The sequence below is a fragment of the Tepidibacter formicigenes DSM 15518 genome, assembly GCF_900142235.1.
GTDB lineage: Bacteria > Bacillota > Clostridia > Peptostreptococcales > Peptostreptococcaceae > Tepidibacter > Tepidibacter formicigenes.
The window spans coordinates 1-50,598 of sequence record NZ_FRAE01000014.1; the positions used below are offsets into that span (position 1 = coordinate 1).

Here is a 50,598-nt window from a genome sequence, read left to right on the forward strand (position 1 = left end):
TCAACTGTTTCTATAACATCTGCCCTTATTACCTTCGGAATTCTTTTAATTTTTTTCTTTAAAAAGTTTTGCCAATTATCTTGCAATATTTTTTTTAATGTTACTTTAGTCATCTCTTCATCTCTCTTTTTTCAATACTTATACATATATTTTAGCAAGTTTTCCACAGATTTTGAAATTTTATAATTTCCTACTTAATATAAAAAATACTAATGGAAAAATAAAAATTTCTAATTAATAGAAAAAATAAAAACCACAAATTCATGTGGCTTTTATTTTTTTATTTATCGTTAGATTTTTCAACTAATGATTTTAAAAAATCTTTGAAGCTTGTATTATGTTCTTTAGCATAAGAATTAATTGCTTCTTCTTCTTTTTCAGAAATTTCGATTTTAACAGAATCATCAAGCTTTAATATTTGATTTTGCTTATCAGAGAAATATTTTCCTTCAGGCATATAAATCCTCCTACTATATTAGATTTATTATTAATTTTGCCAATTATAAAAAATAATTGTATAAATAATTTGTAATTATATATTTTTTACTTTACGAATATATATCTGAAAATTCAATTTCAATTTTTTCTATATTGGTTTGAGGATTAAAGTTATCTTCTATTTTTTTAAGATTAACAATTGATTAATTGTGTATAATAGTTAAATATAAGGGAGGAAAATATAAGTAAAAGGAGATTTTTAAGATGAAAATAAAAATGCCTGATGAAGTAAAAATTATATTATCTATATTAAGTGATAATAATTATGAAGGCTATATAGTTGGAGGGTGTGTTAGAGATTCGTTACTTAAAAAGGAAGCTAAAGATTGGGATATAACTACAAATGCAAAACCTAAAGAAGTTATAATGTTATTTGAAAAAAAATACAAAGTAGTACCAACGGGATTAAAACATGGAACTGTTACAATAATCATAAATAATCAAAACTTTGAGGTTACAACATATAGAATTGAAGGAGAATATATAGATAATAGAAGACCTGATAGAGTTGAATTTACAAATAATATAAAAGAAGATTTGAAAAGAAGGGATTTTACTATAAATGCCATGGCTTATAATGATTATTTAGGATTATATGATCCTTTTCTTGGAATAGAAGACTTAAAAGATAAAAAAATAAAGTGTGTAGGAAGTCCTAAAGAAAGATTTGAAGAAGATGCTTTAAGAATACTAAGGGGGGTTAGGTTTGCAACTCAATTAAATTTTTGTATAGATAATAATACAGCAAGTGCAATGAGGTTAAAAGGATATCTACTAAATAATATTAGTAAAGAAAGAGTTAGAGATGAATTGTGTAAAATACTATTTTCAAAAAAACCATCTATTGGATTTGAAATATTAAAAGACCTTAAATTATTAGATTTTACAATTCCAGAACTTAAACCTTGTATAGAGTTTGAACAAAATAATCCTCACCATGATAAAAATGTATTTGATCATATACTATCAGTTGTAGATAATACACCAAATAATTTAATAGTAAGACTATCAGCTCTTTTACATGATATAGGAAAACCTAAATGCTTTACCCTTGATGATAAAGGAATAGGACATTTTTATAGACATGAGTTAGAAAGTGAAGTTATGGCAAGAGATATATTAAAAAGATTAAGATTTGATAATAAAACAATTGACTTAGTTTGTGTTTTAATTAAAGAACATATGAATAAGGGTGATATTAAAAAAGATAAAACTGTAAAAAAGTTAATAAATAGGGTAGGTATAGAAAATATAGATAATCTATTTTATTTACAAATTGCTGATAGAAAAGGAACATTAAAGGAAAATGATATAGAAGATATACTAAAGTTAAAAGAAAAAGTTTATGAAATATTACATGAAAATCAGCCTTTAACAGTGAAAGATTTAGCTATAAATGGAAATGATTTAATAAAGATGGGGTATAATCCTGGAAAACAGATTGGAGAGCTGTTAAATTATCTTTTGGATTTAGTTTTAGAAAATTCTGAAATTAATAAAAAGGATAAACTAATAGATTTGATAAAAAATAAGATATAGCTTCATGTATAAAAATTATAAAAAAGTCTAAAATAAAATGTACAAGATTAAATGTTGGAGGTAGATTATGGATAACTTAAGTGTTGTAGGTATAAGAATAGATAAAAGAACAGATTCTGCTACTAAAGTACAAGAAGTATTAACACAAAATGGAGATATTATTTTAAACAGATTTGGTATGCATGACCCTATAGAAGTAAATACTGGATTAATAACATTAAATTTAAGATCTGAAAAAAATAGAATAAATAACATGATGAATGAATTAAATAAACTAAATGGTGTAAGAGTAAATCATATGGAAGTATAAAATAAAGCAGTTCATAATTTGAACTGCTTTATTTTTAGCTTAGCATAGATTTAGAAACTATAATCTTTCTCTAAAAATATCAATTGTTTCATCTGTTGTATTTCCACCTACAAATTTATTTTGTAGGGATGTAAATTCATCTTCGTAATCGAAAAAATCTAATTCATGTGCTATTTCCATATTTAATTGTTTAATATGCTTTTTAGTAATAAAATCTATTTTTTTATCTTTATTCATAATATGGCCCTCCTTTATATGTTCTATTATTAATTTAACCAATTATAGTCAAATATACATTAGGAATAAAATAGAATTATTCAAATGTATAAATTTGATAAAAAAGGGAAAAATCATAAATACAGTATTTATAATTTAAGAGGTGATTAAAATAAATACATATAATGTTGAAGTTATATTTCAGATAATTAATAGTATACTTTTGATAAGTCTATTTTGGATTATTTTTAAAATTAGTTGTAAAATATCTAATTTATATGTTAGATTTAATAAAATTACAAAAAAATAGAAAACATTGAAGACCTTAAGACAAGAATGAGAATAAGATAAAATAAAACTGAACCTTAAACAAGATTCAGTTTTATATGTAAAATTGGTATTTAATCTATTTTTTTATATGGGTACTTATGTCTAATATTACAGTGAATATAATAGCCAATATAGTTTGAGGTGATTAAATCTTCGTATATACACTTTGGAACACCTAGATGGTGATATTTTTCACCTGTGCTAAAACTTATTTCAAGTATTTCATTATCTGGATCGTATCCGATTGAAGATATATTACTTGAATTTACCCTTATTTTAGTCATTAAATCGCCCCCTAATACAATTTGCTTATAAAAAGATATATATTTTTTTACAATATGACTTAAAAATATTATACTAGACTGTTTGTTAAAAAAATGTAAAAACCTGTTGTCGTTACATATTTTTTGAATTATTGATATTTAAATATATAGAGTAAAATATATATTTTGTGAAAAAATAATTATAGAGAGGAAGTGAAACATTATGGCAAAACATAAATTTAAAAAAGGAGAATATGAAGAGGCTGTAGAACATGCTAAAGAAAGTTTGCTAGACAAAAAAATTGGAATAGGACAAATTATAAATGAAACAGGATTAAGCAAGGAACAAATTAATAAGATACAAAATAAAATTCAAGAAGAAATAAATGATAAATAAAAATAGGCTGTTAACTTGTATGTGGTTAACAGCCTATTTTTAGAAATATACATAATGTAACATTTTTGTAACCATTTTTGGATATATAACAATTATAATATAAAGTAAAATACATAAAAAGGATGAAGTCATTATGGAGAAAAAACTAATGTTAAATGTCATTAAGGTAATATTTTTGTTATGTATTACATCTTTTATTATAATTGAAGGATTTATAATAGTTAATGGAAAAGAAGATACTAATTATGAAGTTGACTACTTAGTAGTTTTAGGTTCAGGTGTTTGGGGAGATGTTTTATCACCTACCTTATTAGATCGAATGAATAAAGCCTTAGAATTTATAAATAATAATCCTAATATTAAAATAATTGTTTGTGGAGGGCAAGGAAAAGGAGAAAATATACCTGAAGCACAAGCTATGAGAGATTATTTGGTATTAAATGGAATAGATGAAAATCAAATCATACAAGAAGATAAATCAACAAGTACAATGGAAAATTTAAAATTTGCAAAAGAGATAATAACAAAATTATATGGAGAAAAAAATCCTAAAATTATGATTATTACAAATGATTTTCATTTGTTTAGATCTAAATTCATAGCTAAAAAATTAGGATTTATTCCTTATGGCATGCCGTCTAAAACAATAACTTATTTAGTACCTAAGTATTATACAAGAGAATACTTTGCAGTGATAAAGTCATTTATTTTTGATAAAGTAAAGTCCTAATTAAATAAACGATGTAGAAAATTTTAATTAAATAATTTGCATTTTTGCTCAATTGCATAAATTAAATTATATATATAATTTAATTTATGCATATTATCTATGGCGAAATTTAGCATAATATGTTAAAATATTATTAAGCATATCACAAACAACTATCCAATCCAAGCAAATCCTTTAATATATTTGTTTTAAAAACAGTGTTCTTTATTTTTAATGTTAATTTGGTATAATCTGTATACAGTATATAAAAAAGAATTTTTTATGTTTAGATGTTTTTGTGAAATGATATAGTTTTTATTGGTAAGAATTTAATTTAAAGGAGGTTTGTAATAATGGCAGCAAATAGTTTAAGCATACTTATATCATTTGGGATATATTTAATAGGAATGCTAATTATAGGTTTAATATTTTACAAAAGAACAGAAAATTTATCTGATTACGTATTGGGAGGAAGAGGGCTAAACAGTTGGGTAACAGCATTAAGTTCTCAGGCTTCTGATATGAGTGGATGGTTATTAATGGGTTTACCTGGATATGCATATTTAGCAGGATTTGAATCCATTTGGATAGCAATTGGATTAGCTGTAGGAACATATGTAAACTGGAAGCTTATAGCTAAAAGACTTCGTCAATATACTAAAGTAGCAGGAGATTCTATTACATTATCAGTTTACTTTGAAAATAGATTTAGAGATAAATCTAAAATACTTAGAACTGTATCAGCTATATTCATTTTAATTTTCTTTATACTTTATACATCTTCAGGGCTTGTAGCAGGTGGTAAATTATTTAATACAGTATTTGGAATGCCATATATAATTGCACTTACTGTAGGAACTATTGTTGTAATTTCATATACATTTCTTGGTGGATTTATGGCTGTTAGTTGGACTGACTTTTTCCAAGGAATGCTTATGTTCTTTGCAATTCTTGCTGTTCCAATAGCTGGGACTTTTAAAATCGGAGGAATATCAGCTATTTTTGATACTATAAATAATTTGAATACTGAGTTTTTAAATCCATTTACAACAGCTGATGGAAATATTATAAAAATTATTCCTGTAATTTCCTTACTGGCATGGGGACTTGGATACTTTGGACAGCCTCATATATTGGCAAGATTTATGGCTATTTCATCTCCTAAAAAGATAAAAGAAGCAAGAAAAATTGCTATGGTATGGGTTGTTATTAGTCTTTGTGCAGCAGTATTTGTTGGTATTGTTGGTAGAGTGTATCTATCACAAACACTAAAGGGACCTGATTCAGAAACTGTATTTATGCTTATGGTTAATTCAATTTTCCCAAGTGCCTTTGCAGGTATATTCTTAGCAGCTATTTTAGCTGCTATAATGAGTACAGCAGATTCACAACTTTTAGTTGCAGCTTCAGCATTTACTGAAGATATATATAAAGCTTTAATCAAAAAAGATGCAAGTGAAAAAGAATTAGTTTGGGTAAGTAGATTAACTGTTATTTTTATTGCTGCAATTTCATATGTATTAGCTTTAAATCCTGATAGTTCTGTTCTGGATTTAGTAGCTTATGCTTGGGCAGGATTTGGAGCAGCATTTGGACCAGTTGTTATATTCTCTTTATTCTGGAAGAGGATGACTATAAAAGGAGCTGCTGCTGGAATGATAGTAGGAGGAGTTACCGTTTTAATTTGGAAGCACCTTCAAGGAGGAATTTTTGACCTTTATGAAATTGTACCAGGATTTATATTAGGTATTATAGCAATAATTATTTTTAGTCTAATGGATAAAGAACCTTCTAAAGAAATTTTAGATGAATTTGATAGTGTAAGTAAAAATGAGCTATAATTAAATGTTAACTAAGCAGCCTATAAAGGTTGCTTTTTTAGTTAATCAATTGTAATTAATAGATAATATATGGTATTATATTAAGAAATTAGTAATATTTACAAAAAAGTGAGGGGGAAAAATGAATAAAGTAGTAGGGTTTATAGGTTGTGGTAATATGGCAAAAGCAATGATTGGAGGAATAGTTAAATCAGGACTAGTAAAGCCTGAAAATATAATTGTATCTGATAGGTATAAGGATAGCTTAGATTTTGTATTTAATGAATATGGTGTTAAAACTACAAAAGATAATAAAGAAGTAGCAAAAACTGCACATATTATTGTATTATCAGTAAAGCCTAATATATACGATTTAGTAATTAGTGAAATAAAGGATATTGTTAGTAATGATGTAATAATAGTTACTATTGCAGCAGGTAAATCTATTAAAAATGTTGAAGATGCATTTGGCAAAGATACTAAAATTATTAGAACTATGCCTAACACACCAGCTCTTGTAGGTGAAGGAATGACAGCTATATCTCCTAATGAAAAAATTTCACAAGAAGAGATTAAAGATATAATTAAAATATTTGAAAGTTTTGGGAAAATAGAAATAATTGATGAAAAGTTAATGAATGCATTTGTTTCAACTAGTGGATCATCTCCTGCATATGTATTTATGTTTATTGAAGCCATGGCAGATGCTGCAGTACTAGATGGTATGCCTAGAAATAAAGCTTATAAAATGGCTGCTCAATCAGTACTTGGTGCTGCTAAAATGGTACTAGAAACAGGAAAACATCCAGGAGAGCTTAAAGATATGGTATGCTCTCCTGGAGGAACTACTATAGAGGCAGTTGCATCTCTTGAAGAGGATGGTTTTAGATCATCTATTATTAAAGCTATGAGAAAATGTGCACAAAAATCTAAAACAATGTCATCATAAAGAAAAGAGGTCAATTTTTTTGATCTCTTTTCTTTATGCATTATCAACAATAAAAACTATCTATATTTCTAATATCTGTTCCCCAAAATCTCCATCCACGTCTTGTCCATCTAAATCCAGCTACAGAAGTTGGACCAACGAATACTAACCAAGTCCAAAAGCCTCTACCATTTTCAGGCCATATATAAGTAAATTTATAACGGCAAAATCTTATGGCGCCAGGATCAACTGCTTTTAAACTTGGAGTACCATTTGGCTTTTTTGGTACATATGATGGTGGAGGGCCAGGGGGTTGCTGATGATTATAAAAGAACATACTTTTTCCTCCTTTCTTTTATTAGTTTATGATTTAGTATAAAAAATGCCACATAATTTAAATTTTTAAAATAAGAATAAAAGGGTAGTATATAAATATAAAAATAAAAGGAAGGAGATATTAAAAATATGATAAAAGATGTTTTAGATATAATTCTAATTAGTGCAGAGAATTCTTTTTTACAAGTGGGAGTATTTGTAGGAGCTGTACTTTTGATTTTTGGATATATTAATTACAAAAACTCAGGAGAATTTGTTAGAAAAATTGAAAATTCAAAAAAAATACAGCCGATATTAGGTGCATTGCTTGGATTGACTCCTGGTTGTGGAGGAGCTATATTTATAATGCCTTTGTTTGTAAAGGGAAAAGTTAGTTTCGGAACAATAATAGCTACTCTTATTGCAACTATGGGAGATTCTGCGTTTGTAATAATTTCGACTCTTCCTCTTCATTATATAATTGTAAGTGTTATATCTTTTATAGTAGCTATACTAACTGGATATATTGTAGATTATTATAAAGTAGGAGATAAGCTGTTAAATAATATGAAGAAATTATCTAAAGATGAGCTTAAAAAGATAAATGATAGTGCTAATCATATGTACGAATATATTCATATTGGTCATGAAGAAGGAGATGAAATAGATATTGCTCTTCATCATAAAGCAAAAGGACATCAAGATTTAGAAACTATTGGATACAAAATAACTCATAAAGGCTTTTTAATTTATTGGGGATTTGTCTTTATAGGTTTAATTTTAGGTATAATGCTGTTATTCCAAATGGACATAAATAATTTAATGATACCTAATTTAGGGGAAATTATAGGTATAGGAGGAACTTTTGTTTCTATAATAATGATGATTATGAGTAATAAATTTTTACAAGACGATACTCATGAGGAAGCAGAACTTAAAAGTATGTCTTTAAAAGAAACTTTGATTCATAATGCTCAAGAAACAGCATTTGTATCTACTTGGGTATATGTTGCTTATTTAATATATGAAATTTCAATATTTATAATAGGCAGTGGAAATTATTCAGTAGGTGAAGCTATGCTTACAAGTTTAATGATTTCTAAAGGTTTATTTGCTGTATTAGTAGGAGCTTTAATAGGTTTGATACCTGGTTGTGGACCTCAGGTCATATTTGTTACTTTATTTACTAAAGGAATGGTTCCTTTTGCAGCACTTCTTGCTAATGCTATATCTCAAGACGGAGATGCTTTATTTCCTCTTTTAGCAATTGATAGAAAGTCATCTTTATGGGCAACGGTTATAACTACTATACCAGCAATTATAATTGGTTTAATTGTATATTTTGTAGAAATAAAAATAGGTGCTTTTTAAGCACCTATTTTTCGTTTTTTCTTTCAAATAATTCTTTTTTAGCTCTTGTTCTTGATGGAAAACCATCTTCATCAAAGTTAATACCTAATTCTTTTCCTAATTCAATATCTACGTTATCAAAACCTGTAAATTTTCTTGTATGCTTTATTTTTGCAGGAGTTTTTTTGTTCTTTCTACGCTTGTTCATTGTAAGACCCTCCTCTTTTATGTGAAAGTTTAGATCTTTTTGTAAGTCTTTTGTTATTTGCATCTATTTTTTTCCCGTTTACAATTCCTATATCACTTCCTTGTTCAGAATACATTTTCCTAAGTTCAGCATTTGTTTTTTGGTCTGTTTTTCTCAAGTTTTTATTGTTATTCATTTAAAATTCCTCCTATATTATTCATCTTTATCTCTTTTTCGAGTTGCTATAGGCTTACTTGTATTTTGACTAACTGATCCAGTTTTTCTTTGATGAAGAGAATTTGGTAAGTTAAGCTCTTCTGCAAACTCAAGTTTAAAATCAGGAGTTTGTCTTCCGTTTTTATTATATTGATTATTTTTATTGTTTTTATTTGACATTATATGTTCCTCCTCATTATTTCTTATTCCTTTTTATTAATTTAACCAATCAAATAAAAACATATATTAGAAATTATTGAAAATTTCTTATTTTTTTGGAAAAAAAATAGATACAGCGATTGCTGCATCTATTTTCTAAAGTTAGGAATTTTAAATATATTTTAAGATAAAAGTTATCAAAAAAGGAAAAAGGTCCTCAATAGTAGACATATTGAAGACCTGAAATGCTTGGAAAATTACCCGCAAAAGTAATTATACTAAATTCGACTTTATATGACAAGTAAAAAATAAATAATTTTAAAGTTTTTTATAATGAATAGGAAATTATAATCCTTTTGAATTATGGATAAATATAATTTTCGTTATGAATCTTTTGTGCCAAGTTTAATATTTATATATTTTTCGAGTTGTATTTTTATTATAGCCATGGCAGGAACTCCTAAAAACATTCCTAATAATCCAAATGCTCCTCCACCGATTATTACTGCAACTATAATCCATAAAGGGCTAAGGCCTACCTTATCACCTAATATCTTAGGGCCTAGATATAAACCATCAAATTGTTGAAGTAAAAATATAAATATACCTACCCATAAAGCGCTTATTGGACTATTTAATAATGTTATTAAAATTGAAGGCACAGCTCCTATAAATGGACCAAAGTAAGGAATCATATTTGTGATTCCAATTATTATACTTATTAAAAGAGCATAAGGTATTTTTAAAATTAAAAGTCCAGCAAAACAAATAACTGCTATAATTAAAGAATCTATTGCTTTTCCTACTATATATTGAGAAAATATTTTATTAACTAGCTTACAAAAATTTATCAATTTATCTGATTTATTTTTGCCTATTAATGCATAAAAAAGTCTTTTAGTATTATTAATAAGATTCTCTTTATCTTTTAATAAATAAATAGAAATTATTAAACCAAGTATTCCATTAAATAGGTTAGAAGTAATATTAATAGCTTTTGTTACTAAGTTAGATGAAGTTATATTTAAAAAATTTAGAGCTTCATTTATAATTGTGTTTATATTTTGTTTTAAATAAGGGTTGCTAAATTGAAGTAATTTTGATTTAATTATGTTTTGATTTATCCAATTTTGAGCAGTAGTTACATAACCAGGCATATCTTTTGAAAGTTCATTTATACTACTGACTATTCTAGGAGTTAGTATAGTTATTGTGAAGTTAATTATACCTAAAAGTAATACATAAATAAGAAGAATACTAAAACCTCTTTTAATTTTGAAATTATTTTCAAAGTAAATCATAATAGGGTTTAATAAATAAGCAATAGCAAAAGCCCATATAAAAGGATTAATTAAAGAAGTAAAAAAACTTAGCTTTTGGATAAAAAATTCTGTATTATTTACAAATTTAAATAAAATAAGTGATATAAACAGAATAAATATAAAATATTTAGTTTTTTCATTTGAAAACATATTAATACCTCCGTAACATTGATGTTAAAATATGTATGATATAAAAGGTATTGTAACACTTTCTTATAGAATTAACAATAATTAAATAGAAATAAAGTATAATTATTTTTAAAGAAACTAATTATAAACTCTAGAAGATATAAATAAACATAATATATAATAGAAGTGATTTAATACATGATATAAATAATGCAAAATTAAATATAAAGGAGATGTACTATGAGACTGAATAAGTATATGGCATTATGTGGAGTTGCTTCAAGAAGAAAATCTGATGAACTTATAAAAAATAAAAAGGTGAAGGTAAATGGAGATATAGTTGATGAATTAGGTTTAGATATAGATATAAATAAAGATATAGTTGAGGTAAATGGAGAAAAAATATATTTAGAAGATAAAAAGGTATATTTAATGTTAAATAAACCAGAAGGATATGTTACTACTGTTAAAGATCAATTTAACAGAAAAAAGGTTTTAGATTTAGTAAAAAATATAGATGAAAGAATCTATCCTATAGGAAGACTTGATTATGAAACATCAGGGCTTTTACTTCTTACAAATGATGGAAAACTTACATATAAATTAACTCATCCTAAGCATGAAATAGTAAAAACATATATTGGCAAATTAAAGGGAATTCCAAGTGAAAGTAAAATTAAGGAATTTGAAAAAGGATTAAAGATAGAGGACTATACAACTGCTCCTGCAAAATTTAAAATAATAAAGAAAGATAAAAATAGCAGTATATGTGAAATGAAAATATATGAAGGTAAAAATAGACAAATAAGAAAAATGTGTAGAGCAATTGGACATCCTGTTCTTTCTTTAAAAAGAGTGTCTATGGGAAATATAAAATTAGGAAATCTTAAAAATGGAGAGTGGAGATATTTAACTGAAGATGAGATTAAATATTTAAAATCTTTATAAGGGGGAAAAAGTATGATTACTATTTGTAAAATTAAAGAAGAGGATTTAAAAAAAATTGAAACTATTTTAGAAGAAAAGAATATAGATATTAAAAATATAAAAGAAAATTATTTAGCTGTATATGATAAAGATAATATATTAGGATTTGGAGGATATGATTTATTAAACAATATAGCAGTTTTAAAAGTTATAGATATATTTGATAAAAATATGGAAAATATTTTAAAAGATGGACTTATAAAATCTCTTTTAAATCTAGCTGATATTAATGGTATAAGAATATTTATGATAAAAAAAGATAAAAATATATCTTTTTATAAAAATATAGGATTTGTAGAACTAGATAATAGAGATTTTATTTTGAATTTAGATATAAATGAAGAAGAATATATATATATAAATCTTTTAGAGTTTTTTAAAAATCCATGTAAAGGAAATAAACATATTTAAGGAGGTAAAAATTGAGGAAAGCAAAGTATTTAACAAAGGTTACAGATTTGACTAAAATAATTTTAGAAAATGCAATAAAAGAAGGTGATATAGTTGTAGATGCTACAGTTGGAAATGGGTATGATACTGAGTATCTGGCTAAAAAAGTTGGTGAAAGAGGAAAGGTATATGGATTTGATATACAAAAAATAGCATTAGACAAAACAAAAGAAAGACTACAAAAAAATGATCTTTTAGAAAGAGTATCCTTAATATTAGATGGTCATGAAAACATGGATAAATACATAAAAGAAGAAGTGTCTTGTATTTATTTTAATTTAGGATATCTTCCAAGGGGTGATCATAAATTAATAACAAAGGCTGAAACTACTATTTTAGCTTTAGAAAAATCTTTAAAGCTATTAAAGTCATATGGCATTATAAGTATTGCTTTATATACAGGACATGAAGGTGGGCTAGAAGAAAAAGATGCAGTAGAAGAATTTTTAGCTAATTTAGATCAAAATTATTATAATGTTTTAAAATGTAATTTTATAAATCAAAAGAATAATCCTCCCCAGCTTGTATTAGTGGAAAAAAAGATGGTATTTAAGGAGAGACAAATATGAATATATTAATAACAAATGATGATGGAATAAGAGCAAGAGGAATCTATGAGCTAGCTAATGCTGTAAAAAGTATAGGGAATGTATATGTAGTTGCTCCAGATTCAGAAAAAAGTGCAATTGGTCATGCTATTACTATGCATAGCCCTTTAAGAGTAAAAGAAATTGATTTTTGTGAAGGTATTAAAGCTTATAGTGTAAGTGGAACTCCTGCAGATTGTGTTAAACTAGGAATAGAGGTTATACTAAAGGACATTAATATAGATTTTATTTTAAGTGGTATAAATAATGGGGCAAATCTAGGTACTGATGTTATATATTCAGGAACAGTTTCAGGTGCAATTGAAGGACTTATTCAGAACAAGCCTGCTATGGCAATATCATATGTGGGAAAAAACATAACAGATGAAGAATATAAAAAAGCTGGAAAATACGTATTAGATATAGTTAATAAATATAAAAATAAGCTGGATATATTGGAAGACTGTGTTATGAATATAAATATTCCAAAGCTAAAAGATAAAGATTCAAAAGGAATTAAAATTACAAAGCTTGGGGTTAGAAAATATGAAAATGCATTTGAAGAGAGAATTGATCCTTTTGGTAATAAATATTATTGGATGGGAGGAAAAATAAGAGAATTTCCTCAGGATGAAGATAGTGATATAGTAGCTGTTGAACAAGGGTACATTTCGATAACTCCTCTTTATACGGATTTAACTTATTATGAAAAAATTAAGTCTCTAGTAATCTAGAGGCTATTTTTTTTGAAATTTTAACTTCAAATGAAAGTTCTGAAATAAAAAATGAAATTTAAATTGCAAAAAATCAATAATTTTGATATCATATAATTAATAAAATATTCTGAAATATATTTAGGGGGGAGATTATGGCACCAGATAATAAAAAACTTGTAATAGATCCTAGTTGGTGCAAAGCATGTGGTATTTGTATAGCTTTTTGTCCAAAGGATGTATTAGAAATAAAAAATAATGTAATAAATATAAAAAATATAAAAAACTGTATAAAATGTGGACTATGTGAACTAAGATGCCCAGATTATGCTATATATTTAGAGGATATTTTATGCAAGGGGGATAAAATAAATGCATGATAATATAAAGTTTCTTCAAGGGAATGAAGCCTGTGTTCATGGTGCTATATATGCAGGAATGAGATTTTTTGCAGGATACCCAATAACACCTTCTACTGAAATTACAGAGCTTTCATCAGTTTTACTTCCTAGAATTGGAGGAAGATTTATACAAATGGAGGATGAAATAGCTAGTATGGCAGCTGTTATTGGAGGATCATTAGGTGGATTAAAATCAATGACAGCAACTAGTGGACCTGGTTTTTCTTTAAAACAAGAAAATATAGGTTATGCTTCAATTACAGAAATTCCTTGTGTTATAGTTAATGTTCAAAGGTGTGGACCAAGTACAGGACTTCCAACTTCTCCATCTCAAGGAGAGGTTATGCAGGCTAAATGGGGAACTCATGGAGATCATCCAATTATAGCTTTATCACCTACTTCTGTTACTGATACTTTTTACCTTACAATAAAGGCTTTTAATTTTTCAGAAAAATATAGAACACCAGTAATACTTCTTTTAGACGAAGTAATAGGGCATATGAGAGAAAAAGTTAAAATACCAAAAGAAGGAGAAGTTGAAATAATAAATAGGAAAAAGCCAACTTGTAATCCGGATGAATATAAGGCTTATGAGTACAATCGTAAATTAGTTCCTCCTATGGCTAATTTTGGAGAAGGTTATAAATATAATATTACAGGACTTGTTCATGATGAAACAGGTTTTCCTATTAATAGTACAAAAGAAGCCGAGAAGCTTTTAAATAGATTAATGAGAAAGATAGATGATAATTTAGATGATATATTAATTTATGAAGAATACCTTATAGAAGATGCTGATGTATTATTTATAACTTTTGGATGTATGGCAAGGTCTACAAAAGAATCTGTTAATACATTAAGAAAAGAAGGTATTAATGCAGGAATGCTTGTACTAAAAACTATTTGGCCATTTCCAGAGGAAAAGGTCAAAAGCTTAAGTAAAAAAATAAAAAATATATTTGTTCCAGAGATGAATCTAGGTCAAATACGCCTTGAAGTAGAAAGAGTAGCTTACAAAGACTCTTGTATTTATGGAATTAATAAGGCGAATGGAGAAATTATAACTCCTAATGAGATAAATGATTATGTTAAGGAGGTATTAAAGTGCCTAGTAAAACTATAGAAAATAATTTTAGAGTGGAAAGACTTCCACATATTTGGTGTCCTGGATGTGGCCATGGCATATTAATGAGATCTATTGCTGTTGCAATTGACGAGTTAAATCTTGATAAGGAAAAGGTTTGCATAGTTTCTGGAATAGGATGTTCATCAAGGGCAGCTGGATATATGAACTTTAATACACTTCATACTACACATGGGAGAGCACTTGCTTTTGCAACAGGACTTAAGTTTTCTAATCCAGAACTTACTGTAATAGTTGTATCTGGAGATGGTGATGCTTCTGCAATTGGAGGTAATCATTTAATACATGCCTGTAGAAGAAATATAGATATAACAACAGTTATATTTAATAATAATATATATGGTATGACAGGAGGACAATACTCTCCTACAACACCAACTAAAGACAGGGCTACTACAGCGCCTTATGGGAATATTGATAAGCCATTTGACATTTGCAATTTAGCTTCTGGAGCAGGAGCTACATATGTAGCAAGAGCAACTGCTTATCATGCTAAGAATATGATTGAATATGTAAAAAAAGGTATAAGCCATAAAGGATTTTCATTAGTAGAGGGTGTCAGTGTATGCCCAACTTATTATGGAAGAAAAAATAAAAAAGGAAGTTCAGTAGATTTAATGAACTATTTAAAGGATAATTATATAAATGTTAAATTGAAAGATAAAATTCCTAAAGATAAATTGGATGGAAAGATATTTATGGGAGAATTTAAAGATATAAACGAGCCTGAGTATATAGATGAGTATTTTAAAATAATAGATATGTTCAAAAGGGAGAGATTGGTGTGAAAAAAGAATTAAGATTAAGCGGTTCAGGTGGGCAAGGGCTAATACTTGCAGGAATAATAATAGCTGAAAGCGCTATCATATCTAATATAAATGCTGTTCAAAGTCAATCTTATGGACCAGAAGCTAGAGGCGGGGCTAGTAAGTCAGAAGTAATACTAAGTGATGAAGAAATTAATTTTCCAAAAGTAATCTGTCCTGATTTACTTTTATGCTTAACACAAAAATCATATGATCAATATGGGAAAAATATAAAAGAAAATGGAATTTTAATAGTTGATTCTTGTGTCGATATAGGTGATAATATAAATATAAATAAATTTTATAAAATACCTATAATAAAAACAGCTAAAGAAAAAATAGGGAAAGAAATGGTAGCCAACATAGTTGCCTTAGGGGCAATTAAGGAGTTAACCCAAATTATTAGTACAGACAATTTAAAGAATGCAATATTAGCAAGAGTTCCTCAAGGAAGTGAAAATTTAAATATGAGGGCTTTTGAAGAGGGGCAATTGCTAATAAAAAATATGTAAAAAGGGAGCTAGTTTTTATATGGAAGAGAATAAAGATTTAATTGCAATAATACAAGATCAATTTCCAAAACTTAGTAAAGGTCAAAAGCTTATTGCTCAGTTTATACTTTCAAATTACGATAAAGCAGCATTTATGACAGCTGGTAAATTAGGTGAAAAAGTTGGAGTAAGTGAATCAACAGTAGTAAGATTTGCAAATGCTTTAGGATTTGATGGATATCCAAGACTTCAAAAATCACTTCAAGAGCTTATAAAAACAAAGCTTACAACTGTTCAAAGAGTTGAGATGGCTAAAGAATATTCTAATGATTGGACTATATTTAGAAAAGTATTAAAATCTGATATAGAAAATATAAGAACAACTCTTGATGAAATGGATGAAGAGTCTTTTCAATATACTATTAACAAGATACTAAATGCTAAAAAAATATATATAGTAGGACTTAGAAGTTCAACGGCAATAGCAGAGTATCTAGGATTTTATCTTAATATAATATTAGATAATGTTAATATAGTTAGTTATGGGATAAGTGATGTATTTGAGCAGATATTAAAAATTGGAAAAGGTGATTTGGTAATTTCAATAAGCTTTCCAAGATATTCAAAAAAAACTTTTGAGCTTGCAAATTATGCAAAAAAACAAGGTGCAAGCATTATTTCCTTAACAGACAGTGTACTTGCTCCTGTAGCTTCAATATCAGAAGAAATTATTACAGTTAAAAGTAATATGGCATCTTTTGTTGACTCTTTAGTTGCACCTCTTAGTGTTGCTAATGCTATAATAGTAGCTGTAGGAATGAGGAAAAAAGAAGAGATTAAAGAATATTTTGATAAGCTAGAAACTATATGGAAAGAATATCATGTCTATGATGAAAAATAATAATATTTATTTTTAAGAAATTTATTATGTCCCGATATTGTTTTTTGAGCCTAAATTATTTAGAAAAACAATACCGGGGCTTTTGTTTGTATAAATATATTGAGAATTTTGTTGTATAATAGATTATTATAGTAAATATAGGAGGTAAATAATGAACAAGTTTTTTATAGTAAGACATGGGCAGACTCAGTGGAATATAGAAGGAAGAACTCAAGGGCAAGGGGATTCTAAATTAACAGAAAAAGGAAAAGAACAAGCTGAAAAACTTGCCCATAAACTTGTAAAATATAATATAGATTATATATACAGTAGTGATTTAGGAAGAACTATAGAAACTTCTAGTATAATATCTTCTGTTTTACAAAAAGAAGTTGAATATAATGAGGGATTAAGAGAAATAAATTTTGGAAAATGGGAAGGACTTACTATTGAAGAAATTAAAAATAGATATTCTGATATATATAAAATTTGGAGAAATGCGCCTCACAATGCTTTAATACCTGATGCAGAAAATTTAACAGCATTAAAGGAAAGATTATTAAAGTGCATAAACTATTTAAATAAAAAACATGAAAAATCAAATATACTTTTAGTATCTCATGGTATGTCTATAAAAGTATTACTTTTAAGTTTACTTGGATCTGATCTTTCTAATCTATATAGAATAAAACAAGATAATACAGCTTTAAATATAGTAGAATTTAGAGAATATGGACCAGTAATAATAAGAACAAACGATACTAGTCATTTGGAAGGAGAATAAAATGAGCAAGGTTATAGTAATTGGAGGAGGACCTGCTGGAATGATAGCAGCAATTATGGCAGGAAGAAATAATAATGAGGTTACATTAATAGAAAAAAATAAGGAACTAGGTAAAAAGCTTAAGATAACAGGTGGAGGAAGATGTAATATAACAAATATGAGAGATATAGAAGTTTTTTTAGATAAAATAATTGTAAATCATAAGTTTTTATATAGTTCTATTTATTCATTTACAAATTTAGATTTATTAGAATTTTTTAAAAAGCATAACTTAGAGTTTAAAGTGGAAGAAGATTTAAAGGTTTATCCGCAAAATGATAAATCAGAAGAGATAATTGAAGTACTTAAAAAAGAATTAAAAAAATCTAATGTAAAAGTAATTTACGAAAAAAAATTTAAGGATTTATTAATTGAAGATAATAAGCTTAAGGGAGTTATTTTAGAAAATAAAGAAACTATAAAAGGAGATAAAGTAATAATTTCAACAGGAGGAATGAGTTATCCTAAAACAGGATCTAGCGGAGAAGTTTATAAAATATTAAAGAAACATGGACATACTATTAACAAAATATACCCATCTTTAGTTCCATTAATTGTAAAAGAAAAATGGATAAAAAATTTACAAGGTGTATCGATGAAAGATGTAAAGGTTACATCAAAATATAGTAAAAACAAAAAAATAGAAATGACAGGAGACATATTATTTGCTCATTTTGGAATTACAGGGCCTGTTATACTAAATATATCTTCATATTTAAATAAAATGCTACAAGAAAAAGAAGTAGATATTACTATAGATTTTACTCCTAATATAAAAGAAGAAGAAATATCTAAAATTATTAGGAAAAATCCTAATAAAGCTATATACAATAATTTAAGAGAAATTCTTCCTCTTAATTTTATAAAAGAGATACTTAATTATTTAGATATAGATAAAAAACCAAACGAACTTAATAAACAAGATGAAAAAAGAATTATAGAAAGTATAAAAAAGCTAAAGCTAACTTGTATAGGAACTAGAAGTATAAATGAAGCAATAGTAACTTCTGGAGGAATAAGTGTAAAAGAAATTAATTCATCAACTATGGAGTCGAAAATAATTAATAATCTTTATTTTGCTGGAGAAGTTATAGATATAGAAGGATTAACAGGTGGATATAATCTACAAATTGCCTTTTCAACAGGATACTTAGCTGGAATAAGTGTTTAAAATTTGATATAATATTAAGTTGCGATGGTGATAATATGAAAACTTTAGCTATAAGAGGAGCTACAACTGTAAATCATAATAAAAAAGAAGAAATACTAAGTGAAACAGCAATATTAATGGAAAAAATAATAAAAATGAATAATTTAAAAGAAGAAGATATAATAAGTATAATATTTACTATGACAAAAGACTTAGATAAAGTTTATCCATCTGTTGCTGTAAGAGAAATAATGGGAATTACAGATATTCCCATTTTAAATTTTGAAGAGAAATATATAGAGGGAAGTTTAAAAAAATGTATAAGAGTTTTGATTCATATAAACTCTGATAAAGAAAAGAATGAAATAGTACATGTATATTTAAACGATGCAAAAAATTTAAGGTTAGATTTAAGTATGAGGAGTGATTTTAATGAATAATTTAGTAATAGCAGTTGATGGACCAGCGGGAGCAGGAAAAAGCACTGTTGCAAAAATAATAGCAAAGAAGCTAAATATAAATTATATTGATACGGGAGCTATGTATAGAGCTATTACATATAAAGCTATAAAGGAAAATATAAATATTGAAGATGAAAAATCTTTAATTGAAATGGCTAAAAATACTCAAATAGATTTTAAAGAAAATAATATATATTTAGATGGTCAAATTATAAACGAAGAAATAAGAACGCTAACTGTTAGCTCTAATGTATCTAAAGTGGCACAAATAAAAGAAATAAGGGAAATAATGGTTGATCTTCAAAGAAAAATGGGACAAAAATATTCAGTTATAATGGATGGAAGAGATATAGGAAGTTATGTTTTTAAGGATGCTGATTTTAAATTTTATTTAACAGCAGGTGCAAATGAAAGAGCTAATAGAAGATACAAAGAGTTAAAAGAAAAAGGACATGATGTAAAACTTGATGATATAATAAAAGATATTCAAAATAGAGATGAAATTGACTCTAAAAGAGATTTTGCTCCACTTGTTAAGGCAGATGATGCTATAGAAATTGATACTAGCAATAAAAATATAGATGAAGTAGTTAATGATATAATGAAATATATAAATTAGGGGGTGAGTTTTTTTGAATTTTTATGATGTTGTTAAAGCTATTGCAACTCCTATCATTAGAATATTTTATAAGATAGAAGTTTTAGGAGCAGAAAATGTTCCTATGGATGAACCTTTAATATTTGCATCTAATCATAAAAATAATTTAGATCCTTTTTTAATAGGTGCATTTATGCCAAGAAATGTTTGTTATATGGCAAAAAAAGAACTATTTAAAAATAAATTAGTAGGGTACATATTAAATAAATTAAATGTATTTCCTGTTGATAGAAATAAGACAGGGGCATCAACTATAAAAGTAGCATTAAAAATATTAAAATCAAAACAAGCTTTAGGTATATTTCCTGAAGGAAGTAGAATAAAAGGAAGTGAGCTTGGAAAAGCAAAAGCAGGAACTGCTATGCTTTCTATAAAGGGAAAAGCAAGGGTATGTCCGGTTTCTATTATAGGAAATTATAAGTTGTTTAGTAAAATAACTTTATACATAGATAAGCCTGTAAGCTTTGATGAGTATTATGGAGAAAAGCTTACTTCTAAGGATTATGAAGATATTAGTCAGAAAATTTTAGATATAATTAATATGAATATGAAAAATTTAGCTTAAGGAGGATTTATATTGAAAATAAAAATAGCATCATATGCTGGTTTTTGTTTTGGCGTTGAGAGAGCCATGGATATGGCTTGGAATAAATTAGAAGAAAATTCCAAGGTATACTCATTAGGACCTTTAATTCACAATAGGCAAGCGGTAAAAAAATATGAAGATAAGGGACTTAAAGTAATAGAATCACTAGAAGAAGCAAATGATAATTCAAAAATAATAATAAGATCTCATGGAGTTCCTCTTAAAGTATACGAAGAATCAAAGGAAAAAGGTATGGAAATAATTGATGCAACTTGTCCGTTTGTAAAAAAAATTCAAGATATAGCTAATAAATACTATAATAAAGGATATAAAATAATAATTATAGGGGATTCTTCACATCCAGAGGTTATAGGAATAAATGGATGGTGTAATAATGAAGCTATAATTGTAAAAAATATAGAGGATTTAGACAATATTCATAGAAATTATAAAAAGTATTGTGTTGTGGCTCAAACCACTATGAATTTAAAAGTTTATGAAGAAATAACTAAAAAATTAAATGAAATATTAGACAATGTAGAATTTTACAATACTATATGTTCAGCTACAAGAGAAAGACAAAAAGCAGCAAGAGATCTTTCTAAAGAGGTGGATGCTATGATTGTTATAGGAGGTAAGCATAGCTCTAACACTCAAAAGCTGGTACAAATATGTAGTGAAAATACGATTACTTATCATGTAGAAACTATAGATGATTTAGAATTAGATAAGCTTAAAAAATATTCTTTTATAGGAATAACAGCAGGAGCATCAACTCCGAAATGGATAATTGAGGAAGTTGTAAGTTCTGTTGAAAAATTATAAAAAATATAATAAGGGAGAGATAGGGAAATGAATAATGAAATGCAACAATTACTAATGGAAGAAGAAAACTTATTTAAAAATATAAGAATGGGTACAGTATTAAAAGGAATAATTGTATTAAATAAAGAAGAGGAATACTATGTTGATTTAAACTACAAAACAGATGGAATACTTCCTAAAAATGAAGTTGTTGAAGATGAACAGATACAAGTAGGAGATGAAATCACTGTAAAGGTAATAAAAATAGATAGAAATTCTGGTGAAGTCATACTTTCACAAAAAAAAGCTGAAGAAGAAAATATATGGAATAATTTAAAAATAGGTCAAATTTTAGAAGTTAAAATAAAAGAAAAAAATAATAGCGGATTAATAGGAGTTTATAAAGAAAATGTAAGAGGATTTATTCCTTTAAGTCATGTTGATATAAAATACATAGATTCTAATGAACTTGAAAAATATAGTGGTAAAAAAGTAAAAGCTGAAGTAATAGATGTTAATTCTAATAAAAAAAGATTAGTGTTGTCTATGAAAAATATATTAATTAAGGAACAAGAAGAAAAGAAAAATAACCTTATGAATGAAATAGAAGAAAATAATGTATATGAAGGTTTTGTAAAAGATATAAAAGAATATGGTGTTTTTGTAGACTTAGGTGGAGTTGTAGGACTTGTACATAAATCTGAGGTGTCTTGGGATAAAACTAAAGATGTGTCTAAATTGTATAAAATAGGAGACAATATAAAAGTTAAAGTTTTATCTTTTGACAAAAATAAAGAAAGGTTATCGCTAAGTGTTAAAGCACTTGAAAAAAATCCATGGGATGAATTTGTAGAAAATTATAAAGTAGGAGATACATTAGAAGGAGTAGTAAAAACTATTAAGGATTATGGAATTTTTGTAAAGCTAAACGATTCAGTGGATGGGTTTGTTCACATATCTAATATGTCTTATGAATTTATTAAGAGTACTAAAGATGTTGTTATAGTAGGAGATAAAGTAAATGTAAAAATAATAGATATAAATTTAGATAATAAGAAAATAGAGCTTACTATGATTTTAAATTAGGAGGATAATTAGCTAATGATTGGATATGAAATTTTTAAAGAAAAAGTTCATAAAAAAACAGGAATAAATCTTTCTTTATATAAAGAAAAGCAAATGCATAGGAGATTAGAATCTTTAGCTAGGAGAAATGGCTTTAATAATTTTGAAGATTATTTTAATGCTATAGATAAAGATAAAGAATTATTTGATGAATTTATAAATTATATGACTATAAATGTTTCTGAGTTTTATAGAAATCCAGAACAATGGAAAGTACTAGAAGCAGATATAATACCTAAGCTTATGAAAACAAGTAGTAATTTGAAAATATGGAGTGCTGCCTGCTCTACTGGAGAAGAACCTTATTCATTAGTAATGCTTCTTAGTAAATTTATGCCTCTTAATAAGATAAAGATAATAGCAACAGATCTTGACAAGGAAGCTATGAATAAGGCTAAAATAGGAATTTATTCAGAAAAAAGCTTAAAAAATCTGCCAAAAGATTTTGTGAATAAATATTTCAATAAAATGGGAAATAATTATGGAATAAAAGATGAAATAAAAAATAGAGTTACTTTTAAACAGCATAATTTATTAAAGGATAGTTTTTTTGATAATTGTGATTTAATAGTATGCAGAAATGTAATGATATACTTTACAGAAGAAGCTAAGGCTGATATTTACTCAAAATTTAGCAAATCACTAAAAAAAGAAGGTATATTATTTGTAGGAAGCACTGAACAAATAATAATGCCTAATAAATATAATTTAAAACCTGCAAAAACATTTTTTTATAGGAAATTAAACTAATTAAATACTGTTGACTTTATTGGTCAACAGTATTTTTGGTTGTAAGTAGAAATAATAATATGATATAATACAGTATAGCGTAGTATTAGTACCAGGTATAAAAAGGAGGTATAATTTATGAACATAAAAGATATTAAGGAATTAATATTAACTATAGATAGAACTAGCATAAATAAATTTGATATAGAATTGGATAATTTAAAATTATCTATAGAAAAAGGAGAAGGTGTACAAAAAAAGGTAGTTACACAAGATGATGATGTGAAAGAAGAAGTATATACACAAGCTTTTGAAAAAGAAGAAAATGTTAAAAATGAGGAAGATTTACATATAGTTAATGCTCCATTAATGGGAACTTTTTATAGAGCCTCAAGCCCAGATGCTCCCCCATATGTAAACATAGGAAGTAAAGTTAAAAAAGGAGATAAACTTTGCATACTTGAAGCAATGAAGCTAATGAATGAAATAGAGTGTGAAGTAGAGGGTGAAATTGTAGAGATATTAGCAGAAAATGAAGAATTAGTAGAGTATGCTCAGCCTCTATTTAAAATTAAAATATAGGGCTAGTCAAGGAGGGTATTTATGATAAAAAAACTGCTTGTTGCAAATAGAGGAGAAATAGCTGTAAGAATAGTTAGAACTTGTAAAGAAATGGGAATAAAAACTGTTGCTATATACTCTGAAGCGGATAAAGATTCTTTACATAGATATATGGCAGATGAGTCAATTTGTATTGGGCCAAATAATATAAGTAAAAGTTATAATAGCATAGATAATATAATATATTTAGCTTTAAAAACTAAATGTGATGCTATTCATCCAGGTTTTGGATTTTTATCAGAAAACTCAACTTTTGCTAGAAAATGTGAGGAAAATAATTTAATATTTGTAGGACCTAATTTTGATCAAATAGATAAAATGGGGGATAAGTCAACAGCAAGAGAAACTATGGTTGAAGCTGATGTTCCTGTTGTTCCAGGGTCAAAAGGAGTAGTTTTAAATTTAGATGATGCAATGACTACAGCTAAGGAAATAGGTTATCCTGTTTTAATAAAAGCCTCTAGTGGAGGTGGAGGAAAAGGAATGAGGATAGCTTATGATGAAGATGAGTTAAAGGCAAATTTTGATATAGCCAAAGGAGAAGCATTATCAGCTTTTGGAAATGATGAAATGTATTTAGAGAAATATATAGAAAATCCAAGACACATAGAAGTTCAAGTATTTGGAGATACATTTGGTAATGTGATTCATTTTGGAGATAGAGATTGCTCTATGCAAAGAAGAAATCAGAAGGTAGTTGAAGAATGTCTATCCCCTTATCTAGATGAAAGTACTAGAAAAAAACTATATGATGCTGCTGTAAAAGCGGCTAAATCTGTAAATTATATTGGAGCTGGAACAGTTGAATTTATAGTTGATAAAGATAAGAATTTTTATTTTATAGAAATGAATACGAGAATACAAGTAGAACACCCAATTACTGAAATGATTACTGGAATTGATTTAATAAAGCTTCAAATATTAATTGCATCAGGTGAAAAAATTCCTTATTCTCAAGAGGATATAGAATTTAATGGTCATGCAATAGAATGTAGAATAAATGCAGAGGACCCATTTGAGAATTTCAGACCATCACCTGGAAGAATAGATTCTATACATGTTCCAGGAGGACTAGGAGTTAGATTTGACAGTTTTGTATATGGTGGATATACTATTCCTCCAATTTATGACTCAATGATAGGAAAGCTAATATGTTGGGGAAAAGATAGAAATGAATGTATAAATAGAATGAAAAGAGCATTAGATGAATTAATAGTAGAAGGAGTAAAAACAAATATAGAATTTCAAAAAGTACTTATAGAAAGTGATGCATTTATAGAAGATAAGCATCATACTAAATTCATAGAAAAAGAATTTTTACAAAATTTTAATGTAAAGCAAAATAATATATAAAAAATTAGCTAGAGGTGATAGCTATGATAAAAAAATTATTAAATAAAGAAAAAGAATATGCTAAAGTTTCTGTAAACAAAAACTTTAAAAATAAAAGTGTAGATGATAAATTTTGGATAAAATGTACTTCTTGTGGTAGTAATATTTTTAAAAAAGAAGTAGAAGAAAATTTAAATATCTGTCCAAAATGCAATTATCATTTTAAACTACCAGCAAGAGAAAGGGTAAATTTATTAATTGACGAAGGAACATTTGTAGAAATTGATGCCGATTTAACTTCTATAAATATACTTGATTTTCCTGAATACGAAGAAAAATTAAGTAAATACAGTGCTAAAAGCAAAGAAAAAGAAGCTGTAATTACTGGATATGGAAAAATTAATGATATTGAAGTAGCTTTATGTGTTATGAACCCAGATTTTATGATGGGAAGCATGGGATTTATAGTAGGAGAAAAAATAACTAAAGGTATAGAATATGCAATAGAAAATAAACTTCCTATTATTATAGTTTGTGCATCAGGTGGAGCTAGAATGCAGGAAGGAATAATATCCTTAATGCAAATGGCAAAAACTTCTCAAGCTTTGAAAAAGCTTAGTGAAAATAATTTACCTTATATATCTATACTTACAGATCCAACAACAGGAGGAGTTACTGCTAGTTTTGCTATGTTAGGAGATTTAATTATATCAGAACCCAATGCTCTTATAGGATTTGCTGGCCCTAGAGTTATTAAGCAAACAATAAAGCAGGATCTTCCTGAAGGATTTCAAAGATCAGAATTTTTACTTGACCATGGTTTTGTAGATTTAATCGTCAATAGAAAAGATATGAAAAATAAACTTTATAAAATATTAAAAATTCATGGATGTTAGGAGGGCTGATTATGAGTAGTAATTTACAAATAGATAAGCCCATTATAGAGCTTGAAAATAAAATTGAAGAATTTAAAAAAATGTCAAAAGAAAGTAATATAGACTTGTCAATAGAAATAAAAATGTTAAGTGAAAAATTAAGCAAATTAAAGAAAGAAGTATATGAAAACTTAACGCCATGGCAAAAGGTAGGCTTAAGTAGAGCTAGTGATAGACCAACAACAAAAGATTATATAGAAAATATATGTAGTGAATTTATAGAACTTCATGGAGATAGATTATATAAAGATGATAAAGCAATAATTGGTGGTATAGGATTTATAGATAATACTCCTGTTACTATAATAGGACATCAAAAGGGAAAAGATGTAAAAGAGAATATAGAAAGAAATTTTGGAATGCCTCATCCAGAAGGGTATAGAAAGGCTCTAAGACTTATGAAGCAAGCTGAAAAATTCAACAGACCTATAATAACATTTATAGATACTCCAGGTGCATTTTGTGGACTTGGAGCAGAAGAAAGAGGTCAAGGAGAAGCTATAGCTAAAAACTTATTTGAAATGAGTGGTTTAAAGATTCCTATAATATCAATTGTTATAGGAGAAGGAGGAAGTGGAGGAGCTTTAGGTCTTGGAGTATCAAATAAGGTAGCGATGCTTGAACATTCCATTTACTCAGTTATATCTCCAGAAGGTCTTGCCAGTATATTATGGAAGGATGCATCTAAAGCTAGTGAAGTTGCAAATATAATGAAGCTTACAAGCAGTGATCTATATGAATTAAAAGTTATAGATAAAATTATTAAAGAGCCTCTAGGGGGAGCTCAAAAAGATATAAAATTTACATCTAAAAATATAAAAGAATATATATTAGAAGAAATTCAATACTTCCAAAATAAAAAAATAGAAGATATTATTTCTGAAAGATATAATAAATTTAGAAAAATTGGATATAATTTATAAATAAAAAAGAGGGTTTGTACATAAAACGTAGAATATTATATATACGTAAAAATCCTAACTTAAATGCACAAGGAAATATAATAATAACTAAAGGGGGCATAGAAATGGAAGTATTAAAGGTTTCATCAAAATCTAATCCAAATTCTGTTGCAGGAGCTTTAGCAGGAGTTTTAAGGGAAAAAGGATCAGCAGAAATTCAAGCTATAGGAGCAGGGGCTTTAAATCAAGCTGTTAAAGCAGTAGCTATAGCTAGAGGTTTTGTTGCACCAAGTGGTATGGATTTAATATGCATACCTGCTTTTACTGATGTTGAGATTGACGGAGAAGAAAGAACAGCTATAAAACTTATAGTAGAGCCAAGATAATAAAAAAAGGACCTCGTTTGAGGTTCTTTTAATTTTGAGCTTTAAACATTTGAAGCATTAACATTACTTGCTCCATAGTAATTCCATACTGATCTAATAAATTATTAATTATAGGATAAAATTCTTTCATAAGCTCATCTTTGTTTTCTTTTACCAATTTCTCTACAGAAGGAATTATTTCCTTTATAAATTCTATTTTTTCTTTTTCTGATAAAGAGTCAAATTTTTGAGCAAGTTCATTCATTTTGCAATTACCTCCTTTTAATATTCACTGTTATATTATACAAAAAAATTATGTTTTTGCAAACAGTAAAAATAGCAGCCTGATAGGCTACTTTATTTCTTCAATATATACTAAAAGAAAAGGATTTCCTTGAATTCAAGAAAATCCTTTTCTTTTAGTATATAAGCATTTCTATCTTTGAGCTTCAAACTGTCTTAAAAGTTTAACAAACAATTCAGGAACTTTTGCCATATTTTCAGGAGTGTCTACGAATGAAATTCTAAATTGTGTGTTTCCTGGATTTTTGTCACCTTCTTTAACATTATAGAATCCTTTCATCGGTGCTGCAAGAAGTGTTGTTTCAATTCCATCGATGTTAACAGACCCTTTCTGTGCGCAGTAAGAAACAAAGTCAATTGCATCAAATCCAGGTTTTACCACATTTCTAACGTCAATTACTGTATATATGGATGCGTCAGGGCTAGAAACGATTAAACCAGGTTCCAGCTTCTTAAGACCGTTATATACATTCAATATTAGTTTTTTGTAGTACTCTCTAATATTCTTGCACCATTGGGCAATTTGTTCCTTGCTTTCATGTGCAAGTGCACCAAATATATACTGACCTATTACATTAGCACAAAGGTTTGCAGTATATTCAGCTACAGAACGGTTGTTGAACTCAGCATTGTCCGTAATCAAAGCACCGATTCTTAAACCACAGGCATTCCATACCTTTGAAGCAGTTTCTATACTGATTCTTCTTCCTTCGATTCCAGGTACATCTGCGTCAGTAACTCCCCAGATGCTCACAAGATTGCTGCCTTCTTCATAGAAGAGTTCACGATAAGCTTCATCACTTGCCATCCATATGTTATATTTAACACATAATTTAGCTAGTTCTTTAAGTGTTTCATAATTGTAGTACTGTCCTGTAGGATTGTCATAAGGTATAACTAGAAGAGCTCCAGGATTATGCATTTTAATTGCTTCTTCGATTTCATTTAGTTCTGGAAGGCTAAACTTGCCATCTTCACCTAAATTACGCTTTACTGTAACTATTTTACGTCCAAGCCTTTCTGCAAAAGAAATATAATTGGTATAGGCAGGATCAATCACCATAAGGGGTTTGTCACTAGTACCTGCGGCACCACAAACACCGATTAACAATAATTCCATAGCACTAGATCCGCCATCTGTTACTTGAATGAATAATTTACTTGTATCGAAACCTTCGCAATTAAGGATGTTTCTAAATGCATCCTGACACTCTTGAGTTCCAGCAGTAGTTGAATATCTAACAACACCATTTGCAAATGGGCTCTCAGGGGCACCAAGTTCAAACATTCTTTTTTGCATAGCAGGATTTGTAGGTAGTGAAACATTACCAATTCCTACATTGATTACAGCTTCGGGTTTTACTTTACGTTCCTCGTATTTCATTTGTGCTAGTCTGACAGCTGATGGTGTTCTTGATTTAAAGTGATCTGATAGAATTGGTTTACTCATCGATAACACTCCTTCTCTTACAAAGTATTTTTTTTAATTTGTAATTTTTTCCTATGTATTTTAAATTTACAATTAAATCATAACATAAAATGCCTTAAAAATCATTAATAAATATACAATAAACAGAAAAATTAAAAATTTAAAATAATTCAAAATTCAACTTTTGCATAAAAGTTAATTAATATTTAAAAAATATTAAATTTTGGTAGATTACATATTTTATGACTGGTATATTAAATATTAAATTGTTAAAATAAGAAGTGTAAATATAAATTAAAGGAGCTGATATTTTGAAAAATTTAGTTAGTACCCACTGGCTTAAAAGCAACATTGATAATGAAAATTTAGTTATAGTAGATTGTAGATTTGACTTACAGACTCCATCTTATGGAAGAGACAGTTATAACAAAGGGCATATAAAAGGTGCTTTTTATATGGATATGAATGAAGATTTAGCAGGAGAAGTAAAAGATCATGGAGGAAGACATCCCCTTCCAGATTTAAATGAGTTTAAAGAAAAAATAGAAAATATGGGAATAGGAAATGATACTATAGTTGTAGCTTATGATGATGGAGAAATAGCAGGAGCATCGCGTTTTTGGTGGATTTTAAAGTATTTAGGGCATGAAAAAGTATACATATTAAATGGTGGTATTAAAAAATGGATAGAAAGAAATTATCCTTTAACTAAAGATATACCTAATAAAAATAAAAAAGAATTTAAAATAAATTTAAATGAAGAAATAATTGCATATATGTTAGAAGTTAAAGAAAGGAAAGATGAAGAAAGTGTAGCTATTTTAGACTCTAGGTCAAATGAAAGATATAAAGGAGAAGTAGAGCCTATAGATAAAGTAGCTGGACATATACCAGGAGCTAAAAATTATTTTTGGATGGAAGTTTTAGAAAATGATGAATTAAAGGAAAATGAAAAATTAAAGAATCATTTTAAGGACTTGGAAAAATATAAAGAAGTAATAGTCCACTGTGGGTCAGGAATTACAGGATGTGTAAACTTTTTAGCACTTGATGAAATAGGTATAAAATCTAAACTGTATTTAGGTTCTTGGAGCGATTGGATAAGTTATGATGAAAATGAAATAGCAATAGGAGAAAAATAAGGTAAAGAAATTTTTTCTTTACCTTATTTTTATTTTATTAATTGTACATAATAAAATATATGATTAATTAGAGGTGAAAATATGAATGAGTCTCTTACAAATAGACAAATAGCTTTTGTTATATTTGGAGTAATAGTAGGGTATGGAATTATGTCTCTTCCTAAAAATATTGCTGAAAATATAGGAACAGGAGCTTGGATTGTTTTAATAGGTGCAACAGGTATAGCTGTTATATTTACATATGTATTTACATATCTAGCATATATTCATAAAAATAAAACTCTTTGTGAATATAGCGAAATATTAACAGGAAAATTTATATCAAGATTAATAGTATTTATATATACTGTAGAGTTTTTTTTATTTTCTTCATTAGTAATCAGAGCAGCTTCTGAAGTAATTAAATTGAATATATTATTAAAAACACCTATTTGGTCAATATCCTTATTATTCTTTATAGTTATATACTATGCTGTAATAAAAGGATTAAGAGTAGTTGGAAGAATTTGCGAATTATATGGATTTGTAATTATTATAATTATGTTATTTACACATATTCTTTTATTTACTCAAGGAGAATTAATAAATTTAAAGCCTTTTATTCTTCCATTAAGTATAAAAACATATATTAAAGCATCTGTAACAACTGTAATTCCTCTTTTGGGAATAGAAGTTATTGCTTTTATTCCTTTTGATAAAAATAATAATAAAAAAGTATTTAAATATGGAATCTTAATGACAATATTTATAGGTTTTTTATATATACTTGTAGTTGAATCGTGTATATCTGTAATGGGAGTTGATACAATTATAAACTATCATAATGCATTGCTTGCAACTATAAGAAGAGTTGACATAGAACAGCTTCAATTTTTTAGAAGGTTAGATGGATTTGTTTTATTAATATGGATAATGGCTGTATTTACAACAGCTACTTTATTTTCATATGGAACATCTTTTTTTGCTAGTAAATGTTTTAATGTTGAATTTAAAATTATCACACCAATTGTAATAATTTTATCATTTATAGTATCTTTAATTCCAAAAACCACTATGGAAGTAAGAAATATATTAGATTATATAGGATATTTAGCAATAATTAATGGAGGAGTAATACCATTAATATTATTAATAATAACAAAGGTGAGACGGTATGATAAAAAAATTTAATAAATTAATATTATTATCTATGGTTATATTAATACTTACTAGTTGCTGGGATTATAAGGATATAGATCAAAAATGTATAGTTCAATCTGTTGGAATAGATAGAGTTGATGGAAAAATTGAATTTTCTGGAGAAATAACACAAATTAGATCATCTAAAGGAGGTGGAGGAGCAACAACAGAAAAAGCTCAAGTAAGTAGTGTTTATAAGCTTTTATCTTATGGGAAAAACTTTGAAGAAGCCAGAATAAATTACGATTCAGTAAATCCATTTCCTGTATTTTTAGGAGCAATAAGAATAGTTGCTTTTGGACGAGATTTTGCGAAAGAAGGAATAGAACCTTATTTAAATAGAATTGATAAATTTTATGATTACAGGAAAACAGCACTTGCTGTTGTAAGTCGTGAAAAACCAAGAAAGTTATTTGCTTTTCCTGTTGATAAAGATATATCTATGGGATTTTTGATTGAAGATATTTTAAGAAGCTTGGAAGAAAAGGGAATGGGATTACATGAAAGCATTGGAGAGATACTTTCTTATGTAGCATTAGAGGAGGTTGGATATTTACTTCCTTATGTTGGAATAGAAGAAGAAAGTGTACAATATTTAGGCCTTGCAGTAATGAAAGATTCAAAACTAATAGGTGTTATACCTCAAGAAAGTAGTGAAGGAATATTATATTTACTTAGCAATAAACCTAGATTAACTGAGGTTATAACTTTGCCTAATGAAAAAGAAAATAAATATACTGTAATAACTTCTCTTAAAAAAAGAAAAATAAAAACAGAGTATAAAAATAGTAGAGTTATAATAAATATCGATTTAGATTTAGGAGCTCAATTACAATATCAATATTATACTTCTTCAATAAGTAATAAAAAAATAAAAATTATAGAAAATAAACTTTCACAAAAAATAAAAAGGGATATTATAAACAATACTAAAACATCTCAAAAGGAATTTAAGTGTGATTATTTTCAGTTTGCAAAATATTTTAAAGCTGATAATCCCAAAATATATAAGAATATAAATTGGAAAGAAGAATATATAAATTCAGATATAAATGTAGATGTTAAAGTAGAAATTAAAAATTTAGGTTTTATAGATCCAAATGCAAAACCTAAATATTAAAAGGTGAGTAATATGAATTTAAAAAAAAATAATAAATTTATTAATGTTATAGAAGATATAACAAAGAAAAATTTAGGAATAAATTTAAGAAAATTATTTGTTATGAATATAGAAATATATATAGTCTATATTTCTCAAATTATAGATAAAGATAAACTATCTAATAGCATTATAAAGCCAATTTTGAAGTACGATAAAGATGATAATATAAATATAGATAAAATAGCTCATTCTATTATTTATGTAGAAGATATCTCTATAGATAATGATGAAAATAATATTTTAAGTTCTATTTTAGAAGGTAAATCTGTTATTATATCAAATAATGACGATAATTATTTAATAGCAAATACTACAAAAGTAGAAAAAAGAGAAATTAGTTTACCGGAAATTGAAAATACATTAAGAGGTCCTAAAGATGCATTTACTGAAAATTTTGATGCTAATTTATCATTAATTAGATATAGAATAAGAGATGAAAACTTAAAAATAGATAATTTTAAGATAGGGAAAAGAACTAAAACTAACATTGGAGTAATATATATTGATGATATAGCTAACAAAAATTATGTAAGCGAAATAAAAAATAGACTACAAAAAATAAATATAGATGGAATAGTTGAATCTGGGTATATTGAAAAGTTTATATTAAATAATGCTTTAGATATATTTCCTCAAGTTGGTCTTATAGAAAGATCTGATATGGCTGCTACAGCAATATTAGAAGGAAAAGTTTGCATAATTGTTGAGGGAAGCAATATTGCCTTATCTACTCCTAAAACTTTTATGGAGTTTTTAGGTTCTGGTGATGATAGATATGATAACACGTATATATCTGTATTTTCGAAAGTTTTGAGAATAGTATCTTTTAATATAGCACTTACATTATCTTCAATATATGTTGCAATTATATCTTTTCATACAGATGTCTTACCAGAACAATATATTTTAGCTTTAGCAATGGCAAGAGAAACAGTTCCTTTTAATGCTGTATCAGAAACATTAATAATGGAGGGAATATCAGAAATACTAAAAGAAGCTAATATAAGACTTCCAAAGCAAATTGGTTCAGCAATAGGAATTGTAGGAACTATAGTAATAGGTCAAGCTGCTGTTTCAGCAGGACTTGTTAGTCCGCTTATGGTTATAATAGTATCTCTTTCTACTATGTGTTCTTTTGTAGCGCCTGATTATACAATTATGAATCCAATTAGAGTATTAAAATTTTTTATGATTATAATAACAAGCATATTTGGATTATTTGGATTTGTTATGGGTTATACACTTATTATAATAAATTTAATTTCAACAACAAGCTTTGGAATACCGTACCTTGCACCTATTGCTCCATTTAATTTTAGTGATTTTAAAAATTATATTTTAGATAATATAACTTTAGCTAAAGAAAGACCTAGATTTTTAAGAACTAAAGATAAAACAAGACAATAAGTTAAAAACCTCATTTTTATGAGGTTTTTAGTATCCTTCTTCTTGTCTTTGATGATTTATATTATTTTTATGAAGATAAGATTTTTCAATTTCTTTAGGTGAAAAATCAAGTTGTTTTCCAAGATATAAAAATTTAGAAAACATATCTATATAATTTTCTTTTAAAAGAACATTTTTAAATAAAGAAATTGAATCAAAGAATTCCAAAAAGCTTTTTGTTAGAGTTTCATTTTTATTATTTATTGATAATTCATCAATAGTTATATCGTCAAAATTCAAATCAAGACCAATTGATAATATAAAATGAAGGCAATCTACAAATTCTTCAAGTATTATATCTTTAGGAGAAGGTTCTTTTAAACTCCAAAATTTAAAGCATCTAGTTTCATTAGCAAGCTCACCAACTTCTACTTGAAGAGCAAGTATTTTATGTGAAGTTAGATTTTCGCTTATAAGGTTGTGATTTTTAGCTATTTTTTCATCTAGTTTTTTTTGAAGATTATATAATTTATTAAGATTCATCTTAATCCCCTTTCTTTTATAAATATTTAAAAAGTAATTCTCACATAAATTATTATATAATATAAATTAAATGAATAATAGTTTTGAAAAAAATTATATACTTTAAGATAAAATTAAAAGTCACTTATTTTTTAGATAAGTGATTTTTATATTTTGAGGAATAATAAATATTTTAATTTAATAAGTATGAAGATAGGGATTTTTTTATTTGTTATTAAAGGGGAGATCGTGATGAATAAGAAGATAATAAAAATAACATTACTTATGATATTAATCGTTGTTGGAATTACTGAATTTCGTATTATGATTGTAAACTCTATTAAAACTAATGGTAGTTTTCTTAATAAATTAACAGATAATACAGAGTTAGTATGGAATGGACCTAGAGACAAAAAAGTAATAGCACTAACATTTGATGATGGACCTCATCCTAGAATTACACCTAAAATATTAGATTTATTAAAAAAATATGATGTTAAAGCTACTTTTTTTGTTCTTGGAAAACACGTACAGTTTTATCCAGAACCATTAAAAAGAATAAAAGAAGAAGGTCATGAAATAGGAAATCATACCTTTAGTCACATAGATGTAAAAAACACAAGTGAAAAGAAAATACAAGAAGAATTTGAAAAAACTCAAGATGAAGTTTTTTCTGTAATTGGTGAAAAGCCAACTGTATTTAGACCTCCTTTTGGTTATTATAATAAAGCAGTTAAAAAAGTCGCCAAAAAGTATGGAGTTAAGATTATATTATGGTCAACTAGTCAAGACACAAAAGACTGGAGTAATCCAGGTGTTGAAAAGATAGTTAGAACTGTTCTTAATAATATATGTAATGGAGATATTATTTTACTTCATGATTATGTTGAAGGACGTAGTCAAACGTATGAAGCATTAAAAGTAATTTTACCTGAACTTAAAGAAAGAGGATATAAATTTGTAACAATTTCACAGCTTATAGATATGAATAATAATGAGAATATAAAGCTAGAGATGGTTGAAGATTAAAATAGAATACTATGAGACTTTTGTTTATAAAAAATGAAAATAAATGTTGAATTGTGTATATTATAATGCTATAATCTAGGTAAACGTTTTAGTAAAACGTTTACCTAATGGGAGGTGTATAATGGGTATCACAATAAAAGATATAGCAAAATTTGCTGGAGTATCTGCGACAACGGTATCAAAAATAATAAATAATAAGGATGAAAATATAAGTGATGCTACAAGACAAAGAGTACTAGATTTAATGAAAGAATATAATTATGTACCTAATAAAATAGCTAAAAGTTTAGTAACTAAGAAAACAAATACTATTGGTCTTGTAATACCAGATATAAGAAACCCTTTTTTCCCTGAGCTTGCAAGAGGAGCTGAAGATAGGGCTAATGAAAAAGGTTATAATATAATATTTTGCAATACAGATGATGATGCTGAGAAGGAAGAAAAATATATAAATATGTTAGTTGAAAAAATGGTAGATGGAATTGTGTTTACAGCATCTTCTAGAAGAGGTAGTGAATTTAATAAAGGAAATAAGTTTTCTGTTCCTATAGTTGTAGTTGATAGAGATATAGATATAGAAGGAATAAAAGGTAAAGTAACTGTAGACAACTTTATAGGAGGGTATCAAGGAACTAAACATCTGCTTGATTTAGGGCATAGAGAAATCCTTTTCTTATCAGGGCCTTTAAAAAGTAAAACTTCTATAAATAGATTAGAAGGATATAAAAAAGCTTTAAAAGAGTTTAATGTAGATTTTGATGAAGAATATGTTATAGAAGGAAATTACAAAAGTCAGTGGGGATATGAAGCAGTAAAAAATATAGGTAATAAAATTAAATATACTGCATTGTTTTGTGGAAATGATTTAATTGCAATAGGAGCAATTAAAGCTTTAAAGGAAATGAAACTTAAGGTACCAGATGATGTTAGCATTGTGGGATTTGATGATATATATATGTCAAGTCTTATTGATCCAGAACTTACTACAATAAGACAACCAAATTACGAAATGGGATATAAAGCTATAGATATACTTATAGATGCACTTGAAAATAAAGAAAAGAATGTAAAAAAAATAGATTTAATCCCACAGCTTATAATTAGAAAATCTACTTTAAAGAGGTGAAATATATGAAAAAAATTGCTGTTATAGGAAGCTTAAATATGGATTTAGTAGTTAATGTTGAAAAAATGCCTAAAGTAGGACAAACGGTAATAGGTTCAAATTTTAAGGAAGTTCCAGGTGGTAAAGGTGCAAATCAAGCTGTTGCCATGGCAAGGCTTGGAGGAAAAGTATATATGATAGGAAAAGTTGGGAATGATGGATTTGGGAAAACATTAATAGACTCACTCAAAAAAGATGAGATAAATGTAGATTATATAAAAAAAGAAGAAAATACACCAACAGGAGTTGCTTTAATTACAGTAAATAAAGATGCAGATAATTCTATTGTAGTTGCTCCAGGTGCAAACTATAAATTATCTAAAGAAGATATAGATGATAGTATTAAAGTGTTAGAAGAATGCAGTATTGTAGTACTTCAATTAGAAACACCTATTGATACAGTAAAATATGTACTTGAAAAATCTAAATCCTTAAATAAATATACTATACTAAACCCAGCTCCAGCAATTAAATTAGAAGACGAAATAATAAAACATGTAGATCTTTTAACTCCTAATGAGACAGAACTTGAAATATTAAGTGGAGTTGAAATAAAAAAAGAAGAAGATATATTAATTGCAGCAAAAGTATTAATAGATAAAGGAGTTAAAGAACTTATAGTTACTCTAGGAGAAAAAGGATCTTTATATATAAATAAAGATACTTATAAAATGCATAAATCTTACAAAGTAAAAGCAGTAGATACAACAGCAGCAGGAGATAGCTTTACAGGTGCAATTGCAGTAGCATTAGTAAATAAAAAAAATATTGAAGAATCTATTGATTTTGCATCAAAAGTTGGGGCTCTTAGTGTTACTAAAGAAGGAGCACAAAGTTCTCTACCATATCTTAAAGAAGTTATAGATTTTAAGGGGGAGTAGATTATGAAAAAAGGAAAGCTTATAAATAGTGAAATATCTCATGTGATTTCTAAAATGGGACATACTGATATGTTGACTATATGTGATAGTGGGCTTCCAATTCCTAAAAATGCACAAAGAATAGATTTAGCATTAAAAGAAGGAGTACCTTCATTTATAGAAACTTTAGACACTGTATTAGAAGAATTAAAAGTAGAAGAGGTTGTTATAGCCTGTGAAATTGAAGATATAAGTCCTAATTTATATGAAAAAATAGTTAAAAGATTTAAAGATATAAAAATAACAAAAGTAGCTCATGAAGAATTTAAAAATTTAACAAAAGAATCTATGGCTGTAGTTAGAACTGGAGAATTTACACCTTATGCTAACATAATATTAAAATCTGGCGTAGTATTTTAAGAGGTGAATTACATGAAAAAACCTATTTTAGAGATGCAAGACATAATAAAAGTATTTCCAGGGGTAAGAGCTTTAGATGGTGTAAATTTAAAGCTTTATACTGGAAAAGTAATGGCACTACTTGGTGAAAATGGAGCTGGTAAATCAACGCTAATGAAGATATTAAGTGGTGTGTATAAAAAAGATGGCGGAGAAATTTATTACGAAGGTGAAAAAATTGAATTAAAAGGACCTAAAGAAGCACAGGAAAAAGGAATAGCAATAATACATCAAGAGCTAAACTTGATTCCTCACTTGACTATAGGAGAAAATATATTTTTAGGTAGAGAGCCTATAAACTCTTTTGGAAAAATAGATTGGTCAAAGCTTTATAAAGATTCTGAAAACCTTTTAAAGAAACTAAGAGTAGATAAAAGTCCTAAAGAGCTTTTAGGGAATTTAAGTATTGGTCAGCAGCAAATGGTTGAAATAGCTAAAGCACTTTCTTTAAATGCAAAAATAATAATAATGGATGAGCCTACAGATGCTTTAACAGATAAGGAAACTGAAAGTTTATTTAAAGTAATAAATGAACTTAAAAATGAAGACAAGGCAATCGTTTACATTTCTCATAGATTAAAAGAAATATTTGAAATATGTGATGATATTACAGTTTTAAGAGATGGAAAATATATAGGTTGTGAAAAAGTATCTAACTTAGATGAAGATAAAATAATTGAAATGATGGTAGGTAGAAAGCTTACAGATCAGTTTCCTAGGATAAATGTTTCAAAAGGAGATATAGTAATTGATGTAAAAAATATTACAAATAAGTACGTTAAAAACATATCTTTTCATGTGAAAAAAGGAGAAATACTTGGAATTGCAGGGCTTATGGGGGCTGGAAGAACAGAACTTGCTAAAACCTTGTATGGTGCTATAAAGAAAGATAGTGGAGAGGTATATATAAATAATAAAAAGGTAAATATAAAATCTCCAAAAGATGGAATAAATGAAGGAATAGCTTATGTATGTGAAGACAGAAAATCAGAAGGATTAATATTGGGACTTTCTGTAAAGGAAAATATGACTATATCTTCTTTAGACAAGCATTCTAGTTTGTTAAAAATATATAAGTCTAAAGAAGAAGGGGAAGTGGATAATTATATAGATAAAATGTCTATAAAAACTCCTGGAATGAATCAAATTATTAAAAATTTAAGTGGTGGAAATCAGCAAAAAGTTGCTATAGCAAAAGCTATTATGACAGACCCAAAAGTTTTAATACTTGATGAACCCACTAGAGGAGTAGATGTAGGAGCCAAAAAAGAAATTTATGATCTTATAAATATATTAAAAGAGCAAGGAAAAGCAATCATCATGATTTCCTCTGAAATGCCTGAGGTTTTAGGAATGAGTGATAGAATTATTGTACTTTATGAAGGAAAAATAACTGGAGAATTTGATATGGCTGATGCAACTCAAGAAAAGATAATGAGAAGTGCAGTAGGAATGAAGGAGGATTAATGATGGATAAAAATAAACTAATGAAATTTAAATCAATAATAGGACTTATTATTTTTTCGGTTATAATTTCATTTTTAAGCCCAAGGTTTTTAACATTACCAAATATGTTAAATGTATTTAGGCAGACTTCTATAAATGCTGTAATTGCAGCAGGTATGACTTTTGTAATATTAACTGGAGGAATAGATCTTTCTGTTGGTTCTGTACTTGCATTTTCAGGAGCTATATGTGCAAGCTTAATAGCATCAGGTACTAATGTAGTTATTGCTATAATATTAGCTTTAATAATAGGAGGAATTGTTGGAGCAATAAGTGGGGTAATAATAAGCAAGGGAAAAATTCAGCCATTTATTGCAACTCTTGCAACAATGACAATACTTAGAGGAGCTACATTAGTTTTTACTGATGGTAAGCCAATTAGCTTAGGTAGTAACAAAGGCGCTATAGCTTTTTCAAAAATAGGAGCTGGTGAGATTCTAGGAATACCAGTACCTGTATATTTAATGATTTTAGTATTTGCTCTATGCTATTATGTATTGACTCAAACAAGAATTGGTAGATATGTATATGCATTAGGAGGAAATGAAGAAGCTTCAAGACTTTCAGGCCTTAACACAACTAGAATAAAGGTATATGTTTATACAATAAGTGGAATACTTGCATCAGTAGCAGGAATAATAGTTACATCAAGACTTTTCTCTGCTCAGCCAAATGCTGGTTCGGGGTATGAATTAGATGCAATTGCGGCAGTAGTTTTAGGAGGAACAAGTCTTGCTGGAGGTCAAGGAAGTATACTTGGAACAATTGTTGGAGCACTTATTATAGGAATTTTAAATAACGCACTTAATCTTTTAAGTGTACCATCTTATTATCAAATGATTGCAAAAGGTGTAGTAATATTAATAGCTGTACTTTTAGACAGAAAATCAAAGTAGATATTAAGGCAAATGCCTTTATATAAATTAAAATTAAAGTGGGAGGTTTAAAAATGAAAAAATTACTTTCAATTTTACTTGTTGGAATGTTAGTTGTAGGATTGCTTGCTGGCTGTGCTAAAACACAAAATAATGCAGCTCAAGAAGGAAGTAAAAAAGTAGGTTTAATATTATCAACATTAAACAATCCATTCTTTGTAACATTAAAAGAAGGAGCAGAGGCTAAGGCAAAAGAACTAGGTTATGAACTTGTTATACTTGATTCTCAAAATGATCCATCTAAAGAAATTGCTAATATGGAAGACTTAACTACAAGAGGAGTATCTTTAATAATAATAAATCCAGTGGATTCAGATGCAGTAGTAAGTGCTATTAATACTGCAAATAGTGCTAATATACCTGTTATAACATTAGACAGAGCTGCTAATGGAGGAAAAGTGGTAACTCACATAGCTTCCGATAACGTAGCTGGTGGAAAAATGGCAGGTGAATATATAATAGATAAATTAGGTGGCAAAGGTAAAATGGTAGAGCTTGAAGGAATACCAGGAGCTTCTGCTACAAGAGATAGAGGACAAGGATTTAACGATTCTATAAAAAATAGTGAAATAGAAGTTGTAGCAAGACAAGCAGCAGACTTTGATAGAACAAAAGGGCTTTCTGTTATGGAAAATATTTTACAAGCTCAACCTGAAATAGATGCTGTATTTGCTCATAATGATGAAATGGCATTAGGTGCTCTTAAAGCAATTGAAGCATCTGGAAGAGAAATTATGGTTGTAGGATTTGATGCAACAGATGATGCTGTAAAAGCTGTAAATGAAGGAAAAATGGCTGCAACAGTTGCTCAACAGCCAGATAAAATAGGTTCTTTAGGTGTAGAATATGCAGATAAAGTATTAAAAGGTAAAAGCGTAGAAAAGTTTATACCAGTTGAATTAAAATTAGTAACTAAAGAATAGAATTAGGAAGGCTAAATGCCTTCTTTTACTATTTTTCGCTATATTTTTTGTTTTTTGTGCAAATAAAATAATATAATAAATCCAATAATTATAAAAGCTAATGTTAATATAGCTTGTATTAATAAGCTCATAATCAATCCTCCTGTATAATTTTTTGAAATTTGTTTAATATTATTAGTATGATATAAAATAAAATATTTTATCCGAAAGAAGGAAAGAAAATGAAAGTAATAATCGAAATAATATTACAAACTCTTTTGGCGTTTTTTGCCATTCTATTTATTACACGTATTTTAGGTCGTCAACAGTTGGCACAACTTACTATGTTTGAATATATTAATGGGATAACGTTCGGATCAATTGCTGCAACTTTAGCAACAGATATGAACCAGAGGACATGGCACCATCTAATTGGTCTAATTTTATTTGGGATGTTAACTTATTTGATGTCTTATATTTGCTTGAAAAGTAGAAAAGCAGCAAAAGTAATTGAAGGAGAACCAGTAATTGTTATACAAGATGGGCGTATTTTAGAAAAAAACTTAATGAGATTTCGATATACCGTAGATGAATTAATGTATTTACTAAGGGCTAAAGATGTTTTTGATATAAATATTGTAAAATATGGAATTTTAGAAACGCCAGGAGATTTAAGTGTTGTTAAGATAGCACAGGAGGAAAATGTAAAAATTTCAGATTTACATATTAAAGGTAAACAAGGTGATATACCTACAGAGGTAATTGTCACAGGGAATATTATATATGAAAACTTGAGCAAGAGGAATGTAACAGTGAAATGGTTAATAAGCCAACTTAAGATGATGGGAGTAAAGGATATAAAAGATGTATTTTATGCTACTATTGATAAAGATAAGCGTATTTATATTGATAAAATTGAAGATCATTTCAAATTTCAAAATGAAATAACAGAAGAACAATGATAGAGAAAAACTCAAAAATAGCTATATAAGGAAGGCTCTTAACCTTCCTTTTTGTATTGTACAATATGAAATCCCTCATCTTTTTTCCATTCAGCATATAAAACATCTTTTATTTTATTTACATTGTTAGCATGAAGTTGTTTATTAAGCCATTTTTCATCAAAACCAGAAGCTTTAAGATTATCCCATAAAACTTCTCCATCTAGTATAAAAGTAACAGGTAGATATACAGGTTTTTCTTGCAAATTCAAATCTTTATTTGTTGGATTTTCATATTTTGATTTTTTTAATATACTAACTGAACCGCTTGGTTCTAAAACAGCATATTCAACTTCACGAATAGAAAATACATCTTTTGTTCTTAATAAACTTTGCAATTCATTAATATCTAATTTTTCTTTTTTTAATTGATTAAAATCGATTTGTCCATGTCGAATCAAAATAGACGGATTACCCTCTAAAAAATTCCTTGTTTTTTTAAATTTTTGAGTAACTAATTCAACTATATACATTAAGCATGTCCATAAAAGAATAGCATATAAAATATAGAAGATGTTAATTTTTTCATCATAAATAGCATTTCCTACTAGTTCTCCCAATACTAATGCAGATATAAAATCAAAAGGAGTAATTTGATTTATTTGAGTTTTTCTCAAAAAATAAGTAACTGTAATTAATCCTAAAAAACCAATAGTTAATTCTAAAGTTAAACTTAAAATAAGTGATCCATTCAATTTATTCACCTCATTCTTTATTATGTATAGACTGAAAAAAAATAATGTATATTTTTTAAAACAATTAAAATGGAAATAATTTCATAGATTTGAGTGGTAATATTGTGAATGAATATATGAAATTATTGTAAAAATAAGTATAAAAATAATTTTGAAGTTAGGAGGTTAGTAACAATGACAGTTGGGGCTAAAGTAAAGCAAACTTTGGCTAATTTAAAAGGAACTCAAAGCACTTTAAGATTATATTCAATACAAACTCAGGATAAAAATATAAAAGATGCTTATAAAGAAGCACTGAAAATAACTGATAAAGTTATTCATGATTTAGAAGAAAGGATAAAAGTTTTAGAATTTGAAGAGCCACAATATAAAGGGTATTAGGGAGGAAATATGAAGACTTGGATTCAAATATTATTAAGGTCAATATCTATATTTTTTGTAACTTTAATTTTAGTTAGAATTATGGGAAAAAGACAAGTAGGAAAAACTACACCATTTAATTTTATAAGTTATATTGTTATTGGTATTTTAGTAGCTTTAATTTCAGCAAATATAATTAAAAATTTAGCATTTGGATTTATTGTTTTAGGCGTTTGGGTTTTATTTTCTATAGGACTTGACTATTTATGTTTAAAAAGTAAATTAATTCATGATTGGGTATATGGAAAAGAAACTATTTTAATAAAAAATGGTAAAATTATGGAAGAAAATTTAAATCAAGTAAGATTTACAGGAGAAGAACTTTTAAGGGAACTTAGATCTAAAAATGTCTTTAATTTAATGAATGTTGAATTTGCTGTAATGGAATCAACAGGTGAAGTTAATGTTATGTTAAAATCAGACAAAAAACCTGTTACATCATATGATTTAGGAAAACAAGTATCACCCAAATCTGAACCTGAAACAGTAATCCTAGATGGAAATATAATTGATGAATCCTTAAGTAATATGGGACTTAATAGAGATTGGTTAATATCACAATTAGAAGGAATGGGGGTGTCTATAGATAATGTATTTATCGGACAAGTAGATTCTTCTGGTGATTTATATATAGATCTTTTTGATGACTCAATACAAATTCCTAAGCCTCAAGTTAAAGAATTGATTTATGCTAATCTTGAAAAAGCTCAATCAGATCTTTTAAGCTTTGCATTAGAAACCGAAAATCAGCAAGCAAAAGATGTTTATTTAAATGATGCAAACAAACTTGAAGATATTGTAAAAAAATTAGAACCCTATTTATTACATTAGAAGGTGATTAAAAATGTCAAAAATAAAAAGGAAAAAATTAACTCCTACTCAGCAAGAATATCAAAATTTTGCAAAGGCTAGAGAACCAAAAAGAAAAGTTTTTAGAAACTGTTTTAGAGCATTTATAGCAGGAGGAACTATTTGTGCTATAGGGCAGGGGCTTCAGTGGTTTTTTATAAATTATTTTAATTTTACTGAAAAAACAGCAGGAAATCCGGCTACAGCAGTTTTAATTATTATTTCAGTTTTACTTACTGGATTTGGTGTTTATGATCATATTGCTCAATGGGCTGGAGGAGGAACTATTGTACCTGTTACAGGATTTGCTAATACCATGGCTTCAGCTGCTATTGAACACCGTAGTGAAGGATATGTATTAGGTGTAGGTGGTAATATGTTTAAATTATCAGGGTCTGTAATTGTTTATGGAGTTTTTTCAGCATTTGTAGTTGCTCTTATTAAAATTACTATTAAATGGTTAGGTGTGATGTAAATGCAAAAAGGCCATCAATCATGGGTGTTTAAGTCAAAGCCAGTTATAATTTCATCAGCTGCTGTTGGAGGTCCCTTTGAAGCTAAGGGCAATTTAGCTAATGATTTTGATATTCTTCATGAGGATATATGGCTGGGACAAGACAGCTTTGAAAAAGCAGAGAAAAAATTATTAGAACAAGCTTGTGAAAAAGCAATTCAAAAATATGGCAAGAAAAAAGAAGATGTTCAGTTCTTTATAAGTGGAGATCTTATGAATCAAATTATATCTAGTAGCTTTACTGCTCGTACTCTTGGATGTCCATATTTAGGTATTTTTGGAGCATGCTCTAGTTCAATGGAAGGATTAGCATTAGCTAGTTTATTAATTGATAGTAAAGCTGCTAAATATGTATTAGCTGGAGCATCTAGTCATAATGCAGCAGCTGAAAAACAATTTAGATATCCAACAGAGTATGGATCTCAAAAACCTCCTACTGCTCAATGGACTGTAACAGGAGCAGGAGCAGCTTTATTATCACAGGATGGAGAAGGGCCATGTGTTACATCAGCAACTATAGGAAGAGTAGTAGACATGGGTATTTCTGATCCATTTAATATGGGAGCTGCCATGGCTCCGGCTGCAGTTGATACTATTGAAGCTCATTTTAGAGATTTAAATATTAATCCAACTTACTATGATATTATTGCCACTGGAGATTTAGGTAAAGTTGGACATAGAATTGCAGGAGATTTATTGATTAAACACGGATTTAATATTCCCCCTGAAATATTCACTGATTGTGGAATAATAATATATAAAGATGATCAACCTGTAATGGCAGGTGGTAGTGGATGTGGTTGTTCTGCTACGGTAACTTATGGACACTTTCTAAATCGTATGAGAAAAAAAGAGTTAAAAAGAATATTAATTGTTGCAACAGGTGCATTAATGTCACCTATTTCATATCAGCAAAAAGAAAGTATACCTTGCATAGCTCATGCAGTATCTATAGAAATGTCTTAAAGGGAGGTTTAAATATTGGAGAAATTCATTTGGGCGTTTTTAGTAGGTGGAGGAATATGTGTTGTTGGACAAATTATGATAGATGTATTTAAACTTACTCCTGCTCACACAACAAGTACATTAGTAGTAATTGGAGCAGTACTTGGAGGACTAGGACTGTATGAGCCTTTAATAAAATTTGCTGGAGCAGGGGCTTCTGTTCCAATAACTAGTTTTGGTAATGCACTTGTTAAAGGAGCTTTAGCAGAAGCAAAACAAACAGGGATAATTGGAGTACTAACAGGAATATTTGAAGTTACTAGTGCTGGTATTTCTGCTGCACTAATTTTTGCATTTATGGCGTCTTTAATATTTAAGCCTAAAGGTTAAATGCTTAGTTGGATAATTATTCTATAATTAGATATTTATTATAAAAATATATTTAAAAAAATGGGCAATAATATTTAATGAAGAGATAAAAAGGAGGTTATTTTATTGAGTACAATAAATAAACTAGAACAGGCATTAGCTGGTGCTAAAGGTTTAGCAGCACAATTTAAAACTTTTTCTTTAGATACTGATGATCAAAATGCAAAACAAATGTTTAATCAACTAGCAACAACTACAGAAAACATGGTACAACAAATTCAAGCTAGAGTGGATTTTGTAAAAAGTGAAGAACCTCAATATACACAACAAAAATAATAAAAAAAATCACATTTCTTATAGAGGAATGTGATTTTTTTTACACAAATTTGTAAAAGTTTAATATTATATAGTGAAAACAATATAAAACATTATATTATAATTCAGTAAGATTTAAAACTTAATAAATGAGAGGAGGTAAATAATTGAAAAAAACAAGTAGTATTAAAAATAAAATAATAATATATATTATGTTTTGTGTTTTAATATCTACTACAATAATTGGATATTTAACAATAATTAATAGTATAAATTCTATCAAAAGTGAAGCGCAGGAAAAATTACTAGCAATAACCCAAAATTATACAAATAAATTTGATATAACCCTTGAAGATGTAGAACAATCAGTTAACTATTTAGAATCTAGTTTATTATCTAAATTTGATTTAGAAAAGGCAAAAATGAACCCTAATTATATAGAAGAGTATATAACAAATGTAGAATCAATTGTCAAACAATTTGCACAAAATACTAAAGGAGCCATGGGTGCTTATATAGTTTTAAATCCTAAAATAGCCGGAGGAGGGCAAGGTGTATGGTATGCTGATACAACTAGAAGTGGGCAATTAATAAAACAAACAGTAACTAATATAAATGAGTTTTCAAAAGATGATGATGAACATGTAGGATGGTACTATAAACCCATACAAGAAGGAAAAGGAATATGGTTTGATCCTTATATGAATGAAAATATAAATTTATTTATGGTTTCATATGTAAAGCCTATATATATTGATGATATTTTAATTGGTATAGTAGGTATAGATATAGATTTTAATTATTTTGGAGAATTAGTAAAATCAATTCAAACTTACAAAACAGGTTATGCAGTGTTGTTTGATAAAAATTATAATTTTTTAGTACATCCTAATTTAACACAAAAAGATAATTTAGCAAGTATAGATAATGGGAAATTAAAAGATTTAGCAAATGCCATGGAAAGCAAAAATAAAGGAATAAGTGAGTATAAATATAAAGATATTGATAAAATGTTGACATATATGAAAACATCTAATGGCTTTACACTTGCACTTACTGTACCTAAATCTGAAGTTTTTGAGAAAATTGAAAAGTTAATATTTTGGATAATGTGTGTTATTTTATTAGTGTTAGTAGTATTTGCTATAGCATCCTTATTTATAGGAAATCGAATTTCAAAACCTATTATAGTTTTAACTGATGTTATAAGTAAAACTGGAAATCTTGACTTATCATATGACAAATCTTATGAACTACTCTTAAATAATAAAGATGAAATAGGCATAATGGGAAAGGCAGTATTAAATATGAGAAATTCATTAAGAAAAATAGTAAAGGATATACAAAATAATTCAGATAAAATAGATGATACTTCAATGAACTTTTCAAATATAATGAATGAAACTTTATCAGCTATAGAAGATATAGCAAAGGCTACGGATGAATTAGCACAAGGAGCTAGCGAACAGGCAAAAAATGCTGAAGAAGGAGTACGAAAACTAAATGATTTTGCTAAAAAAATAGACAATGCAGTTGAAAATTCTAATATTATAAAAGAAAATAGTGATAAAATAATTGAGGCTAGTAAAAAAGGAATAAACTCTATAATTGAACTTGAAAAAGCATTTAAAGAAAATAAAGATATTGCACAAAAAATAGGATTAAAAATAAATTCATTAGAAAAGAATTCAAGTTCTATAAGTAAAATAATAGAAACTATAAAGTCTATAGCTGACCAGACAAATTTATTAGCTTTAAATGCAGCAATAGAAGCTGCAAGAGCAGGAGAACAAGGTAGAGGTTTTGCAGTTGTAGCAGAGGAAATACGAAAATTAGCATATGAAGTTACTTTAAATTCAAAGGAAATAGAAAGCACAATAAGTGATATTCAAAAAGAAATTATCAATACAAAGTCAGATATGGATATTGCAGAAAAAATTGTACAAAAAACTAATGAAGAGTTAGTAAATACAAGTAATAGTTTTGATGACATAGATAAAGCTGTTAATTATATGGTTGAAAGTATTAAAATAATTATTGAAAATATTGAAAATATAAATGAAGATAAAAATAATGTAGTTTTTTATATAGAAGAAATATCAGCAATTATACAAGAATCTGCTGCATCTACTCAACAAGTTTTTGCATCTATTGAAGAACAAACATTATCTATAGAAGAAATATCTAATGGAGCAGATAAATTAAAAGAAATAGTAGAGAAATTAAAAGAAACTGTAGATAAGTTTAAAATTTAGATAAAATAAAACTGGTTAGATTATAATTTAACCAGTTTTATTTTTTGAATAGAAAATCAAGATGGTTAAATACTACTAATATAATTTCATATTATTATAAAATGGAGGAAATAAAATGATTATTGGAGTTTTAAAAGAAATTAAACCAGGTGAATCGAGAGTTATAATGACTCCAACAGAAGTAGCAGATTTAGTTTCATGTGGTCATAAAGTGTTAATTCAAAAGGGAGCAGGAAGTAAAGCTGGATTCGAAGATAAAGATTATATAAATGTAGGAGGAGATATAATAGAATCTAGAGAAGAAGTTTATGAAAAAAGTGAAATGATATTAAAAGTGAAAGAAATATTTCCCGAGGAATATAATTTATTAAAAGAAAATCAAATAATATTTACTTGCATTCATCCTGCCGCAAACAAAGAAGAAGTAGATGCGCTTCTTAAAAAGAAAGTAATAGCATTTACTGCTGAAGATACTCATAGATATGGATCTCCTAACGCAGAAGTAGCTGGGAAATTAGGCGCTTTAATGGGAGCATATCATTTATTGAGTATTAATGGAGGTATGGGAAAGTTAGTGTGTCCAATAGCAGGGTCAGAGGGAGCAAATGTATTAATAATAGGTACAGGAATAGTTGGAAAAGGTGCAACACAAGTTTTATCCTCCTTGGGAGCAAAAATAACTTTAATGGGTATTAATATGGGAGAGTTAAGATATTGTCAGGAAGTATTTTCCAATAATGTTCATACAGTTTTTTCAAATAAACATACTATTAATAAGCTTCTTCCAAATATGGATATAGTTATTAACTGTGTAAAATGGCCTAAACATAGAAAAGATCATTTAATAACAAAAGATATGTTAAAGCTAATGAAAAAAGGATCTGTTATTGTAGATATAAGTGCAGACGTAGGAGGTGCTATTCAAACTTATAGACCAACAACACATGATGATCCAACCTATATTGTAGATGGAGTAATTCATTATGGGGTTGATAATATACCAGGGGCGGCACCATATACTACATCTATTGCTTATGCAGCATCTGTTTTTCCACATATAAAATCAATTGCAAATAACGGAATAGTAAAAGCTTGTATAAGAGATGGTTATTTAAGGAGGAGCTTAACAACATATAAAGGAATACTTACACATGAAGAAACTAGTGTAATTCAAAATAGGGAGTTCAAGACTCCAGAAGAGGTATTAGGACTTTTGAATGAAGAATATAAATAAATAACTAAAAGCAACTAAAACCATAAATTTGAAGGAATAAAAAATAGGAAATATCCAAGAATATTTCCTATTTTTTTATATTAAGTAGGAAATTATAAAATTTCAAAATCTGTGGAAAACTTGCTAAAATATATGTATAAGTATTGAAAAAAGAGAGATGAAGAGATGACTAAAGTAACATTAAAAAAAATATTGCAAGATAATTGGCAAAACTTTTTAAAGAAAAAAATTAAAAGAATTCCGAAGGTAATAAGGGCAGATGTTATAGAAACAGTTGAAAAAGCAATGGACTGTGGGAGGCTAGAAAAGGGATATACAGAGTATATGTGTTTAGAATGCATGGAAAGTAAGAGAGTAGGCTTTACATGTAAAAGTAAATTTTGC

General features: G+C 27.5%; 62 protein-coding genes. 50 read left to right on the plus strand and 12 right to left on the minus strand.

Translation table 11 applies throughout. From position 1 onward, the window contains the following. Window positions 1–280: 280 nt before the first annotated feature. Window positions 281–457 (minus strand): hypothetical protein, encoded by a 177-nt coding sequence (locus BUA77_RS13730; protein WP_159428945.1) that lies wholly within the window; start codon window positions 455–457, stop codon window positions 281–283. 245 nt (window positions 458–702) lie between these two features. Between BUA77_RS13730 and BUA77_RS04085 the strand changes: the two genes are divergently transcribed. Together BUA77_RS04085 and BUA77_RS04090 are read left to right on the plus strand one after the other, a co-directional pair. After that, window positions 703–2,037: a CCA tRNA nucleotidyltransferase gene (locus BUA77_RS04085; protein ID WP_072887580.1), complete on the plus strand. Its 1,335-nt coding sequence runs from the start codon at window positions 703–705 to the stop codon at window positions 2,035–2,037. Window positions 2,038–2,104: 67 nt separating this feature from the next. Continuing rightward, complete coding sequence (locus BUA77_RS04090; protein WP_072887583.1) at window positions 2,105–2,347, plus strand: hypothetical protein; 243 nt, start codon at window positions 2,105–2,107, stop codon at window positions 2,345–2,347. A 57-nt stretch (window positions 2,348–2,404) separates the two neighbouring features. Here BUA77_RS04090 and BUA77_RS04095 read toward each other — a convergent pair whose 3' ends face one another. After that, on the minus strand, window positions 2,405–2,584 hold the full coding sequence (locus BUA77_RS04095) for a hypothetical protein (RefSeq protein ID WP_072887586.1): 180 nt from the start codon (window positions 2,582–2,584) through the stop codon (window positions 2,405–2,407). A gap of 380 nt (window positions 2,585–2,964) precedes the next feature. Continuing rightward, on the minus strand, window positions 2,965–3,177 hold the full coding sequence (locus BUA77_RS04100; protein WP_072887588.1) for a KTSC domain-containing protein: 213 nt from the start codon (window positions 3,175–3,177) through the stop codon (window positions 2,965–2,967). A 202-nt stretch (window positions 3,178–3,379) separates the two neighbouring features. On the opposite strand from BUA77_RS04100, the gene BUA77_RS13735 reads away from it, so the two are divergent. The 4 genes from BUA77_RS13735 (at window position 3,380) to proC (ending at window position 7,031) form a co-directional block, all read left to right on the plus strand. Beyond that, entirely contained in the window at window positions 3,380–3,553 is a 174-nt protein-coding gene (locus BUA77_RS13735) for a hypothetical protein (protein WP_159428946.1), read from the plus strand. A gap of 133 nt (window positions 3,554–3,686) precedes the next feature. Further along, window positions 3,687–4,283: a YdcF family protein gene (locus BUA77_RS04105; protein ID WP_072887590.1), complete on the plus strand. Its 597-nt coding sequence runs from the start codon at window positions 3,687–3,689 to the stop codon at window positions 4,281–4,283. A 332-nt stretch (window positions 4,284–4,615) separates the two neighbouring features. Further along, window positions 4,616–6,103 (plus strand): sodium/proline symporter PutP, encoded by a 1,488-nt coding sequence (gene putP, locus BUA77_RS04110; protein WP_072887592.1) that lies wholly within the window; start codon window positions 4,616–4,618, stop codon window positions 6,101–6,103. Window positions 6,104–6,224: 121 nt separating this feature from the next. Then, window positions 6,225–7,031 carry a pyrroline-5-carboxylate reductase gene (gene proC, locus BUA77_RS04115; RefSeq protein WP_072887594.1) on the plus strand — a complete coding sequence of 269 codons (807 nt, stop codon included), beginning with the start codon at window positions 6,225–6,227 and terminating at the stop codon, window positions 7,029–7,031. Window positions 7,032–7,074: 43 nt separating this feature from the next. On the opposite strand, the gene BUA77_RS04120 is transcribed toward proC, so the two are convergent. Continuing rightward, entirely contained in the window at window positions 7,075–7,347 is a 273-nt protein-coding gene (locus BUA77_RS04120) for a hypothetical protein (RefSeq protein WP_072887596.1), read from the minus strand. Between the two features lie 128 nt (window positions 7,348–7,475). On the opposite strand from BUA77_RS04120, the gene BUA77_RS04125 reads away from it, so the two are divergent. Continuing rightward, window positions 7,476–8,696: a putative manganese transporter gene (locus tag BUA77_RS04125; protein ID WP_072887598.1), complete on the plus strand. Its 1,221-nt coding sequence runs from the start codon at window positions 7,476–7,478 to the stop codon at window positions 8,694–8,696. 4 nt (window positions 8,697–8,700) lie between these two features. Here BUA77_RS04125 and BUA77_RS04130 read toward each other — a convergent pair whose 3' ends face one another. The 4 genes from BUA77_RS04130 to BUA77_RS04145 form a co-directional block, all read right to left on the minus strand. Beyond that, window positions 8,701–8,883, minus strand: a complete 183-nt coding sequence (locus tag BUA77_RS04130) for a hypothetical protein (protein WP_072887600.1) — start codon at window positions 8,881–8,883, stop codon at window positions 8,701–8,703. Then, a complete protein-coding gene (locus tag BUA77_RS04135) occupies window positions 8,870–9,058 on the minus strand; it encodes a hypothetical protein (RefSeq protein WP_072887602.1) in 189 nt (62 codons plus the stop codon). Before BUA77_RS04135 ends, BUA77_RS04130 begins: the two co-directional genes overlap by 14 nt. A 17-nt stretch (window positions 9,059–9,075) precedes the next feature. Then, window positions 9,076–9,258 carry a hypothetical protein gene (locus tag BUA77_RS04140; RefSeq protein ID WP_072887604.1) on the minus strand — a complete coding sequence of 61 codons (183 nt, stop codon included), beginning with the start codon at window positions 9,256–9,258 and terminating at the stop codon, window positions 9,076–9,078. Window positions 9,259–9,620: 362 nt separating this feature from the next. Then, a complete protein-coding gene (locus BUA77_RS04145) occupies window positions 9,621–10,709 on the minus strand; it encodes an AI-2E family transporter (RefSeq protein ID WP_072887606.1) in 1,089 nt (362 codons plus the stop codon). 219 nt (window positions 10,710–10,928) lie between these two features. Here BUA77_RS04145 and BUA77_RS04150 point away from each other — a divergent pair, with 219 nt between their 5' ends. The 22 genes from BUA77_RS04150 (at window position 10,929) to BUA77_RS04255 (ending at window position 27,659) form a co-directional block, all read left to right on the plus strand. Continuing rightward, complete coding sequence (locus tag BUA77_RS04150) at window positions 10,929–11,636, plus strand: pseudouridine synthase (RefSeq protein WP_072887608.1); 708 nt, start codon at window positions 10,929–10,931, stop codon at window positions 11,634–11,636. Window positions 11,637–11,648: 12 nt separating this feature from the next. Beyond that, window positions 11,649–12,086 carry a hypothetical protein gene (locus BUA77_RS04155; RefSeq protein ID WP_072887610.1) on the plus strand — a complete coding sequence of 146 codons (438 nt, stop codon included), beginning with the start codon at window positions 11,649–11,651 and terminating at the stop codon, window positions 12,084–12,086. Between the two features lie 11 nt (window positions 12,087–12,097). Next, window positions 12,098–12,694 carry a class I SAM-dependent methyltransferase gene (locus BUA77_RS04160; RefSeq protein ID WP_072887612.1) on the plus strand — a complete coding sequence of 199 codons (597 nt, stop codon included), beginning with the start codon at window positions 12,098–12,100 and terminating at the stop codon, window positions 12,692–12,694. Further along, complete coding sequence (surE, locus tag BUA77_RS04165; RefSeq protein ID WP_072887614.1) at window positions 12,691–13,446, plus strand: 5'/3'-nucleotidase SurE; 756 nt, start codon at window positions 12,691–12,693, stop codon at window positions 13,444–13,446. Before BUA77_RS04160 ends, surE begins: the two co-directional genes overlap by 4 nt. 134 nt (window positions 13,447–13,580) lie before the next feature. Continuing rightward, entirely contained in the window at window positions 13,581–13,805 is a 225-nt protein-coding gene (locus BUA77_RS04170) for a 4Fe-4S dicluster domain-containing protein (RefSeq protein WP_072887616.1), read from the plus strand. Next, a complete protein-coding gene (locus tag BUA77_RS04175) occupies window positions 13,798–14,949 on the plus strand; it encodes a 2-oxoacid:acceptor oxidoreductase subunit alpha (protein WP_072887618.1) in 1,152 nt (383 codons plus the stop codon). The genes BUA77_RS04170 and BUA77_RS04175 overlap by 8 nt, the downstream gene beginning before the upstream one ends. After that, on the plus strand, window positions 14,931–15,758 hold the full coding sequence (locus BUA77_RS04180; RefSeq protein WP_072887620.1) for a 2-oxoacid:ferredoxin oxidoreductase subunit beta: 828 nt from the start codon (window positions 14,931–14,933) through the stop codon (window positions 15,756–15,758). Before BUA77_RS04175 ends, BUA77_RS04180 begins: the two co-directional genes overlap by 19 nt. Further along, window positions 15,755–16,288 (plus strand): 2-oxoacid:acceptor oxidoreductase family protein, encoded by a 534-nt coding sequence (locus BUA77_RS04185; RefSeq protein ID WP_072887622.1) that lies wholly within the window; start codon window positions 15,755–15,757, stop codon window positions 16,286–16,288. The genes BUA77_RS04180 and BUA77_RS04185 overlap by 4 nt, the downstream gene beginning before the upstream one ends. Window positions 16,289–16,307: 19 nt before the next feature. Continuing rightward, window positions 16,308–17,168 (plus strand): MurR/RpiR family transcriptional regulator, encoded by an 861-nt coding sequence (locus BUA77_RS04190; protein WP_072887624.1) that lies wholly within the window; start codon window positions 16,308–16,310, stop codon window positions 17,166–17,168. Between the two features lie 151 nt (window positions 17,169–17,319). Next, complete coding sequence (locus BUA77_RS04195) at window positions 17,320–17,931, plus strand: histidine phosphatase family protein (protein ID WP_072887625.1); 612 nt, start codon at window positions 17,320–17,322, stop codon at window positions 17,929–17,931. Window position 17,932: 1 nt separating this feature from the next. Further along, complete coding sequence (locus BUA77_RS04200) at window positions 17,933–19,141, plus strand: BaiN/RdsA family NAD(P)/FAD-dependent oxidoreductase (RefSeq protein ID WP_072887626.1); 1,209 nt, start codon at window positions 17,933–17,935, stop codon at window positions 19,139–19,141. 35 nt (window positions 19,142–19,176) lie between these two features. Continuing rightward, window positions 19,177–19,560, plus strand: coding sequence for a chorismate mutase (gene aroH, locus BUA77_RS04205; protein ID WP_072887627.1), 384 nt, complete (start codon window positions 19,177–19,179; stop codon window positions 19,558–19,560). Next, window positions 19,553–20,200, plus strand: coding sequence for a (d)CMP kinase (gene cmk, locus BUA77_RS04210; RefSeq protein ID WP_072887628.1), 648 nt, complete (start codon window positions 19,553–19,555; stop codon window positions 20,198–20,200). The genes aroH and cmk overlap by 8 nt, the downstream gene beginning before the upstream one ends. A gap of 13 nt (window positions 20,201–20,213) precedes the next feature. Next, the gene (locus BUA77_RS04215; protein ID WP_072887629.1) at window positions 20,214–20,804 is read left to right on the plus strand and encodes a lysophospholipid acyltransferase family protein; all 591 of its coding nucleotides are present in this window, start codon (window positions 20,214–20,216) and stop codon (window positions 20,802–20,804) included. 12 nt (window positions 20,805–20,816) lie between these two features. Next, the gene (locus tag BUA77_RS04220) at window positions 20,817–21,650 is read left to right on the plus strand and encodes a 4-hydroxy-3-methylbut-2-enyl diphosphate reductase (RefSeq protein WP_143151294.1); all 834 of its coding nucleotides are present in this window, start codon (window positions 20,817–20,819) and stop codon (window positions 21,648–21,650) included. A 27-nt stretch (window positions 21,651–21,677) separates the two neighbouring features. Further along, window positions 21,678–22,715 (plus strand): 30S ribosomal protein S1, encoded by a 1,038-nt coding sequence (locus BUA77_RS04225; RefSeq protein ID WP_072887631.1) that lies wholly within the window; start codon window positions 21,678–21,680, stop codon window positions 22,713–22,715. 15 nt (window positions 22,716–22,730) lie between these two features. Continuing rightward, window positions 22,731–23,504, plus strand: coding sequence for a CheR family methyltransferase (locus tag BUA77_RS04230; protein WP_072887632.1), 774 nt, complete (start codon window positions 22,731–22,733; stop codon window positions 23,502–23,504). A gap of 117 nt (window positions 23,505–23,621) precedes the next feature. Continuing rightward, entirely contained in the window at window positions 23,622–24,065 is a 444-nt protein-coding gene (accB, locus tag BUA77_RS04235) for an acetyl-CoA carboxylase biotin carboxyl carrier protein (RefSeq protein ID WP_072887633.1), read from the plus strand. Between the two features lie 21 nt (window positions 24,066–24,086). Beyond that, window positions 24,087–25,457: an acetyl-CoA carboxylase biotin carboxylase subunit gene (accC, locus tag BUA77_RS04240; protein ID WP_072887635.1), complete on the plus strand. Its 1,371-nt coding sequence runs from the start codon at window positions 24,087–24,089 to the stop codon at window positions 25,455–25,457. Window positions 25,458–25,480: 23 nt separating this feature from the next. Beyond that, window positions 25,481–26,332 carry an acetyl-CoA carboxylase, carboxyltransferase subunit beta gene (gene accD, locus BUA77_RS04245; protein WP_072887638.1) on the plus strand — a complete coding sequence of 284 codons (852 nt, stop codon included), beginning with the start codon at window positions 25,481–25,483 and terminating at the stop codon, window positions 26,330–26,332. A gap of 11 nt (window positions 26,333–26,343) precedes the next feature. Beyond that, window positions 26,344–27,294 carry an acetyl-CoA carboxylase carboxyltransferase subunit alpha gene (locus BUA77_RS04250; RefSeq protein ID WP_072887640.1) on the plus strand — a complete coding sequence of 317 codons (951 nt, stop codon included), beginning with the start codon at window positions 26,344–26,346 and terminating at the stop codon, window positions 27,292–27,294. A gap of 104 nt (window positions 27,295–27,398) precedes the next feature. Next, complete coding sequence (locus BUA77_RS04255; protein WP_072726131.1) at window positions 27,399–27,659, plus strand: stage V sporulation protein S; 261 nt, start codon at window positions 27,399–27,401, stop codon at window positions 27,657–27,659. A gap of 28 nt (window positions 27,660–27,687) precedes the next feature. Here BUA77_RS04255 and BUA77_RS04260 read toward each other — a convergent pair whose 3' ends face one another. Beyond that, entirely contained in the window at window positions 27,688–27,903 is a 216-nt protein-coding gene (locus tag BUA77_RS04260; protein ID WP_072887642.1) for a hypothetical protein, read from the minus strand. A 171-nt stretch (window positions 27,904–28,074) separates the two neighbouring features. After that, entirely contained in the window at window positions 28,075–29,391 is a 1,317-nt protein-coding gene (locus tag BUA77_RS04265) for a pyridoxal phosphate-dependent aminotransferase (protein WP_072887644.1), read from the minus strand. Between the two features lie 290 nt (window positions 29,392–29,681). Here BUA77_RS04265 and BUA77_RS04270 point away from each other — a divergent pair, with 290 nt between their 5' ends. The 4 genes from BUA77_RS04270 to BUA77_RS04285 all read left to right on the plus strand — a co-directional run bounded on the left by BUA77_RS04270 (window position 29,682) and on the right by BUA77_RS04285 (window position 34,260). Then, window positions 29,682–30,512: a sulfurtransferase gene (locus tag BUA77_RS04270; protein ID WP_072887647.1), complete on the plus strand. Its 831-nt coding sequence runs from the start codon at window positions 29,682–29,684 to the stop codon at window positions 30,510–30,512. Window positions 30,513–30,593: 81 nt separating this feature from the next. After that, on the plus strand, window positions 30,594–31,682 hold the full coding sequence (locus BUA77_RS04275; protein ID WP_072887649.1) for a GerAB/ArcD/ProY family transporter: 1,089 nt from the start codon (window positions 30,594–30,596) through the stop codon (window positions 31,680–31,682). Further along, the gene (locus tag BUA77_RS04280; protein ID WP_072887651.1) at window positions 31,666–32,811 is read left to right on the plus strand and encodes a Ger(x)C family spore germination protein; all 1,146 of its coding nucleotides are present in this window, start codon (window positions 31,666–31,668) and stop codon (window positions 32,809–32,811) included. The genes BUA77_RS04275 and BUA77_RS04280 overlap by 17 nt, the downstream gene beginning before the upstream one ends. 12 nt (window positions 32,812–32,823) lie before the next feature. Next, window positions 32,824–34,260: a spore germination protein gene (locus BUA77_RS04285; RefSeq protein WP_072887652.1), complete on the plus strand. Its 1,437-nt coding sequence runs from the start codon at window positions 32,824–32,826 to the stop codon at window positions 34,258–34,260. 27 nt (window positions 34,261–34,287) lie between these two features. Here the strand turns inward: BUA77_RS04285 and BUA77_RS04290 are convergent, their stop codons facing one another. Continuing rightward, window positions 34,288–34,782 (minus strand): dUTP diphosphatase, encoded by a 495-nt coding sequence (locus tag BUA77_RS04290; protein ID WP_072887653.1) that lies wholly within the window; start codon window positions 34,780–34,782, stop codon window positions 34,288–34,290. A 231-nt stretch (window positions 34,783–35,013) separates the two neighbouring features. On the opposite strand from BUA77_RS04290, the gene BUA77_RS04295 reads away from it, so the two are divergent. The 8 genes from BUA77_RS04295 (at window position 35,014) to BUA77_RS04330 (ending at window position 42,579) form a co-directional block, all read left to right on the plus strand. After that, window positions 35,014–35,790, plus strand: a complete 777-nt coding sequence (locus BUA77_RS04295) for a polysaccharide deacetylase family protein (protein ID WP_072887654.1) — start codon at window positions 35,014–35,016, stop codon at window positions 35,788–35,790. A 121-nt stretch (window positions 35,791–35,911) separates the two neighbouring features. Next, window positions 35,912–36,916 (plus strand): LacI family DNA-binding transcriptional regulator, encoded by a 1,005-nt coding sequence (locus BUA77_RS04300; RefSeq protein ID WP_072887655.1) that lies wholly within the window; start codon window positions 35,912–35,914, stop codon window positions 36,914–36,916. Between the two features lie 5 nt (window positions 36,917–36,921). Beyond that, window positions 36,922–37,836 carry a ribokinase gene (gene rbsK / locus BUA77_RS04305; protein ID WP_072887656.1) on the plus strand — a complete coding sequence of 305 codons (915 nt, stop codon included), beginning with the start codon at window positions 36,922–36,924 and terminating at the stop codon, window positions 37,834–37,836. 3 nt (window positions 37,837–37,839) lie between these two features. Beyond that, window positions 37,840–38,235 carry a D-ribose pyranase gene (rbsD, locus tag BUA77_RS04310; protein WP_072887657.1) on the plus strand — a complete coding sequence of 132 codons (396 nt, stop codon included), beginning with the start codon at window positions 37,840–37,842 and terminating at the stop codon, window positions 38,233–38,235. Between the two features lie 12 nt (window positions 38,236–38,247). Further along, complete coding sequence (gene rbsA / locus BUA77_RS04315; protein WP_072887659.1) at window positions 38,248–39,741, plus strand: ribose ABC transporter ATP-binding protein RbsA; 1,494 nt, start codon at window positions 38,248–38,250, stop codon at window positions 39,739–39,741. Window positions 39,742–39,743: 2 nt separating this feature from the next. Then, a complete protein-coding gene (gene rbsC, locus BUA77_RS04320) occupies window positions 39,744–40,676 on the plus strand; it encodes a ribose ABC transporter permease (RefSeq protein WP_072887661.1) in 933 nt (310 codons plus the stop codon). Window positions 40,677–40,729: 53 nt separating this feature from the next. After that, on the plus strand, window positions 40,730–41,638 hold the full coding sequence (rbsB, locus tag BUA77_RS04325) for a ribose ABC transporter substrate-binding protein RbsB (RefSeq protein WP_072887663.1): 909 nt from the start codon (window positions 40,730–40,732) through the stop codon (window positions 41,636–41,638). A 221-nt stretch (window positions 41,639–41,859) separates the two neighbouring features. Continuing rightward, window positions 41,860–42,579 carry a DUF421 domain-containing protein gene (locus tag BUA77_RS04330; RefSeq protein WP_072887665.1) on the plus strand — a complete coding sequence of 240 codons (720 nt, stop codon included), beginning with the start codon at window positions 41,860–41,862 and terminating at the stop codon, window positions 42,577–42,579. Between the two features lie 38 nt (window positions 42,580–42,617). Here BUA77_RS04330 and BUA77_RS04335 read toward each other — a convergent pair whose 3' ends face one another. After that, entirely contained in the window at window positions 42,618–43,313 is a 696-nt protein-coding gene (locus BUA77_RS04335) for a DUF421 domain-containing protein (protein ID WP_072887667.1), read from the minus strand. Between the two features lie 174 nt (window positions 43,314–43,487). Here BUA77_RS04335 and BUA77_RS04340 point away from each other — a divergent pair, with 174 nt between their 5' ends. The 9 genes from BUA77_RS04340 to BUA77_RS04380 form a co-directional block, all read left to right on the plus strand. Beyond that, window positions 43,488–43,694 (plus strand): DUF1657 domain-containing protein, encoded by a 207-nt coding sequence (locus tag BUA77_RS04340; protein WP_072887669.1) that lies wholly within the window; start codon window positions 43,488–43,490, stop codon window positions 43,692–43,694. Window positions 43,695–43,703: 9 nt separating this feature from the next. After that, window positions 43,704–44,564: a DUF421 domain-containing protein gene (locus tag BUA77_RS04345; protein ID WP_072887671.1), complete on the plus strand. Its 861-nt coding sequence runs from the start codon at window positions 43,704–43,706 to the stop codon at window positions 44,562–44,564. A gap of 13 nt (window positions 44,565–44,577) precedes the next feature. Further along, window positions 44,578–45,057: a stage V sporulation protein AC gene (gene spoVAC, locus BUA77_RS04350; RefSeq protein WP_072887673.1), complete on the plus strand. Its 480-nt coding sequence runs from the start codon at window positions 44,578–44,580 to the stop codon at window positions 45,055–45,057. After that, window positions 45,058–46,062: a stage V sporulation protein AD gene (gene spoVAD / locus BUA77_RS04355; protein WP_072887675.1), complete on the plus strand. Its 1,005-nt coding sequence runs from the start codon at window positions 45,058–45,060 to the stop codon at window positions 46,060–46,062. Between the two features lie 15 nt (window positions 46,063–46,077). Beyond that, a complete protein-coding gene (gene spoVAE / locus BUA77_RS04360; RefSeq protein ID WP_072887677.1) occupies window positions 46,078–46,431 on the plus strand; it encodes a stage V sporulation protein AE in 354 nt (117 codons plus the stop codon). Window positions 46,432–46,536: 105 nt separating this feature from the next. Beyond that, a complete protein-coding gene (locus BUA77_RS04365; RefSeq protein WP_072887679.1) occupies window positions 46,537–46,746 on the plus strand; it encodes a DUF1657 domain-containing protein in 210 nt (69 codons plus the stop codon). 146 nt (window positions 46,747–46,892) lie between these two features. Beyond that, complete coding sequence (locus BUA77_RS04370) at window positions 46,893–48,980, plus strand: methyl-accepting chemotaxis protein (RefSeq protein WP_072887681.1); 2,088 nt, start codon at window positions 46,893–46,895, stop codon at window positions 48,978–48,980. A gap of 115 nt (window positions 48,981–49,095) precedes the next feature. Beyond that, window positions 49,096–50,214, plus strand: a complete 1,119-nt coding sequence (locus tag BUA77_RS04375; protein ID WP_072887684.1) for an alanine dehydrogenase — start codon at window positions 49,096–49,098, stop codon at window positions 50,212–50,214. Between the two features lie 165 nt (window positions 50,215–50,379). Then, on the plus strand, window positions 50,380–50,598 hold a 219-nt coding region (locus BUA77_RS04380; RefSeq protein WP_200773918.1), incomplete at its 3' end, for a transposase zinc-binding domain-containing protein.

Bases quoted from the DNA above. Each gene is read 5' to 3' on its own strand.
- BUA77_RS04230 (WP_072887632.1), top strand. From the start codon at position 22,731: ATGATTGGATATGAAATTTTTAAAGAAAAAGTTCATAAAAAAACAGGA.
- BUA77_RS04140 (WP_072887604.1), bottom strand. From the start codon at position 9,258: ATGTCAAATAAAAACAATAAAAATAATCAATATAATAAAAACGGAAGA.
- BUA77_RS04345 (WP_072887671.1), top strand. From the start codon at position 43,704: ATGAAGACTTGGATTCAAATATTATTAAGGTCAATATCTATATTTTTT.
- BUA77_RS04120 (WP_072887596.1), bottom strand. From the start codon at position 7,347: ATGTTCTTTTATAATCATCAGCAACCCCCTGGCCCTCCACCATCATAT.
- rbsB (WP_072887663.1), top strand. From the start codon at position 40,730: ATGAAAAAATTACTTTCAATTTTACTTGTTGGAATGTTAGTTGTAGGA.
- BUA77_RS04095 (WP_072887586.1), bottom strand. From the start codon at position 2,584: ATGAATAAAGATAAAAAAATAGATTTTATTACTAAAAAGCATATTAAA.
- BUA77_RS04250 (WP_072887640.1), top strand. From the start codon at position 26,344: ATGAGTAGTAATTTACAAATAGATAAGCCCATTATAGAGCTTGAAAAT.
- BUA77_RS04190 (WP_072887624.1), top strand. From the start codon at position 16,308: ATGGAAGAGAATAAAGATTTAATTGCAATAATACAAGATCAATTTCCA.
- BUA77_RS04100 (WP_072887588.1), bottom strand. From the start codon at position 3,177: ATGACTAAAATAAGGGTAAATTCAAGTAATATATCTTCAATCGGATAC.
- BUA77_RS04265 (WP_072887644.1), bottom strand. From the start codon at position 29,391: ATGAGTAAACCAATTCTATCAGATCACTTTAAATCAAGAACACCATCA.
- BUA77_RS04125 (WP_072887598.1), top strand. From the start codon at position 7,476: ATGATAAAAGATGTTTTAGATATAATTCTAATTAGTGCAGAGAATTCT.
- accB (WP_072887633.1), top strand. From the start codon at position 23,622: ATGAACATAAAAGATATTAAGGAATTAATATTAACTATAGATAGAACT.
- BUA77_RS04260 (WP_072887642.1), bottom strand. From the start codon at position 27,903: ATGAATGAACTTGCTCAAAAATTTGACTCTTTATCAGAAAAAGAAAAA.
- BUA77_RS04085 (WP_072887580.1), top strand. From the start codon at position 703: ATGAAAATAAAAATGCCTGATGAAGTAAAAATTATATTATCTATATTA.
- BUA77_RS04295 (WP_072887654.1), top strand. From the start codon at position 35,014: ATGAATAAGAAGATAATAAAAATAACATTACTTATGATATTAATCGTT.
- putP (WP_072887592.1), top strand. From the start codon at position 4,616: ATGGCAGCAAATAGTTTAAGCATACTTATATCATTTGGGATATATTTA.
- BUA77_RS04330 (WP_072887665.1), top strand. From the start codon at position 41,860: ATGAAAGTAATAATCGAAATAATATTACAAACTCTTTTGGCGTTTTTT.
- surE (WP_072887614.1), top strand. From the start codon at position 12,691: ATGAATATATTAATAACAAATGATGATGGAATAAGAGCAAGAGGAATC.
- BUA77_RS04255 (WP_072726131.1), top strand. From the start codon at position 27,399: ATGGAAGTATTAAAGGTTTCATCAAAATCTAATCCAAATTCTGTTGCA.
- aroH (WP_072887627.1), top strand. From the start codon at position 19,177: ATGAAAACTTTAGCTATAAGAGGAGCTACAACTGTAAATCATAATAAA.
- spoVAD (WP_072887675.1), top strand. From the start codon at position 45,058: ATGCAAAAAGGCCATCAATCATGGGTGTTTAAGTCAAAGCCAGTTATA.
- BUA77_RS04145 (WP_072887606.1), bottom strand. From the start codon at position 10,709: ATGTTTTCAAATGAAAAAACTAAATATTTTATATTTATTCTGTTTATA.
- rbsC (WP_072887661.1), top strand. From the start codon at position 39,744: ATGGATAAAAATAAACTAATGAAATTTAAATCAATAATAGGACTTATT.
- BUA77_RS04280 (WP_072887651.1), top strand. From the start codon at position 31,666: ATGATAAAAAAATTTAATAAATTAATATTATTATCTATGGTTATATTA.
- BUA77_RS04170 (WP_072887616.1), top strand. From the start codon at position 13,581: ATGGCACCAGATAATAAAAAACTTGTAATAGATCCTAGTTGGTGCAAA.
- BUA77_RS04275 (WP_072887649.1), top strand. From the start codon at position 30,594: ATGAATGAGTCTCTTACAAATAGACAAATAGCTTTTGTTATATTTGGA.
- rbsD (WP_072887657.1), top strand. From the start codon at position 37,840: ATGAAAAAAGGAAAGCTTATAAATAGTGAAATATCTCATGTGATTTCT.
- rbsK (WP_072887656.1), top strand. From the start codon at position 36,922: ATGAAAAAAATTGCTGTTATAGGAAGCTTAAATATGGATTTAGTAGTT.
- accD (WP_072887638.1), top strand. From the start codon at position 25,481: ATGATAAAAAAATTATTAAATAAAGAAAAAGAATATGCTAAAGTTTCT.
- proC (WP_072887594.1), top strand. From the start codon at position 6,225: ATGAATAAAGTAGTAGGGTTTATAGGTTGTGGTAATATGGCAAAAGCA.
- spoVAC (WP_072887673.1), top strand. From the start codon at position 44,578: ATGTCAAAAATAAAAAGGAAAAAATTAACTCCTACTCAGCAAGAATAT.
- BUA77_RS04285 (WP_072887652.1), top strand. From the start codon at position 32,824: ATGAATTTAAAAAAAAATAATAAATTTATTAATGTTATAGAAGATATA.
- BUA77_RS04155 (WP_072887610.1), top strand. From the start codon at position 11,649: ATGATTACTATTTGTAAAATTAAAGAAGAGGATTTAAAAAAAATTGAA.
- rbsA (WP_072887659.1), top strand. From the start codon at position 38,248: ATGAAAAAACCTATTTTAGAGATGCAAGACATAATAAAAGTATTTCCA.
- BUA77_RS04105 (WP_072887590.1), top strand. From the start codon at position 3,687: ATGGAGAAAAAACTAATGTTAAATGTCATTAAGGTAATATTTTTGTTA.
- BUA77_RS13730 (WP_159428945.1), bottom strand. From the start codon at position 457: ATGCCTGAAGGAAAATATTTCTCTGATAAGCAAAATCAAATATTAAAG.
- BUA77_RS04300 (WP_072887655.1), top strand. From the start codon at position 35,912: ATGGGTATCACAATAAAAGATATAGCAAAATTTGCTGGAGTATCTGCG.
- BUA77_RS04225 (WP_072887631.1), top strand. From the start codon at position 21,678: ATGAATAATGAAATGCAACAATTACTAATGGAAGAAGAAAACTTATTT.
- BUA77_RS04175 (WP_072887618.1), top strand. From the start codon at position 13,798: ATGCATGATAATATAAAGTTTCTTCAAGGGAATGAAGCCTGTGTTCAT.
- BUA77_RS04150 (WP_072887608.1), top strand. From the start codon at position 10,929: ATGAGACTGAATAAGTATATGGCATTATGTGGAGTTGCTTCAAGAAGA.
- BUA77_RS04200 (WP_072887626.1), top strand. From the start codon at position 17,933: ATGAGCAAGGTTATAGTAATTGGAGGAGGACCTGCTGGAATGATAGCA.
- BUA77_RS04375 (WP_072887684.1), top strand. From the start codon at position 49,096: ATGATTATTGGAGTTTTAAAAGAAATTAAACCAGGTGAATCGAGAGTT.
- BUA77_RS04135 (WP_072887602.1), bottom strand. From the start codon at position 9,058: ATGAATAACAATAAAAACTTGAGAAAAACAGACCAAAAAACAAATGCT.
- BUA77_RS04130 (WP_072887600.1), bottom strand. From the start codon at position 8,883: ATGAACAAGCGTAGAAAGAACAAAAAAACTCCTGCAAAAATAAAGCAT.
- BUA77_RS04340 (WP_072887669.1), top strand. From the start codon at position 43,488: ATGACAGTTGGGGCTAAAGTAAAGCAAACTTTGGCTAATTTAAAAGGA.
- BUA77_RS04195 (WP_072887625.1), top strand. From the start codon at position 17,320: ATGAACAAGTTTTTTATAGTAAGACATGGGCAGACTCAGTGGAATATA.
- BUA77_RS04290 (WP_072887653.1), bottom strand. From the start codon at position 34,782: ATGAATCTTAATAAATTATATAATCTTCAAAAAAAACTAGATGAAAAA.
- cmk (WP_072887628.1), top strand. From the start codon at position 19,553: ATGAATAATTTAGTAATAGCAGTTGATGGACCAGCGGGAGCAGGAAAA.
- BUA77_RS13735 (WP_159428946.1), top strand. From the start codon at position 3,380: ATGGCAAAACATAAATTTAAAAAAGGAGAATATGAAGAGGCTGTAGAA.
- accC (WP_072887635.1), top strand. From the start codon at position 24,087: ATGATAAAAAAACTGCTTGTTGCAAATAGAGGAGAAATAGCTGTAAGA.
- BUA77_RS04090 (WP_072887583.1), top strand. From the start codon at position 2,105: ATGGATAACTTAAGTGTTGTAGGTATAAGAATAGATAAAAGAACAGAT.